At 72.9% G+C, this 45,825-nt stretch carries 41 protein-coding genes and 1 pseudogene (1 of these 42 running past the window's edge); 16 read left to right on the forward strand and 26 right to left on the reverse strand.

Annotated elements, in window-relative coordinates:
- Positions 1-334, reverse strand: the 5' end (the start) of a protein-coding gene (gene gatA, locus BJF80_RS00845; protein WP_075810850.1) for an Asp-tRNA(Asn)/Glu-tRNA(Gln) amidotransferase subunit GatA. 1,217 nt of this gene lie to the left of the window's left edge; the window shows 334 of its 1,551 coding nt (coding positions 1-334); it begins with the start codon at positions 332-334; the stop codon falls past the left edge of the window.
- Between the two features lies 1 nt (position 335).
- Positions 336-632: an Asp-tRNA(Asn)/Glu-tRNA(Gln) amidotransferase subunit GatC gene (gene gatC / locus BJF80_RS00850; RefSeq protein ID WP_075810851.1), complete on the reverse strand. Its 297-nt coding sequence runs from the start codon at positions 630-632 to the stop codon at positions 336-338.
- 311 nt (positions 633-943) lie between these two features.
- Between gatC and BJF80_RS00855 the strand changes: the two genes are divergently transcribed.
- Positions 944-1,753 (forward strand): hypothetical protein, encoded by an 810-nt coding sequence (locus BJF80_RS00855; RefSeq protein WP_075810852.1) that lies wholly within the window; start codon positions 944-946, stop codon positions 1,751-1,753.
- Here the strand turns inward: BJF80_RS00855 and BJF80_RS00860 are convergent.
- Positions 1,731-2,291 (reverse strand): NADPH-dependent FMN reductase, encoded by a 561-nt coding sequence (locus tag BJF80_RS00860; protein WP_237767364.1) that lies wholly within the window; start codon positions 2,289-2,291, stop codon positions 1,731-1,733. The two genes, BJF80_RS00855 and BJF80_RS00860, sit on opposite strands and share 23 nt — an antisense overlap.
- 323 nt (positions 2,292-2,614) lie before the next feature.
- Complete coding sequence (locus BJF80_RS21390) at positions 2,615-3,052, reverse strand: glutaredoxin domain-containing protein (RefSeq protein WP_075810853.1); 438 nt, start codon at positions 3,050-3,052, stop codon at positions 2,615-2,617.
- A gap of 80 nt (positions 3,053-3,132) precedes the next feature.
- Between BJF80_RS21390 and BJF80_RS00870 the strand changes: the two genes are divergently transcribed.
- From BJF80_RS00870 to BJF80_RS00890, 5 genes are all read left to right on the forward strand, one after another.
- Entirely contained in the window at positions 3,133-4,551 is a 1,419-nt protein-coding gene (locus BJF80_RS00870) for an MFS transporter (protein ID WP_237767365.1), read from the forward strand.
- Positions 4,552-4,678: 127 nt separating this feature from the next.
- Entirely contained in the window at positions 4,679-4,957 is a 279-nt protein-coding gene (locus tag BJF80_RS00875; RefSeq protein ID WP_075810855.1) for a hypothetical protein, read from the forward strand.
- Positions 4,954-6,306, forward strand: a complete 1,353-nt coding sequence (locus BJF80_RS00880; RefSeq protein ID WP_075810856.1) for a hypothetical protein — start codon at positions 4,954-4,956, stop codon at positions 6,304-6,306. Before BJF80_RS00875 ends, BJF80_RS00880 begins: the two co-directional genes overlap by 4 nt.
- Positions 6,296-7,126, forward strand: coding sequence for a hypothetical protein (locus BJF80_RS00885; RefSeq protein ID WP_075810857.1), 831 nt, complete (start codon positions 6,296-6,298; stop codon positions 7,124-7,126). The genes BJF80_RS00880 and BJF80_RS00885 overlap by 11 nt, the downstream gene beginning before the upstream one ends.
- Positions 7,123-7,905, forward strand: a complete 783-nt coding sequence (locus BJF80_RS00890; RefSeq protein ID WP_075810858.1) for a hypothetical protein — start codon at positions 7,123-7,125, stop codon at positions 7,903-7,905. Before BJF80_RS00885 ends, BJF80_RS00890 begins: the two co-directional genes overlap by 4 nt.
- Positions 7,906-7,917: 12 nt before the next feature.
- Here the strand turns inward: BJF80_RS00890 and ligA are convergent, their stop codons facing one another.
- The 14 genes and pseudogenes from ligA to BJF80_RS00955 all read right to left on the reverse strand — a co-directional run bounded on the left by ligA (position 7,918) and on the right by BJF80_RS00955 (position 21,191).
- The gene (gene ligA / locus BJF80_RS00895) at positions 7,918-10,125 is read right to left on the reverse strand and encodes an NAD-dependent DNA ligase LigA (protein WP_237767366.1); all 2,208 of its coding nucleotides are present in this window, start codon (positions 10,123-10,125) and stop codon (positions 7,918-7,920) included.
- A gap of 60 nt (positions 10,126-10,185) precedes the next feature.
- Complete coding sequence (locus BJF80_RS00900; RefSeq protein ID WP_022924355.1) at positions 10,186-10,779, reverse strand: hypothetical protein; 594 nt, start codon at positions 10,777-10,779, stop codon at positions 10,186-10,188.
- A gap of 68 nt (positions 10,780-10,847) precedes the next feature.
- On the reverse strand, positions 10,848-11,681 hold the full coding sequence (locus tag BJF80_RS00905) for a uroporphyrinogen decarboxylase/cobalamine-independent methonine synthase family protein (protein ID WP_237767367.1): 834 nt from the start codon (positions 11,679-11,681) through the stop codon (positions 10,848-10,850).
- Complete coding sequence (locus BJF80_RS19510) at positions 11,678-11,833, reverse strand: hypothetical protein (RefSeq protein ID WP_237767368.1); 156 nt, start codon at positions 11,831-11,833, stop codon at positions 11,678-11,680. Before BJF80_RS19510 ends, BJF80_RS00905 begins: the two co-directional genes overlap by 4 nt.
- An 18-nt stretch (positions 11,834-11,851) precedes the next feature.
- Complete coding sequence (locus BJF80_RS00910; RefSeq protein ID WP_075810887.1) at positions 11,852-12,544, reverse strand: DUF1345 domain-containing protein; 693 nt, start codon at positions 12,542-12,544, stop codon at positions 11,852-11,854.
- A 5-nt stretch (positions 12,545-12,549) separates the two neighbouring features.
- Positions 12,550-13,679 (reverse strand): annotated as a pseudogene (mnmA, locus tag BJF80_RS00915) (tRNA 2-thiouridine(34) synthase MnmA).
- Entirely contained in the window at positions 13,679-14,926 is a 1,248-nt protein-coding gene (locus BJF80_RS00920) for a cysteine desulfurase family protein (RefSeq protein WP_075810888.1), read from the reverse strand. The pseudogene mnmA and the gene BJF80_RS00920 overlap by 1 nt, the downstream one beginning before the upstream one ends.
- Before the next feature lie 212 nt (positions 14,927-15,138).
- Positions 15,139-16,095, reverse strand: a complete 957-nt coding sequence (locus tag BJF80_RS00925; RefSeq protein WP_075810860.1) for an electron transfer flavoprotein subunit alpha/FixB family protein — start codon at positions 16,093-16,095, stop codon at positions 15,139-15,141.
- A 31-nt stretch (positions 16,096-16,126) separates the two neighbouring features.
- Complete coding sequence (locus BJF80_RS00930; RefSeq protein WP_075810861.1) at positions 16,127-16,906, reverse strand: electron transfer flavoprotein subunit beta/FixA family protein; 780 nt, start codon at positions 16,904-16,906, stop codon at positions 16,127-16,129.
- A gap of 96 nt (positions 16,907-17,002) precedes the next feature.
- Positions 17,003-17,737, reverse strand: coding sequence for a hypothetical protein (locus BJF80_RS00935; RefSeq protein WP_075810862.1), 735 nt, complete (start codon positions 17,735-17,737; stop codon positions 17,003-17,005).
- A complete protein-coding gene (locus BJF80_RS00940) occupies positions 17,734-18,099 on the reverse strand; it encodes a PadR family transcriptional regulator (protein ID WP_075810863.1) in 366 nt (121 codons plus the stop codon). The genes BJF80_RS00935 and BJF80_RS00940 overlap by 4 nt, the downstream gene beginning before the upstream one ends.
- Before the next feature lie 215 nt (positions 18,100-18,314).
- Positions 18,315-19,115 (reverse strand): enoyl-CoA hydratase/isomerase family protein, encoded by an 801-nt coding sequence (locus BJF80_RS00945; RefSeq protein ID WP_075810864.1) that lies wholly within the window; start codon positions 19,113-19,115, stop codon positions 18,315-18,317.
- Positions 19,112-19,735 (reverse strand): hypothetical protein, encoded by a 624-nt coding sequence (locus BJF80_RS19515; protein WP_075810865.1) that lies wholly within the window; start codon positions 19,733-19,735, stop codon positions 19,112-19,114. The genes BJF80_RS00945 and BJF80_RS19515 overlap by 4 nt, the downstream gene beginning before the upstream one ends.
- Before the next feature lie 46 nt (positions 19,736-19,781).
- Entirely contained in the window at positions 19,782-21,191 is a 1,410-nt protein-coding gene (locus BJF80_RS00955; RefSeq protein WP_075810866.1) for a glycosyltransferase family 2 protein, read from the reverse strand.
- 266 nt (positions 21,192-21,457) lie between these two features.
- Between BJF80_RS00955 and BJF80_RS00960 the strand changes: the two genes are divergently transcribed.
- The 8 genes from BJF80_RS00960 (at position 21,458) to pgm (ending at position 36,522) form a co-directional block, all read left to right on the forward strand.
- Positions 21,458-23,062, forward strand: a complete 1,605-nt coding sequence (locus tag BJF80_RS00960; RefSeq protein WP_075810867.1) for a polysaccharide pyruvyl transferase family protein — start codon at positions 21,458-21,460, stop codon at positions 23,060-23,062.
- A gap of 3 nt (positions 23,063-23,065) precedes the next feature.
- Positions 23,066-25,255: a glycogen debranching protein GlgX gene (glgX, locus tag BJF80_RS00965; protein WP_075810868.1), complete on the forward strand. Its 2,190-nt coding sequence runs from the start codon at positions 23,066-23,068 to the stop codon at positions 25,253-25,255.
- Positions 25,248-26,231, forward strand: coding sequence for an FAD-dependent monooxygenase (locus BJF80_RS00970; protein ID WP_075810869.1), 984 nt, complete (start codon positions 25,248-25,250; stop codon positions 26,229-26,231). The genes glgX and BJF80_RS00970 overlap by 8 nt, the downstream gene beginning before the upstream one ends.
- A 43-nt stretch (positions 26,232-26,274) precedes the next feature.
- Entirely contained in the window at positions 26,275-28,365 is a 2,091-nt protein-coding gene (locus BJF80_RS00975) for a maltotransferase domain-containing protein (RefSeq protein WP_083673373.1), read from the forward strand.
- Positions 28,366-28,375: 10 nt separating this feature from the next.
- Positions 28,376-30,148, forward strand: coding sequence for a maltose alpha-D-glucosyltransferase (gene treS, locus BJF80_RS00980; RefSeq protein ID WP_075810870.1), 1,773 nt, complete (start codon positions 28,376-28,378; stop codon positions 30,146-30,148).
- Complete coding sequence (locus tag BJF80_RS17420; RefSeq protein WP_083673374.1) at positions 30,148-31,662, forward strand: maltokinase N-terminal cap-like domain-containing protein; 1,515 nt, start codon at positions 30,148-30,150, stop codon at positions 31,660-31,662. The genes treS and BJF80_RS17420 overlap by 1 nt, the downstream gene beginning before the upstream one ends.
- A 293-nt stretch (positions 31,663-31,955) precedes the next feature.
- Positions 31,956-34,823 carry a 1,4-alpha-glucan branching protein GlgB gene (gene glgB, locus BJF80_RS00985; protein WP_143553924.1) on the forward strand — a complete coding sequence of 956 codons (2,868 nt, stop codon included), beginning with the start codon at positions 31,956-31,958 and terminating at the stop codon, positions 34,821-34,823.
- A 13-nt stretch (positions 34,824-34,836) separates the two neighbouring features.
- The gene (gene pgm / locus BJF80_RS00990; protein WP_075810872.1) at positions 34,837-36,522 is read left to right on the forward strand and encodes a phosphoglucomutase (alpha-D-glucose-1,6-bisphosphate-dependent); all 1,686 of its coding nucleotides are present in this window, start codon (positions 34,837-34,839) and stop codon (positions 36,520-36,522) included.
- Here the strand turns inward: pgm and BJF80_RS19520 are convergent.
- The 6 genes from BJF80_RS19520 to BJF80_RS21395 all read right to left on the reverse strand — a co-directional run bounded on the left by BJF80_RS19520 (position 36,516) and on the right by BJF80_RS21395 (position 40,967).
- On the reverse strand, positions 36,516-37,064 hold the full coding sequence (locus BJF80_RS19520; RefSeq protein WP_237767369.1) for a co-chaperone YbbN: 549 nt from the start codon (positions 37,062-37,064) through the stop codon (positions 36,516-36,518). The genes pgm and BJF80_RS19520 overlap by 7 nt on opposite strands.
- Positions 37,016-37,519: a thioredoxin domain-containing protein gene (locus BJF80_RS19525; protein ID WP_237767370.1), complete on the reverse strand. Its 504-nt coding sequence runs from the start codon at positions 37,517-37,519 to the stop codon at positions 37,016-37,018. The genes BJF80_RS19520 and BJF80_RS19525 overlap by 49 nt, the downstream gene beginning before the upstream one ends.
- A gap of 52 nt (positions 37,520-37,571) precedes the next feature.
- The gene (locus BJF80_RS01000) at positions 37,572-38,660 is read right to left on the reverse strand and encodes a hypothetical protein (RefSeq protein WP_075810873.1); all 1,089 of its coding nucleotides are present in this window, start codon (positions 38,658-38,660) and stop codon (positions 37,572-37,574) included.
- 37 nt (positions 38,661-38,697) lie between these two features.
- Positions 38,698-39,468, reverse strand: coding sequence for a DUF1353 domain-containing protein (locus tag BJF80_RS19150; RefSeq protein WP_075810874.1), 771 nt, complete (start codon positions 39,466-39,468; stop codon positions 38,698-38,700).
- Between the two features lie 14 nt (positions 39,469-39,482).
- A complete protein-coding gene (pip, locus tag BJF80_RS01010) occupies positions 39,483-40,457 on the reverse strand; it encodes a prolyl aminopeptidase (protein ID WP_075810875.1) in 975 nt (324 codons plus the stop codon).
- A gap of 147 nt (positions 40,458-40,604) precedes the next feature.
- Positions 40,605-40,967, reverse strand: a complete 363-nt coding sequence (locus BJF80_RS21395) for a GNAT family N-acetyltransferase (RefSeq protein ID WP_414899266.1) — start codon at positions 40,965-40,967, stop codon at positions 40,605-40,607.
- On the opposite strand from BJF80_RS21395, the gene BJF80_RS01015 reads away from it, so the two are divergent.
- Entirely contained in the window at positions 40,862-41,140 is a 279-nt protein-coding gene (locus BJF80_RS01015) for a hypothetical protein (RefSeq protein WP_075810876.1), read from the forward strand. The two genes, BJF80_RS21395 and BJF80_RS01015, sit on opposite strands and share 106 nt — an antisense overlap.
- Positions 41,141-41,192: 52 nt before the next feature.
- Here BJF80_RS01015 and BJF80_RS01020 read toward each other — a convergent pair whose 3' ends face one another.
- The gene (locus BJF80_RS01020; protein WP_414899267.1) at positions 41,193-42,425 is read right to left on the reverse strand and encodes an acetyl-CoA C-acetyltransferase; all 1,233 of its coding nucleotides are present in this window, start codon (positions 42,423-42,425) and stop codon (positions 41,193-41,195) included.
- 77 nt (positions 42,426-42,502) lie between these two features.
- Positions 42,503-44,020 carry an amidohydrolase gene (locus BJF80_RS01025; protein WP_075810877.1) on the reverse strand — a complete coding sequence of 506 codons (1,518 nt, stop codon included), beginning with the start codon at positions 44,018-44,020 and terminating at the stop codon, positions 42,503-42,505.
- A 265-nt stretch (positions 44,021-44,285) separates the two neighbouring features.
- On the opposite strand from BJF80_RS01025, the gene BJF80_RS01030 reads away from it, so the two are divergent.
- Positions 44,286-45,668, forward strand: coding sequence for an AI-2E family transporter (locus tag BJF80_RS01030; protein WP_237767371.1), 1,383 nt, complete (start codon positions 44,286-44,288; stop codon positions 45,666-45,668).
- The last annotated feature ends 157 nt before the right edge of the window (positions 45,669-45,825 follow it).

The raw sequence follows: 45,825 nt of genomic DNA on the forward strand, positions 1-45,825 counted from the left end.
GCATGCGGCTGCCCGCGGTGGTGGCCAGGCCCTGGGTGCAGGCGATGTCCTTGACCGCAACCGGGACGCCGGCGAGGCGGGGCAGCTCCTCCCCCGCGGCGCGGGCCGCGTCGACCTCGGCTGCCGTGGCGAGCGCGCCCTCGGCGTCGACGAGCAGGAAGGCGTGGAGCGTCGGGTCGAGCCGCGCGATGCGGTCGAGGTGGGCCTGGGTCAGCTCGACCGAGGTGATGGTCCCGGCGGCGAGCCGGTCGGTCATCTCGACCGCGGTGAGCCGGGTGAGGTCGGCCTCGGCCGACCCCCTGCCCGACGCGGCGTGGGTGGTGGTGTCGCTCATCTCACTCCTCGTCCAGGATGCGCGGCACCGCGAAGCGGTCGTCCTGCGCCTGCGGAGCGTTGGCCAGGGCCTGCTCGCGGGTCAGGCTCGGGCGCACCTCGTCCGGGCGGGTGACGTTGGTCAGCGGCATCGGGTGGGACATCGGGGGCACGTCGGCCGAGGCCACCTCGCCGACCTGACCCACCCAGTCGACGATCTGGTCGAGCTGGCCGGCGAAGCGGTCGAGCTCGGCGTCCTCGAGCTGGATCCGGGCCAGCATGGCGACGTGCGCGACGTCCTCGCGCGAGAGGTTGGACATGGCCGCCAGTCTAGGTCGCGCGCGTTGCGGCCCTGTTGCCCGGCACCGGGGTGGGCGACCGGGCATACCAGTGGGCCCGACCTGAGCAGAGTTGTGCACCGGGACGGGACCACGCCACGGTGACCGGCGACCCGACCTGGGCAAGGCTGTGCACCGGGATGGGGACCTGGGCAACGTTGTGCACCTCAGGCAGCGCTCTCGACGTGGTATGCGGTGCAGAGCCTTGCCCAGGTCCGTCCGGGGGCGAGGTGGGCGCTCCCTGGCTCGAGAAGCCCGTCGTCGACAGCACGGGAGACCGGTAGCGTCGCGGGGTGAGCACCGACCTGACCCGCACCCCGGACGCGGAGGACTTCCGTGCGCTGGCGCGCAGCGCGCCGTGGCTCTTCACGACGCTGCACTGGACCCACCGCGCCCAGGACGGTGGCACCGTGCCGCGGGACGAGCCGGCGCAGGCATGGCTGGACCGGGAGGAGCCGCGGCTCACGGTGCGGCACGGGCGGGAGGTCTTCACCGACACCGAGGTGCCCTACGGCACGGCTGTGAGCTTCGCCTGGGAGCCCGGGGAGCAACGCCCCTCTGGGCCCCCTCCGCCCTACGTCCCGCCCGGCCGGGACGAGGACGTGACCTTCCGCGAAGACGGCCTTGTCTCCGCGCGGCCGCAGGGATGGGCGTGGGACCACTCCGACCCCCTGTGGGGCGACTACCGCTGGACCGCCATGCTCGACCCGGCCGAGCTGGCCGACGGCATGTCCCCCGGCGAGGACGACGGCCCTGCCGTGCGGGTCGACGGAGTGGAGATCACCGATGTCGCCGAGGTCGAGCTGCGGGGGCGTGGCACCTGGCAGGCGGTGTGCCGCCCGCTCGTGGACGCCTACGACCCCCGCTGCGGCTGCTGCCCGCTGCTGGACAGCGTGGCCAGCCGGCTGCTGGAGTACGGCCCCGACGACCCCACCCTGGCGTCGTCGCGGGAGAGCCTGCCGACGGCATACCTCGTCAGCCTGGACGTGCGGACCGGGATCGTCGTGGACGTCTCACCGCGGGACGGTGACGGCGTGGGGAGCAGCTTCGGCAACGAGATCCACGCCGTGGACGAGCCGCTCAGGCCGCCAGCGGCTCGCTGACCAGGCGGCGCATCGTCGCCGCCACCGCCTCCGCGACCTCGCGGTCGGTGAGGTCCGCGCCGTCGAAGGCCGCGAGCGAGGAGCCCAACCCCACCGTCGTCTCCAGCGGCCGGGCCCCGGCGACGGTGAGCACGCGCACGGCGTCCTCGCGCGCCCACTGCGCCGCCCGCGGCGAGGCGGCCGCGCCCAGCACGGCCACCGGCATACCCGCGAGCGGCGCCGAGCCGCGGGGGCGGGAGGCCCAGTCGATGGCGTTCTTGAGCACGCCCGGCAGGCTGCCGTTGAACTCAGGGGTGACGACCAGCACCGCATCGGCGGCGGCCACCTCCGCGCGGAACGTCGTCACGGCCTCGGGCACGTCGTCGCCGTCGAGGTCCTGGTCGTAGTGCGGCAACAGCGCGGGCAGCACGCTGACGTGGGCCGCAATGCCTGCCGGGAGCTGGGCGATCGCCGCCTCGGCCAGCCGCCGGTTGGACGAGTCGGCGCGCAGGCTGCCGAGGAGGACGAGCAGGGTCGTGGGGGTGGTCTGGTCGCTCACCAGGGCGTCAACCACCACCCGGCACGGGACATTCCGGACGGGGCGTCGACCACCCGCCGGTCGTGCTCTATGCCGACGGTCGCCCGGTGGAGCGCGCGCTGCGGCGGCACCGTCTCATCGAGGCCGACCTGCACGAGGTCGCGCGCGCGGTGCCGGGCACGGGTCGCTCGAGCCGGTGCACACCATCCTGCTGCTCCGGGAGGGCAGCCTCGGCGTCATCACGCACGACAGCATCGGCGACGCCTCCAGCGTCCGGCCCGTTCACGGGGCAGGGGCGCGGCTGAGAGCTCCTCCCGCTCGTCGTGAGCGCCGGCGGTGGGGCGTCAGGCGGCCTGCAGCCGCTCCTTGACCAGTCGCGGGTCCGGGTTGGTGTGGGGTATGCCGTCGATCACCACGGTGGGCACCGTCTCGTTGCCGTCGTTGACGCTGCGGACGAAGGCGGCGGCGTCCTCGTCGTCCCAGATGTTGACCCAGGTGGCGCGCTCCCGCAGGCTCCCCAGCCGTGCCTTGAGCATGGCGCAGAAGCCGCATCCCGGACGCCAGTAGACGACCACGTCGCTGCGCGGCTCCTCCTCGGCCATCGCGGCCACCTCTTCCTGGGTCGTGCCCCCGCGGCCGCGCCAGGGCGAGGTCCACCAGGCGATCCCGAGAGCCAGGACACCGTAGCCCACCGCCGCCAGACGCGAGCCGTCGCGGTAGAGGTCCACCGCCACCAGGGCCAGCAGCACGACGAGAGCGATCCAGAGAGGTCGAGAGCGCATACCTCCATGATGGCTCCCCCGCCCTGGTGGCAGATCGCCCGCGGGACGGATCCCGTCACCGGGAGCCCTACGCTGAGCCGGTGACGGATCAGCCGCAGGGTGGATATCTGGACCGGCGCTCGCCGCGCGGCCGGGCGATGCTCGCCGCCGTGACCCTCGGGTCGGGGGTGGCGATCCTCGACGGGTCGATCGTCAACGTCGCGCTGCGCACCATCGGTGAGTCGCTGTCCGCCTCGCTGCCGCAGCTGCAGTGGGTGGTCGGCGGCTACCTGCTCTCGCTCGCCTCCCTCGTGCTCGTCGCCGGTGCGCTCGGTGATCGCATCGGCCGCCGCCGGGTCTACCTCATCGGCATGGCGTGGTTCATGGTCGCCTCCGCGCTGTGCGCGCTGGCGCAGGACCCCGGCCAGCTCATCGCCGCCCGGCTCGTGCAGGGCATCGGGGCGGCGCTGCTCACGCCGGGCGCGCTGGCGCTGATCCAGGCCAGCTATGCCCCCGGCGACAGGGCGCCCGCCATCGGCACCTGGGCCGGCGTCTCCGGGATCGCCGCCGCGATCGGGCCGCTGCTGGGCGGCGCGATCGTCGACACGACGAGCTGGCGCTGGATCTTCGCGATCAACGTGCCGCTGTGCCTGGCCGTCATGGCGCTGGCGTGGTGGTCGGCACCGGAGAGCCGCGACGAGGAGTCGAGCGGCCGCTTCGACCTCGTCGGGTCGGCGCTGGTGGTCGTGACCCTCGGCGCCTCGACGTGGGCGCTCACCACCGCCGCAGAGTCCCCCACGTGGGCGCTCGTGCTGGCCTGGGTGGTGACGGCTGTCGCAGCGATGGCCTTCCTGCTGTGGAGCCGGCGGGCGTCACACCCGCTGGTGCCGCTGCACCTCTTCGGCTCCCGGGTCTTCTCCGCGGCGAACGCGATGACGCTGCTGGTCTACGGCGCGCTCGGGGCGGTCATGCTCTTCGTCGTCATCCAGCTCCAGGTCACCTCCGGGTGGTCGGCCACCGCGTCCGGGCTGGCCGGGCTGCCGGTGACGGTGGCGCTGCTGCTGTTCTCGACGCGGGCGGCGGCGCTGGCCGACCGGATCGGGCCGCGGATCCCGATGACCGTCGGCCCGATCGTCTGCGGTGTGGGGACGGTGCTCATGGTCGGCATCGGGCGCGGCACCGGATGGGTCGGGGTGGTCCCCGGCATGGTCGTCTTCGCGCTCGGGCTCGCGCTGCTCGTCTCGCCCCTCACGGCGGCGGTGCTGGCCGCGGTCGCGGACCGGTATGCCGGGCTCGCCAGCGGCATCAACAACGCCGTCGCCCGCACCGGCTCGCTGCTGTCGGTGGCGGCCCTGCCGGCGCTCGTCGGGCTCTCGGGCGACGACTACGCCGATCCCGTCGCCTTCACCGAGGGCTACCGGTGGGCGATGCTGGCCTGCACGGCGCTGCTCGTGGGTGGCGGGGTCATCAGCTGGTTCGGGCTACGCACCGCCGAGCAGACGGAGCAGCAACCGGTCTGAGCCGTGCCACCGACCGGAGAATGCCTGCCCCGGCGAGACTTCCACGGTCATCTCCGATCGGGGCGCCAGCGTCGCAGCAGCCCACCGTTACGATCGGGAGGCAACTGAGGAACGGGGAGGAGTCACCATGACCTTTGCCGGAGGGGACCCGGACGCGCTGACCAGTGAAGCTCGCATGCTCACACATGTAGGCGATGACATCCGCACCGACGCCTTGCGCCTCGTTGGACTGGGCAAGGAGGCCGGCGGTCTGGCTGGCGACGGCGGCATCGGCGACGCCATCATCCGCGCGACGTCGGCTATCGGCGGGGTGCTCAACGGGTCGGCGATCCTCGTGGACGGGCTCGCAGGAGGAGCCGTCACACAGGCCGATCAATTGCGGCGTGCGACAGGATCGGGACGATGACACTCAAGGTCCCTGACGGCAACCCTGCGTCGCTCGCGGCCCGTGCCGCCACTCTCGTCAACCTCGCGGACAACGTCTCCAACCGGATGCAGACCCTGGCCACTCGGCGCGACGCCACCTTGACAGCACTTCCCACCCGTCGCGTGCCCGACTTCCGGGCTGCCTCGATGGACGCCGCCACAGCACTCGAGGGAGGAGGGCTCGGCATCACGGCGGTGGCGCGGCAGGTTCGAACCTACGCGGAGTCCCTCGACGGCACACAAACGGTGGTACGAGAGGTCAATCGACGGGTTGGCTCTCTGGAAGACCAGGTCTCGGCCGCTCGCGCGGTCGAGGACTGGGATGAGGTCGACCGCCTCCGGGGGGAGACCCGACGAGAGCGGGGCATCGGCGAAGACGCACTCGATGACTTCGAACGTGCTCGGCGCCAGGCCATCAACGACCTCCTCGCCGAGGCGGACCTATGGGCTCCAGGCTCATCCTCGATGGTGCCAGTGGAAGCGTGGGTGCTGGCCAGTGCCGCGATCGTCCCCGCAGACGTCGGAATCGATCGACGTGACCTCCGTAAGGTGTGGCGAGCCGTGGACGGCGACAACAGTCGGATGATCACGCAGCAGGCCACTAAGGCGAAAGCCGCCGGCACCCGCGGGTGGCAGCTCTACCAGCTCGGGAGTTACGGGAGAGTTGCTCGACTGAATCGAAACGTCGAGGCGCAGTACGCCGCAGCTCGCAGCGTCTACACCGTGGCCCAGGGCAGTCCAGGCGATCTCCGCGGCATGGTGCGGGCGGAAAAGGGACTCGTCCGTGCACTCAACCGCCTCGTGGCCCAACCGGCCACCCGGACCTCCCAAGCCCAGAGGCTCTACGGCCTCTACGAAAGCCTGGTCGGCAAGGACAAGGCGTGGGACCTGGTCCACACCAGATACCCCGACGTCCCTGGAGACTCCATACGTCCGCTTCGCAGTCCCGTGATGACCCGGATCAATCGGATCACGCGAGCGGTCGGACCGGTCGCTTCACGGGTCATGGGCCCTGTCTCAGCACTCATGGGCGGTTACGACGTGATCACCGGGGTGACGGACGACAGTCTGCCTGCCGATGTCCGCACCTCACGAGTCATCGGTGGGGCGGGTTCATTGGCCGCCGGTGCCGCCACGACGGCAATCGCCTTCGGGCTGGTGGCCGCGACGCCTGTCGGCGTAGCGGTTATCGCCGTCGGAAGCGTCGCGGCGCTGGGCTCGTGGGCCTACGAGCCCAGCGAAGCCATCGCCGACACGGCTCGCAACGTCGGGGGCGCCGTGGTCGACGGCACCAAGAAGGTCTGGGGGTGGCTCTCAGGTGGGGATTGAGCGCCTCCTCGAGGCCTCGCGAAGCCTGACCACCGCTGGCGTTCGCCTCGAACTCTACGAAGCGGTCGAGCGGGCGCAGGAACCGTGGGAGTTTGGTTCCTTCACCGACGAGGAGATGCACGGCCTGGACGACCCCGTGGCGAAGAGTTCCGCGTACCCTAGCCCGTGGCTTTCCTCGCTTAACGAAGACGAGCGAGAGGCTGCCACGAGCGCCGCGCTCCGGTCTCTCAAGGCTCGGCAGTTGTTCGACGCCGACCTGGTCGAAGACGCCTACGAGACCTGGGTCGAACCACATCTCGCCGCGCTCCTCACGATGCGGCGCGGCGCCGAGGCGGTCGTCATCGCAGAGCGAACCGTTTCAGGAGGCACGGACTGGGTGGTCCTACACGCGCAGCCGCGTGGTTTGTGGCTTGAGGAGATCATCAGCCATCAGGGGATGCACGACTTCGCGCTGGTGCCGGCGGGACACGCGCTGACCGACCTCACGGTCCGCATCCGCTCCGGCCTCGAGGCGGTGACTGGAGCGATTGACCTGCACATCAGTCGCCGTGATCTGATCGAGCGAGCAGAGGAGGTCCTCGCCCCGCTCGCCGACGCCCTCGGGGTGACGAGCGTGACCCGCGTGGAGGTCGTCGGTGAGAGGACGACCAGCGGCCTGGGGGTCATCGTCTCCCCTGAGTTCACCGTCGTGTCGCAAGAGTTGGCGGAGGGCTCCACCATCCGCTACCGCAGCGTCGACGACGCCGAGCTGCGCTCGGCCCTGCACACTCTGCTGCGCCCGACGTCGGGATCCTCCCACGAGGGGGAAGAGGACGGGTGAGTCGCTTCGAGGAGTTCGACGACGTCGATCCTGACGCTCTGCTGCGGATCCGCGGACTTCTGGAGCTGACTCCGGCGGACATGGGTCCAGAGCTCGCGACCTTCCGGGCGACACCGGGCTGGAGGGGAACCACTCTGGTCCTCCTTGCACCGGCGGCGCTGCTGCTCCTGATGCCGCTCGCCCCCGACGCGATCGGCCGTTGGTTGGCGGTGCTCGCGGCTGGTGCGCTGTTGCTCGCCACCGGAGCCTTCTGGGTCCGAGGCTGGTCAGAGCAGCACCGGGTGTGCCGCCACGGGCTCGTGCTGGGGCGCCGTGGGGAGTATGCCGTGCCGTGGTCGACGCTCGACCCGGGGCGGGTGCGCCTCATTCGTCGAGCCAACTTCATCACCCGTTATGGCATCCGACCGGGTCCTCTGCTGCGCCCCGGCGAGACCCTCGGCCACGCCCTTCTGGTCAACGGTGTGGACGCCACCCCGGCTGGCCACGCGCGCCTGGTCATGAACGAGCGACTGCACCGAGAGAGCGGCGGAGCCGATGCGGACCTGACCTGCTTCGATCGGTGGTTCCTGGCGGGTCGGCACGCCCCGGACCTGCTCCGCGCCATGGAGGAGGCCATGGTCGCCGACGGCTACTCCGCCACCGGCCTGACCGAAGCGGTCCTGGCCCGTCCTCTCGTCCTGCGCTGGGCGCCCGAGGCGCACCCGAGCGGCATACCGGGCGAGGGGCTGAGCCCGCTGCGCCGCATCACCGACCCGGTCCTCGGTGTCGACGCGCTCTGACGGCCCCGTCGATCAGGGCTCGCCCGACGCCAGCAGCCGCGCGAAGCCCTCCTCGTCGAGCACCGGGACCCCCAGCTCCTCGGCCCTGGCGGCCTTGGACCCGGCGTTGGCGCCGACGACGACGTAGTCGGTCTTCTTGCTCACCGACCCGGCCGCCTTGCCGCCGCGGGCGATGATCGCCTCCTTGGACTCGTCCCGCGAGAAACCCTCGAGCGAGCCGGTCACGACCACCGTCTTCCCCTCCAGCGTGCGCTCGATCGAGGCGTCACGCTCGTCCGCCATGCGCACCCCGTCGGCGGCCCACTGCTCGACGACCTCCCGGTGCCAGTCGACGTCGAACCACGCGACCACCGACTCGGCGATGATCTGGCCCACCCCCTCGGTCGCGGCCAACTCCTCCACGGAGGCCGACCGGATGGCCTCCATCGACCCGAACTCGGTCGCCAGCGCCCGCGCCGCCGTCGGCCCGACATGCCGGATGGACAGCGCGACGAGCACCCGCCACAGCGGCTGGTCCTTCGCCCCGCGCAGGTGCGCCAGCAGCCGCTCGCCGTTGGCGGAGAGCACCCGGCCCTCGACCACGGTCTCCGGCGGGTCCGCCTTCTTGGCCGACCGGGTGAACAGCGGCACCGCCAGGAGGCGCTCGCGGTCCGCGCGCTCCTCCTCGGCGGTGGGCGGCTGCTCCGGGGTGCCGTGGGCCAGCCCGAACAGGCCCGCCTCGTTGCGGATGACCCCGGCGTCGAGCAGCGCGGTGACGCCCTCGTAGCCCAGCGCCTCGATGTCGAAGCCGCCCCGCCCGGCCAGGCTGAAGAGCCGCTCCCGCAGCTGTGCCGGGCATTCCTTGCTGTTGGGGCAGCGGATGTCCTTGTCCCCCTCCTTCTGCTCGGCCAGCTCGGTGCCGCAGGACGGGCAGTGCGTCGGCATGACGAACTCGGTCTCCTCCCCTGTGCGCAGGTCGGCGACCGGGCCGAGGATCTCGGGGATGACGTCGCCGGCCTTGCGCAGCACCACGGTGTCGCCGATGAGCACGCCCTTGCGCCGGACCTCGTGCTGGTTGTGCAGGGTGGCCCGCTCGACGGTCGACCCGGCGACGAGCACCGGCTCCATCAGCCCGTAGGGCGTGACCCGCCCCGTGCGGCCGACGTCGACCCTGATGTCGAGCAGCTTCGTCGTGACCTCCTCGGGCGGGTACTTGTAGGCGATGGCCCACCGCGGGGCCCGCGAGGTCGCCCCGAGCTGGCGCTGCACGGCCACCTCGTCGACCTTGACGACCACCCCGTCGAGCTCGTGCTCCACGTCGTGCCGGTGCTCGCCGTAGTAGCGGACGATGTCGTGCACCTCGGCCCGGGTGGAGACGACCCTCGCGCGGTCGCTGACCGGCATCCCCCAGGCGCCGAGCACGGCATACGCCTGCGACTGGCGGGTGATGTCGAAGCCGGTGCGCGCTCCGATCCCGTGCACGAGCATGCGCAGCGGGCGGCTGGCCGAGACGCGGGGGTCCTTCTGCCGCAGCGACCCGGCCGCCGAGTTGCGCGGGTTGGCGAAGGGCGCCTTGCCCGCCTCGACCAGGGAGGCGTTGAGCTCGGTGAAGCCCTCGAGCGGGAAGAAGACCTCGCCGCGGATCTCCACCAGGGCAGGGATCTCGCTGGGGACGTCCGGAGACGTCGCGGGCTGCTCGGTCGGCGGGGTCAGCCGGTGCGGCACCCCCTCAATGGTGCGGACGTTGAGGGTGACGTCCTCCCCGGTGCGGCCGTCGCCGCGGGTGAGGGCCTGCGTCAGGACGCCGTCCTGGTAGAGCAGGTTGACCGCCAGTCCGTCGATCTTGAGCTCGCAGAGGTAGTGCACCTCCGCACCGCCGGCCTCGCGCTCGACCCGCTCGAACCACTCGTCCAGCTCCTGCGGCGAGAAGGCGTTGTCGAGGCTGAGCATGCGCTCGCGGTGGTCGACCGCGGTGAACTCGGTGGAGAAGGTGCCGCCGACTTGCTGGGTCGGGCTCTCCGGGGTGCGCAGCGCCGGGTGCTCCTCCTCCAGCTCCTCCAGCTCACGCAGCAGCGCGTCGAACTCCCCGTCGCTCACCGTCGGCGCGTCGCGCACGTAGTAGGCGAACTGGTGGCCCCGGATCTGCTCGGCGAGCTCGGTCGCGCGGCGCCGCGCGTCCTCGGGCGGCGGGGCCTCGTCGGCGGCGGCGGGGGTATGCGTCGAGGGGCTGGCGTCGGTCACGTGCTCATTGTGCTGCACGCCACCGACACCAGCCCCTCGTGCTGGCCGTTCAGACCCGGCTCAGCTGGTGCTCTTGAAGTAGGCCGTCGACTCCTTCTTCCACAGCATGAAGACGATGACCGCCGCGAGGACAGCGCTGACCAGCGACAGGACGAGGTTGAGCGTGCCGCCCGCCGCGGAGCCCGGCATCATGCTCGTGCCGATGAGGCTGAGCAGGGTCGTCACCACGTTGATGACACCGAGGATGGTCGCGACGATGCGCGCCCAGCTCTTGCCCTTGCCGTTGAGGAAGCCCATGAGAAACCAGATGGCGGCGATGATGATCGCCGTCACGAGGCCGATGATGGGAGCGCTGGAGACCGAGGCGTCCACGATGGCCGGGTCGACCGCCTGACCGGAGGCCTCGAGCTGCTCCTCGACCTGCTGGCGCAGCTGGTCCTCCGGGGTGGTGAGCGCCAGGATGCCGCTGACGAGCGCCAGGGCACCACCGGCATACATGAGCTTCTCGGCCAGACCCACCGAGCCCGGCTTGGCGACCGGACCGCCGTGGCCGGCGCCGGCGTTGTCGTAGCTGGGCGCCGACTGGTAGCCGCCCTCGGGCTGCGGCGCGTTCGGGTCGTGCTGGTACGGGTCTTGGCCCGGGTTCTGCGTCATGATTCCCCTTCCGTGGAGCGTGCCGGTGCGCACGCGTGACGCCCGTAGCCTAGCGGGACGGGTGTGATTCAGGCGTCAGCACGCTCAGCGAGCCTGAGCGCACCCTGGACGAGCCCGCGCGTCGCGTCGAGCGCATCGTCCGGCGCGGCGGAGGCCAGTCCGCACGGCGGGGTCAGACCGACCTCGGCGAGAGCGGCCGGTGACAGCCCCACCTCCTGCCACCGACGTAGCAAGGGCTCGGCAGGATCCGGTGACCACGGGTCCACACCGGCCCACAGTCGCACGCCACCCTCCACCGCCGCGGCGACCTGCTCGAAGCGGCCACGCCCCACCTGCTCCAGGTTGAGCGCGACGAAGTCGGCGCCGCTCCCGGCCAGCACGTCGACCGGGGGGTCGCCGGCGCAGCAGTGCACCCCGGTCGTCCGCGCGCCGCGCTGGTCGAGGACCTGCCGCAGCGCCGGCACGACCTCGCCGCGCTCCGGCGTCCGGAGCACGCTGTAGCCCGACTCCGAGCGCACCCGGCCCCGGAGGACGGTCGGCAGCGAGGGCTCGTCGACCTGCAGCACCAGCTCGGCGCCGGGCACCAGGGCCTGCACCCGCCCCAGGTATGCCCCGATCCCCTCGGTCAGCGAGTCCACCACGTCCCGGGTCGCGCCGGCGTCGCCGAGCACGCGGTCGCCGAGCGGCCGCCACAGCGCCGCGGCAAGCGTCCAGGGGCCGGCGACCTGGACCTTGAGCGGACCGGCATACCCGTCGAAGGCCTCGGCGAGCTCGTCCAGGTCCTCGGCGAGCAGCGAGGCGGCGCGCTCGGCGTCGCGGCCCGGGCGGTCGACGAGCCGCCACCCCTGCGGCTGGAGGTCCACCGGCAGGTCGACGAGCAGGTGCGCGGCCCGGCCGATCATGTCGCGCCGGGGCCGCGAGCAGGCAGCTCGGGCAGGTACGGGATGGGTCGGACGCCGTCCGCGGCGCCCTGCGCGAGCTCACCCCGCACCACCGCGAGCGCCTCGCGCACCCGGGTGCCGGGCCAGGATCCGATGCCGGTGACGTCGACCACGGCGGACACTCTAGGTGCTCAGGCGAGCAGACTGACCACGACCGCGAGGACGACGGTGTTGAAGACGAAGGCGACGACGGTGTGCACCGTGGCGGTCCGGCGCACCTGACCCGTCCGCAGGTCGACGTCGGTGGTGCCGAAGGTCGTCGAGACGGCGACGGCGAGGTAGGCATAGTCGGCGAGCGGGCGGTAGTGCACCTCCTTGCCCGGGAAGCCCAGGGCCTTGCCCCCGCTCTGCACGTCCTCGACGAGGTAGGCGACGGTGAAGGATACGGCGACCGCGACCCACGACACCACGACGAGCGAGACCCCGAGCAGCACCCGCAGCCCGGCCGAGAAGGCCGAGTTCTCGATCACCTCCCCGGGCATCCAGACGATGGTGACCAGCAGCGCCGCCGCCCCGATGAAGAGTGACACCCCCGGCCCGGGCGCGGTGCCGTAGACGTAGCGCTGCGCCCAGGAGCCGCGGTCCTCGGCACGCGCCCACTCCTCCATCTCGGCCCGCGAGGAGCGGACGAGCACCACGAGCGTGAAGACCGTGTAGATGACGAGGTAGACGAGCAGGAAGATCACCGCACTGTCGCTGACGTGGGAGGGGATCTCCTCGAGGCTGCGCGGGCGTCCGCGCACGAGCAGGGCGACCGGCAGGGACAGGAGGATCACCGGCACGGTGCGCCGCGATTCCGGCAGCCACCAGGGCCAGCTGCGCATCCGGCTCAGCACGCGGCCCTCCCCGTGCTCGCGATGGTGGCCGACCCCACCACCCTCGTCCCGTCGTAGAGCACCACGGACTGTCCGGGCGCGACGCCCCGGATCCGCTCGGCGAGCCGCACCGTGACCCCCGCAGGTATGCCCTCATCCCCCTGCGTCCCCACGCTCACCCGGGCAGCGTACTCCTGGCCGTGGGCCCGGATCTGCGCCCCCAGGGCCAGCTCGGTGCCGACCGGCGGCGGTGCGCCGCACCAGCGCAGGTGGTCGCCCTCGACGAGGTCCACGCCGAGCAGCTCCTCCGGGCCGACGACGACGGTGTTGGTGCGGGTGTCGGTGGAAACGACATACCGCTTGCTGCCGTCGGCGGGCGGGACCTTGAGCCCCAGACCACGCCGCTGCCCGACGGTGTAGCCGTGCGCGCCCCCGTGCTCGCCCAGCACCTCCCCGTCGGCGTCGACGATCGGCCCCGGCTCGGCGCCGAGCCGCTTCGCCAGGTAGCCGCGGGTGTCGCCGTCGGCGATGAAGCAGATGTCGTGGCTGTCCGGCTTCTTCGCGACCGAGAACCCGCGCCGCCGCGCCTCGTCCCTGATCTGCGGCTTGGTGGTGTCGCCCAGCGGGAAGAAGCTGCGGGCCAGCTGGTCGGCGTCGAGCACACCGAGGACGTACGACTGGTCCTTCGCAAGGTCGACCGCGCGGTGCAGCTCGCGGCGCACCCCGCCCGGCGCGAGGCGTCCTCGTGCTCCTCGATCTGGGCGTAGTGCCCGGTGGCGACCGCGTCGAAGCCGAGCGCGAGCGCCTTATCCAGCAGCGCGGCGAACTTGATCTTCTCGTTGCAGCGCAGGCAGGGGTTCGGGGTGCGGCCGGCGGCATACTCCCGCTCGAAGTCCTCGACCACGTCCTCGCGGAAGCGCTGCGCCATGTCCCAGACGTAGAACGGGATGCCGAGCCGGTCGGCGACCCTGCGCGCGTCCCCGGCGTCCTCGATCGTGCAGCAGCCGCGCGCCGACTCGCGCAGGGTGGAGGCGGACTGGGCGAGCGCCAGGTGCACGCCGACGACCTCGTGACCGGCGTCGAGCATGCGCGCGGCGGCGACGGCGGAGTCGACCCCGCCGCTCATGGCGGCGACGACCCGCATCAGGCGCTCCTCGCCGGGGTGCTCGGGCGGCGGCTCGCGGCGTGCGCGCGCCGGGCGCGGTCGAGGGCGGGCTGCAGCGCGGCGAGGAAGGCGTCGACGTCGGCCTGGCTCGACCCGTGCCCGAGGGTGAGCCGCAGCGCACCTCGCGCCTGCTCCTCCGGTATGCCCATCGCCAGCAGCACGTGGCTCGGTCGCGGCACCCCGGCCTGGCAGGCGGAGCCGGTCGAGCAGGCGATGCCGGCCGCGTCGAGCAGGTAGAGCAGCGAGTCGCCCTCGCAGTCGGCGACCTGGAGATGGGCGTTGCCGGCGAGGCGTGCCGTGGTGTCGCCACGGGTCCAGGGGCCGGAGACGCTGATGCCGGGGTCGAGGGCGAGCGCGCCCTCGACGAGGGCGTCGCGGAGCCGGGCGAGGTGGCGGGCGTGGCTGGCCTGGTGCTCCGCGGCGTGCGTGACGGCGAGCGCGAGACCGGCGATGGCCGGGGTGTCGAGCGTGCCCGAGCGCAGTCCGCGCTCCTGGCCACCGCCGTGGGTCAGCGGCACCGGGGCCTGGTCGCGGCCGGCGGTCAGCACGCCGACCCCGAGCGGCCCGCCGATCTTGTGGCCGGTGACTACTCCCAGGTCCACCTGGCTCAGGTCGAGCGGGGCCTGCCCCAGCACCTGCACGGCGTCGGAGTGCACCGGTATGCCGTGCTCGTGGGCGATGGTCGCGAGCTCGGACACCGGTTGGATCGTGCCGACCTCGTTGTTGGCCCACATGACGCTCGCGAGGGCGACGGTCTCGGGCCCACCGTCGGCGTCGAGCGCCTGCCGGAGCGCTTCGACGGTGATCCTGCCCTGGGCGTCCGGCTCGACCCAGGTGACCCGGGCACCCTCGTGGGTGACCAGGTGCTCGACCGGGTCGAGGACGGCGTGGTGCTCGATGCCGCTGACGACGAGCCGGTCCCGCCGCGGGTCGGCGGCCCGTCGCGCGGCATACGTGCCCTTGACCGCGAGGTTGTCGGCCTCGGTGCCGCCGGAGGTGAAGATCACCTCGGACGGCCGGACGCCCAGGGCCTCCGCGACCTGCTCGCGAGACTCCTCGACCACCCGCCGCGCCCGGCGGCCCGGGTCGTGCAGCGAGCTGGCGTTGCCGGTCTGCCGCATCTCCCGCGCGACCACCTCGACCACCTCGTCCAGCACCGGCGTCGTCGCGGCGTGGTCGAGGTAGGCGTGGGCGGCCTGGGGCTGCGGGCTGGGTGGGGTGCTCATGACGGTCAGCCAGTCTACGAGCGGCCGGTCGGGTCGGGCGCACCCGCGCGCGGGACGGGTCGCGCCCGCGTCAGGCTGGGGCATACCGCGACCCTGCGGCGACCTGGGCAAGGCTGTGCACCAGAAGCATCGCTCTCGACGCCGTCTGCGGTGCGCAACCTTGCCCAGGTCATCCCGAGGGGTCGCTTCCCCCGGTATGCCGGGTGCCCGACTCAGCCCTTGTGCTGCTGCACCTTCTCAGCCGCCTGCGGCAGGACGGTGAAGAGGTCGCCGACGACGCCGAAGTCCACGAGCTCGAAGATCGGGGCCTCCTCGTCCTTGTTGATGGCGACGATGGCCTTCGAGGTCTGCATGCCGGCGCGGTGCTGGATCGCGCCGGAGATGCCGGCCGCGACATACAGCTGCGGGCTGACCGAGACGCCGGTCTGGCCGACCTGGTGCGAGTGCGGGTACCACCCGGCATCGACGGCGGCGCGGGACGCCCCGACCGCGGCCCCGAGGGAGTCGGCGAAGGACTCGACCGGGCCGAAGTCGCCGCCGGTGCCGCGCCCGCCGGAGACGACGATCGAGGCCTCGGTCAGCGAGGGCCGGTCCGACTTCTCCTTCTCCGCCCGGGCGGTGACCCGGGCCGCCCTCGCCACCTCGGACACCTCGACCGAGACGGCCTCCTCAGCCGGGCTGGCGGGTGCCTCCTCGGCGCTGATGCTGTTGGGCTTGACGGTGACGACCGGGGTGCCGCGGGTGACGGTGGTGGTGACCGTGTAGTTGCCGGCGAAGACCGACTGGGTCGTGCCGACACCGCCGTCGACCGGCTGCACGTCGACCGCGTCGGTGACGATGCCGGACCCGGTCTTGATCGCGAGCCGCCCGGCGACCTCCTTGCCGTCGTTGGTCGAGGCGACCAGGACCGCGGCCGGCGAGACCCGGCCGACGAGGTCGGCCAGCAGCTCGGCGACGGGCGCGACGAGGTGGTCGGTGTAGACGGCGTCCTCGGCGAGGTAGACCTTGGCGGCGCCGTAGCGCGCGAGGTCCTCCTTCGCCGCGGCATAGCCCTGCCCGACGAAGACGGCCGACGGCTCACCCAGGCGACGGGCGGCGGTCAGCATCTCGGCGGTGGTCTTGCGGACGTCTCCGTCGACGTGGTCGACCAGGACGAGGACTTCACTCATGTCGATGGCTCCTTGGGATGTCGTGGTCGGGTCAGGCCAGCTTGCGGTCGGCGAGGAACTGGGCGAGCGCCTCGCCGCCCTGGCCCTCGTCGGTGACGACCTGACCGGCCTCGCGCGGCGCGCGCGCCTGGGTGTCGGTGACCATCGTCCAGGCGGCCCCGAGCCCGACCTGGGCGGCGTCGATGCCGAGGTCGTCCAGGCCCCAGGTCTCCACCGGCTTCTTCTTGGCCGCCATGATGCCCTTGAAGGAGGGATAGCGCGGCTCGTTGATCTGGTCGGTGACCGAGACGACGGCCGGCAGGCTGGCCTCGACGGTTTCGGAGACGGACTCGTTGTCGCGCCGGATCGTCACCGACCCGCCCTCGACGGTGAGCTCGGAGGCGAAGGTGACCTGCGGCATACCCAGGCGCTCGGCGAGCATCGCCGGCACGACGGACATCACGCCGTCGGTCGAGGCCAGGCCGGTGAGGACCAGGTCGACGTCGCCGATCTTCTGGATCGCCTCGGCCAGGATCAGCGACGTGGCGACCGAGTCCGAACCGGCGATGGCGTCGTCGAGGACGTGCACGCCCTTGTCGGCACCCATCTGCAGACTCTTCTTGACGGCGGTGGCGGCGTCGTCCGGGCCCATGGTGAGCACCGTCACCTCGCCCTCGCCCGCCTCGACGATCTTGAGAGCCTCCTCGACGGCATACTCGTCCAGCTCGGAGAGGATGCCGTCCACGCCCTCACGGTCGGTGGTGTGGTCCGCCTCGAAGGCGCGGTCGCCCTGAGCGTCGGGCACGTACTTCACACAGACGACGATGTTCACTGCTCACGTCCTCGTGGTTGTGGGTGGTCGTTGACGCCATGATGCCACTTGACGCGCGCGTCAACGACACCCGGGAGAGGTATGCCGGGAGCCGGGTCACGCGAAGAGCGTCGGCACCCAGGTGATCGCCATGACGGCCAGCGTGAGCAGCGGGTAGAGCAGGACGCCGACCCGGCGGGCCACGGCGCTGCGACGAGGCGCCTCGCCCGGGCCGGTGATCTCGTCCTCCTCCTCCGGGTTGAGCGCGGCCAGCGTGCTCGAGGCCGCGAGGGCCACCACCCCGAGGAGGGCGACCGGCAGCACGGGGAGCGTCGCGACCTCGGCGCGCAGCAGGAGCAGGCAGACCACGAAGACCGCGAACGGCGCGATCATGACGCCCCAGGCCAGCGCGGGCCGGTCCACGACCAGCCGCAGCAGCGCCGTCAGGCGGAGCAGGAGGGCGGCCGTGCAGAGCGCGGTGATCGCCAGGACGGCGAGGTAGCCGGTCGTGATCCGGACCGGGCCGTCGGCCAGCCAGGCCTGGAAGCCGTCCAGGACGAGCAGCATCCCCGCGAGGCCGAGGACCAGCTCGACAACGGAGCGCCGGCCCAGCCGCCACGGCTCCCCCTCCGGCAGCGCACGGGCATACGCGACGGGTTCGCCGAAGGCCTCGGCGGCGGGCTCGCCCGCCTCCCGGACGTGGCTCTCGACGGTGGCGAGCTGGTCGCCGATGACGCGTGGCGCGACACCGCGCAGGTTCTGCTCGGTGACGAAGGCGCGCACCCACCGGGGCTCTACGTTGGGGGCGAGCCGCTCGGGGTTGGCGGTGGGGCGCTTGGAGGTGGCGTTCATGGCGTGCTCGCTTCCGGCTCGGGGGTGCGGGCGGCCGCATCGGTCAGCCCCCGCGTGACAGTGGTGAAGTCGGCCCAGCGAGCGGCTTGCTCACCGGCGTGATGACGTCCCTGCTCGGTCAGGGCGTAGAACTTGCGGCCGGGTCCGCCCTCGCCGGGGCGCCACTCGACCGCCAGGTGCCCGGCGTCCTCGAGGCGGGCGAGCAGGGGATAGAGGGTGCCCCCCTTGACCGTGCCCAGCCCGGCCTCGCCGAGGCGTTGGGTGATGGCGTAGCCGTAGCTCGGCCCGTCGAGCAGGATGCGCAGCACGCACACCCCGAGCACGCCGCGGAGCCACTCGCCCGGCCACTGATCGCCTTCCATGACTAGATCATGTCTCTGACTAGTCAGCCATGTCAACTAGTCACGTTCTCCACTTGCCGATCGGGCGTCGCTGGTGGACACCCAGAGACCCACCGAGCGTCGCGTGTGGTGGGCAGCGAGGCCGTCGGCAACCACAGGCGACGCTCGGTCGGGGGTGAGACAACCACAGGCGAGGCTCGGTCGGGCGTGGGGCAACCACGAGCGACGCTCGGTGGTCAGCGGCCGGTGAAGCGCGCCTTGCCCGGTCCTTCCTCCACGAAGGAGGTCATGCCGATCTTGCGGTCCTCGGTGGCGAAGACGCCGGCGAACTGCATCGCCTCGATGGCGAGCCCGGTCTCGAGGTCACCGTCCAGGCCGCGGTCGATCGCCTCCTTGGCCGCGCGCAGCGCGAGGGCGGGGCCGCCGACGTAGCCCGAGACCATCTCCCGCGCCACCTGGTATGCCTGCCCCGGCTCCGCGAGCCGGTCTACCAGCCCCATGGCCAGCGATTCGTCGGCCTCGACCATGCGCCCGGTGAAGACCAGGTCCTTGGCCCTGGCCGGCCCGACGAGCCGCGCCAGCCGCTGGCTCCCCCCGGCCCCGGGGACGACCCCGAGCAGGATCTCCGGCTGGCCGAGCTTGGCGTCCGACGCGGCGACCCGGAAGTCGGCGCAGAGCGCGAGCTCGTTGCCGGCGCCGAGGGCATACCCCTCGATCGCGGCGACGACCGGCTTGGGGATGCGCGCGACGGCGGAGAAACACTCCTGGATGACCGGGGCGCGCCGGACCATGTCCGTGTAGGACATGTCCTGCATCTCCTTGATGTCCGCGCCCGCCGCGAACACCTTCTCGCCGCCGTAGAGCACGACCGCGGCAACCTCGTCGTCGTCCGCGACGATCCCGGCGGCCTCGCCGAGGGCGTCCTGCACCTCGATCGAGAGCGGGTTCATCTTCGGCCGGTCGACCCGTATGGTCCCGACCCCCTCCTCGACCTCGACCCGGACGAAGTCGCTGGCGGTGGGGACGGTCCTGCTCACGAGTCGTCCCGCGGGGAGCCCTCGCCGGGGGCGTCGGGTGTGTCCTCGCCGACGCCGCCACCGCCCGGCGCGCCCTGACCACCACCGGAACGTCCCTGCGGCCCGACCGACAGCCATGGCCCGACCTCGGTGCCCTCCGGGGCGCCCTCGGGCAGCTCGGGCTCCAGGCCCTGCTCGGCCTGGGACTTCGCGACGACGTTGCGGTGCCACAGCTGCAGCGCCTGCAGCAGCAGGCCCGTCGCGATCTGGATCTTGGGCTTGGGCTTCTCGGCGCGGGCGATGATCTGCTCGACCGCGAGCACCAGGTTGCCGGAGGCGATCCCGGCCTTGACCAGGTTGACGCCGAGCGTCACGTCGTTGCAGCCGTTGAGCCGGGTGAGCATCTCGTCGGGGACGCTGCTGGCGATCTGCCACTGGCCGAAGACGCGCATGATGTCGAACTGCTCGCCCTCGATGACCTTGACGAAGAGCTTCTGGTTCTGCACCTCGAAAGAGACGTCACCGGCCTTGTCGAGGTTGGGCGACATCTGCAGGTCCTGCAGCGCGTCGAGGACCCGGCCGGTCAGCGGGTGCTCCTGCGGCGGGGGCGGGAAGTTGGGCAGCGAGGTCGGATCACTCATGGATCCAACGTAACGGCTCGGCCGCGGCCCAGCGCCCCGACCCGGGTCAGCCGGCGCCGCACTCGATGCTGAGGTTGTTCTGCACGGTGCTGTAGACCCGGTTCCCGGAGCGGGCCGGCGGGAGCACCGACACCAACGGTGCCGCCAGGCGCGTCCGGTCCTTCTCCCCCTCGACCTGGATGTAGAGGTCCAGCGTGGTCCCGGCCCCGGCGGAGAGCGCGGCCGTCGGGACGCTCACGTCGAAGACGGAGACGCACGGCCGCCCCTCGGGCTGCTCGACACGGCCTGGCGAACCGAGGTCGAGGGTCTCCACGACGTCCCCCCCTCGTCGACGCAGGACCAGGTGGAGCGGCCGGTGCTCCTCCCCGGCCCGTGCACCGTGGACCTCCACGGACAGGCGCAGACCTCCGAGTCGCCGCCACGTCGCCGAGGCCACGAGCGCCGCCACGAGGGCACGGTCCCGGCTCTCCCGGGCCTCGAGGTCCAGGCCGGCGGCGTCGCCTGCGCGCACCAGTCGCGAGCGGGCGCGGAAGGGCTCGGCCAGCTGGTCCTCGAGGGCCGGCGGGATGTGGACGTCCATGAACCGGCGGTGCGCGGCCAGGAACTTCTCCCGGCGCGCCCTCGGCATCGTCGACCACCGCGCGGGCTGGTAGAACTTCAGGCACTTGCGCCGGTACAGGTCGAGCACCACCCGGTCGGCCCGCGCCGTGTCGGGATCGTTCTCCCGGATCAGCCGGGCGACCTCACCGATCGACCAGGTGTAGCCGTCGGGGTCGAAGGCCTGGACGCTGATGTTCTGCCCGTCGTCGCGGGAGATCAGGTGGTAGGCGACGTCACCGCCCAGGAAGGAGACACGGTCGGCGAGCAGGTAGGCCCGAGCCAGCATCATCCCGTCCTCGAGCCGCACCTTCTCCTCCGGGAAGGAGAGCCCCTCCCGCTCCAGGAAGCTGCGGCGGAACAACTTCTGCGGCGTCAGGGTGCGGAAGACCTTCTCCAGGTCGGCGTCCACCTGGGTCTGCGCGAACAGGTCCGGGACGTAGCGCCCGACGCCGAGCGAGCGCGGGACCACGACGTCGCTGCCGTGCTCGTCCGCCAGGTCCGCCATCCGACGCAGGGCGTCGGGCGCCATCACGTCGTCGGCGTCGGCGTAGAACACGTATCGCCCCCGGGCGAGCGCGGTGCCCCGGTTGCGCGGGATCCCCGGCCACCCGCTGTTGTCCTGGTGGACGACGCGCAGCTGCCGGTGGGTCGCCGCGAGGTCGTCCAGGAGCTGGGGACCGTCGTCGCTCGAGCCGTCGTCGACAGCGACGACCTCGTAGGCTTCCGGCCCGAGGTCCTGAGCGAGCAGGGAGTCCATCAGCGTCTGCAGGTAGGGCATGGCGTTGTAGACCGGCACGACGACGGAGACCCGGACCGCCTCATCCTGCGGGGGTGCGGACGGTGCCTCGGTGCTCATGCTCGCCTCCTGACGGACGACAGGTTCCCCACGTGCCCGGCGCCGCGGGCGGTCCACGGCTCCACGAGTTGTAGCACAGCGGCCCGAGCCGTGTCCGGGGCTCGTCGGTAGGCGTTGGATAGAGTTTCCCTCCGTCCCGCCACCGGGCCGGACTCTTCGAAGGATGGGTGTTGGTCGACGTGTCAGGTGTCGGTGGACGACGGTTCCTCGGGCTGGCACGAGCAGTCCGTCGGCGTGCCGGGACGACGACCCCGTCCGCCCGCCTGGTGGAGCTGCGTCGTGGACCCCTGGACGACCTGACCCTGGAGATCGTGGTGCAGGCGGCGGGGACCGGCCACCGTGCGATCGCCGAGCTGCGGGCACGGGGCGGGCACGACCTCGTCCCCGTCGCGCTGGACGAGGTCAGCCGCACCGGCGCGACCGTCCACCTGCGCGGCGTCCTGTCCGCGGCCGATCTCGAGCGGCTGGCCACCGGCACCCACGACGTCTCCGTCCTGCTCCTCGCCGGGCTGCGCCGGACCCGGCACGACATCCGGGTGCAGGCCGACCGGTCAGCCGTCCGGGCCTCGCTGCCGCTCGTCGAGCCCTACGTCACCCAGCGGGGCAACCTGAGCCTGCGCCGACGCCCGGGCCGCCTCACGCATCCCCCCGTCACCGGCCCTGCGGCGGCGCAGGTCGACCCTCGCTCCGTCGATCCCTCGCTGGCCTCGCTCGCGCCGGCGCTGGCCGCGCAGCTCAGAGCCGCCCTCGGCGCCGCCGACGTCGGCTACCACCTCCCCACGCGGGACGCCGTCTGCTTCGATCACCTCGTCCCCGGGCTGGATGTCAGCCTGGAGGTCGCCCGGGCCGAGGCGGGCTGGGAGATCACCGCGCGGCCGCGCGGCCGGACCTCCGCCCGCTTCCTGCGCAACACGCTCGTGGGTGAGGCGCGGATGGTGCGACGCCACGGGGTCGAGCTGCACCACGTGGCACGCCTCCCCGAGGGGCCCTCGGACGAGGCCCGGGCCGCACAGGGGCTCACCGCGCTGATCGACCGCTTCCGGCTCTTCCTCGACGCCGGCCCCCGGCCCGAGGAGTCCGGTCTCGTCCCCACACAGTGGTGGGACGCCAAACCCAACTTCGGCGACGTCCTGGGACCCCTCATCGTCCAGAGCCTCACCGGGCGACCCGCGATCAACGTGCGCTCGTTCCCCTCCGAGGACCCGGGCCTGTTCACGGTCGGCTCCATCGCCGCGCACCTCGAGCGACCCGGGGCACGCATTTGGGGATCGGGTCTCATCGGGGGCCTGTCGCCCACCAAGGTCGCCCACCTCGCCGAGCGGGCGCCCCGGGAGGTCCACGCCGTGCGCGGCCGCCTCACCAGAGAGGCCCTGGGCCGGGACCTCGGCTGGAGCGTCCCGGAGGTCTACGGCGACCCGGCTCTCCTCCTCCCCCGGTGGTACACCCCCAGGCCGTCGTCGCACACCCGCGACCGGATTGCCCTGGTGCCGCACTACATGCACCTCGACCTGGTCCCGCCGCAACTGCCCGACGACGTGGTGGTCGTAGACGTGCGCCAGGGGCCGGAGGAGGTGGTGGACCAGATCGCGAGCGCGCGAGCCTGCATCTCGTCCTCGCTGCACGGGCTCGTCGTCGCCCAGGCCTACGAGGTGCCGTGGACCTGGCTGCGGATCGGGGAGAAGAAGCTGCACGGCGACACCTTCAAGTTCGAGGACTTCTTCACCACGCTGGACCGTGAGGCGGTCCAGCTGCTGGACCTCGAAGCCCCCGCGCTCCAGGACCAGCCCTGGGGCGCTCTCGCCGCCCACGCCCGGGTTCCCGCCCCCCGTTTCGACGCCGACCGGCTCGTCTCCGCCTTCCCCGCCTTCTGACGCATGGCCGCCCTGGTCCGCCCGCGCCGCAGCATCGAGCGCCCGCCCCCGCTCGGCCTGACCCGCACCGACGCCGGGCCCGAGGTCGCGGTGCTCGCCCGCCACGCGAGCGCGGTCGAGGTATGCCTGTCCACCCCCGAGGGCGAGCGCCGGATCCCGTTGCGCCGCAACGCCCACGGGATCTGGTGGGACGTCGTGCCCGAGCTGGTGGCGGGAGCCCGCTACGGCTTCCGCGTGCACGGCCCGTGGGCGCCGGACGAGGGCCACCGGCACAACCCCGCCAAGCTGCTGCTCGACCCCTACGCCCACGCCGTGGACGGCGAGGTCGCCTGGGCGCCCGAGGTCTACGGCCACGTCGTCGGCGGTGACGGCTGGACCGACCCGGAGACGCCCGACGACCGCGACTCCGCCGCCCACGTCCCGCGCTCCGTCGTGGTCGACCAGAACGTCTTCGACTGGGGCCAGGACACCCGCCCAGACGTGCCCTGGACCGAGATGGTGCTCTACGAGGCGCACGTGCGCGGGCTCACGATGCGGCACCCGGGCATACCGGAGAAGATCCGCGGCACCTATGCCGCGCTCGGCCACCCGGCGCTGGTCGAGCACCTCACGAGCCTCGGCGTGACCAGCCTGGAGCTCCTGCCGATCCAGGCCTTCACCTCGGAGCCCGCCCTGGTGCGCCGGGGCCTGGCCAACTACTGGGGCTACAACTCCCTCGGCTTCTTCGCGCCGCACGCGGGGTATGCCGCCGCCACCGATCCGCAGGGCGTCGTGGACGAGGTCAAGGGTGCAGTGCGGGCGCTGCACGCGGCCGGCATCGAGGTCATCCTGGACGTCGTCTACAACCACACCGCGGAGCAGTCGTCCTGGGACGGCCCCACGCTGTCCTTCCGTGGCCTGGACAACCGCACCTACTACCGCCTCGACGACCGCGGCCGGGACATCGACGTCACCGGCTGCGGCAACACGCTGGACCTGCGGGACCCGCAGGTCGCCCGCATGGTGCTGGACTCGCTGCGCCACTGGGTGGAGGACTTCCACGTCGACGGCTTCCGCTTCGACCTCGCCCCGGCGCTGGCCCGCGGGCGCGACGACGCCTACGACCGCGAGCACGCCTTCCACGTCGCGCTGGAGGCCGACCCGGTGCTGAGCCGGGTCAAGCTCATCGCCGAGCCCTGGGACGTGGGCGTCCACGGGTGGCGCACGGGGCAGTTCCCGGCCGTCTTCGCCGAGTGGAACGACCGCTTCCGCGACACGGCGCGCACCTTCTGGCTGGCGGACGTGGGACGGCGCCTGCACGGCCAGCCCGGGCACGGGGTCCGCGAGCTGGCCACCCGGATCGCCGGCTCGGCGGACCTCTTCGCCGGCGACGGCCGGGGCCCCATCGCCTCGGTCAACCTCGTCACGGCGCACGACGGCTACACCCTCGCCGACCTCACGGCCTACGAGCACAAGCACAACCACGCCAACGGCGAGGACAACCGGGACGGGCACGGCGACAACCGCTCCTGGAACCATGGCGTCGAGGGCCCCACGGACGACCCGGAGGTGCAGCGGCACCGGCGCCGCTCGATCCGCAACCTGCTGGGCACGTTGCTGCTCTCCCCCGGGGTCCCCATGCTCGTCGCAGGAGACGAGCTCGGCCGGACGCAGCAGGGCAACAACAACGCCTACTGCCAGGACAACGAGCTCACCTGGGTGGACTGGGACCTCGAGGAGTGGCAGACCGCGCTGCTCGCGGACACCACGGCGCTCCTGCGGCTGCGCCGTGAGCTGGCGCTGCTGCGGGGCCCGGAGTTCGCCCGCTACGACGCCGCGCCCGGCCGGACCCGGCTGCGCTGGTTCGACGAGCAGGGCGAGGTCATGGCCGAGGACCGGTGGAACGACCCGCACCGCTGCACCCTCACGGTCGTGCACGACACGCTGCACCACCACGAGCCCGTGGCGGTGGCGCTGCTGCTGCACGCCGGAACCGGACGCACCACGATCGCGCTGCCCGACCTCGGCGGCGTGACGTGGTGGGACGTGCGCTTCTCCAGCGAAGGTGCCGGACAGGGGGCGGGCCCGGTCCCGTCCGGGGGCGTCGTCGAGGTCGGCGCGACGAGCCTGACCGTCCTCACCGCATACGTCGCCACGGGCGGACCGGGCGACACGGGCGGACCGGGCGACCAGGGCGACCCCGGGTATGCCTAGGCCACGACGCGTCGCGATCGTCGGTGGCGGCATCGCCGGCCTGACCCTGGCCGCCGCCCTGCCCTCCTGCGTCGAGGTGACCCTGCACGAGGCGCAGCCGGAGCGAGCCACCGGCGCCGCCCTCGGGCTGTGGCCCGCCGCCGTGCGCGCCCTGGGCCGGGTGGGCGTGGACCTGCCTCCTCCTGCCCCGCCCGGCCGGGCCGGGTTGTTCGGTGTCGACGGTCGCCGCCGGCTGCACCTGGCGACGCCGGCGCTCACCCTGCTGGAACGGCCCGACCTGATGGCCGCGCTGGAGGCGGCCGTCCCCGCCCGCGTGACGCGGGTGCACCAGGAGGTGGAGGACCCGACTGCTCTGGACGCCGACCTGGTCGTCGGCGCCGACGGTGTGCGCAGCCAGGTCCGCGGGCTGGTGCAGCGGGCCGACCGGGTCGCGACCCCCTGGGTCGCGTTGCGCGGCCTGGCCGGGCCGGCCGACCCGGCGGAGGTCGGCGAGTACTGGGGACCGGACCGCCTCTTCGGGCTGGTGCCGCTCGACGCGCGTCGGTCCTACTGGTTCACCACCCACCGCAGCGACCTGGGGCCCGAGCCGCTCGAGGTGCCCGAGGTGCTGGCGCAGGCGAGGACCCGCTTCGGCGGCGACTGCGCGACGATCCGGCGCCACCTGGAGACCGCCGACGACCGGATCCTGGCGACCCGCATCTGGACCGTCCCCGCCCTGCGCCGGTATGCCCGGGAGCGCTACGTCGTGGTCGGTGACGCGGCGCACGCCAGCACACCCAACCTCGGCCGCGGCGCCACCGACGCCGTGCTCGACGCGACCAGCCTGGCGGCCACGCTGACCGGTCACGGGTCACTGCTGCGCTGGCAGGCCGCACGGCTCCCGGCCACCCGCGCGAGCGCGCTCGGGGCCGCCGCGCTGATGCGCCTGGCCACCCGCCCGCGGACCCGCCCACGACCCGCTCGGGAGGGTGGGTGACCGCGCGTGGTTTCCCGGACGGAAGCCGGGTAGGTTTGGCCAGGTGACCGAGCACTCGACCGCGACCGCCCAGTCCCGTCCCGACGCCCCGGCGTCCGCCTCCCCCGGCATCGACCGCTCCGCCCTGGCCAGGTTCGGCCAGGAGCCGCTGGGCCGGATCCCCGTCCTCGACGTCGAGCCCGTCGTCGACGGCGGCCGGCGCCCCACCAAGGCCGTCACCGGTGAGGTCTTCACCGTCACCGCGACCGTCTTCCGCGAGGGTCACGACGCGGTCAACGCCACCGTGGTGCTGGTCGACCCGGACGGCACTGAGCACCACGTGCCGATGACGTGCACCAACCCCGGCCTGTCGCACTGGCAGGCGCAGGTCCACGCCGACACCGAGGGCGTGTGGCAGTTCCGGGTCGAGGGATGGTCCGACCCCTACGCCACCTGGGAGCACGACGGCACGATCAAGGTCGAGGCGGGCGTGGACGTCGAGCTCATGCTCGAGGAGGGCGCGCGCGTCCTGGAGCGCTCGCTGGACGCCGACGAGCACACCGAGGTGGACCGCGAGGTGCTCGAGCACGCGGCCGACACCCTGCGCCGCGGCACGTTACCCGTGGCAGAGCGGCTGCACGCCGGCACCTCCCCCGAGGTCGAGGCCGTGCTCGCCCGCACGCCGCTGCGCGAGCTGGTCAGCCCCTCCCCGTCCTACACCCTCCTCGTGGAGCGTCCGCTCGCCCTGACCGGCGCGTGGTACGAGATCTTCCCCCGCTCCGAGGGCGCCACCCAGGACCCGGACACCGGGCTGTGGACCAGCGGCACCTTCGGGACCGCCCAGGAGCGGCTGCCGGCGATCGCCGACATGGGCTTCGACGTCGTCTACCTCACGCCGGTCCACCCGATCGGTTCGACGAACAAGAAGGGCAAGAACAACACCCTCGACGCCGACGAGCACGACCCCGGCTCGCCCTACGCCATCGGCGCCGCCGAGGGGGGCCACGACGCGCTGCACCCGGACCTGGGCGACTTCGACGACTTCGACGCCTTCGTCGCCCGTGCCGAGGAGCTCGGGCTCGAGGTCGCGATGGACATCGCGCTGCAGGCCTCCCCCGACCACCCGTGGGCCACCAGCCACCCGGAGTTCTTCCAGATCCGGGCGGACGGCTCGATCGCCTACGCGGAGAACCCGCCCAAGAAGTACCAGGACATCTACCCCGTCTTCTTCGACAACACCCCGGACGCGGTGTATGCCGAGATCCGGCGCGTCGTGCAGGTGTGGATCGACCACGGCGTGCGGATCTTCCGGGTCGACAACCCGCATACCAAGCCGGTCAACTTCTGGCAGTGGCTCATCGCCGATGTCGCCCAGGACCACCCGGAGGTCATCTGGTTGGCCGAGGCCTTCACCAAGCCGATGATGATGCGCACCCTGGCCAAGGCGGGTTTCCAGCAGTCCTACACCTACTACGCCTGGCGCAGCACCGCCGCCGAGCTGCGTGACTACGTGACCGAGCTGGCGACCGAGACCGCGCCCTACATGCGCCCCTCGTTCTGGCCGACGACGCACGACATCCTCACGCCCTACATGAGCAACGGCGGGGTGACCGCCCACCTCGTCCGCTCCGCGCTGGCCGCCACGCTGGTGCCGACCTACGGCATCTACGCCGGCTTCGAGCACGTCGAGGACGTCCCGCGCCCCGGCGCCGAGGAGCACGTCGACAACGAGAAGTACGAGTACAAGGACCGTCGCTGGGACGAGCCCGCCGACGGCCGCCCGGACCTGTCCGGCTGGCTGACGATGCTCAACCGGATCCGGCGCGAGCACCCGAGCCTGCACTGGCTGCGCAACGTCACCTTCCACCAGGCCGAGGACGAGAACCTGCTGGTCTTCTCCAAGCACGGCGGTGGTGCCGCGGACGGCTCGGCACAGGACACGGTCCTCGTCGTCGCCAACCTCGACCCCTACACCGTCCGCGGCTCCCGGCTGCACCTCGACCTGCCCGCGCTCGGGCTGAGCTGGGGCGACCACTTCCGCGCCCACGACCTGGTCACCGGCGCGACGTGGGAGTGGGACGACGCGCCCTACGTCGAGCTCGGCCCGGGCTACGGGCACGAGCCGGTGCACATCATCCACGTGACGACGGTCTGAGAGGAGCACGATGCGCGGGTTGAACCTGCACCAGCCGGGGCTGCGGAACGACCCGGACTGGTTCCGCAAGGCGGTCTTCTACGAGGTCCTCGTGCGGGCCTTCGACGACTCGACCGGCTCCGGCTCCGGCGACTTCAGCGGGCTGATGAACCGGCTGGACTACCTGCAGTGGCTGGGGGTCGACTGCCTGTGGATCCCGCCGTTCTACGCCTCGCCGCTGCGGGACGGCGGCTACGACGTGGCGGACTACACCGCGGTCCTGCCCGAGTTCGGCACCCTGCCCGACTTCCGCGAGCTCATCAGCCAGGCGCACGCCCGCGGCATCCGGATCATCACCGACCTGGTGATGAACCACACCTCTGACCAGCACCCCTGGTTCCAGGCCAGCCGGTCCGACCCCGAGGGACCCTACGGCGACTTCTACGTCTGGTCCGACACCGACGAGGCGTATGCCGACGCCCGGATCATCTTCGTCGACACCGAGACCTCCAACTGGACCTTCGACCCGGTGCGGCGCCAGTTCTTCTGGCACCGCTTCTTCTCCCACCAGCCCGACCTCAACTTCGAGAACGAGGCCGTGCGCGAGGCGATGTTCGACGTCGTGCGCTTCTGGATGGACCTGGGGATCGACGGCTTCCGGCTCGACGCCGTGCCCTACCTCTTCGAGGAGGAGGGCACCAACTGCGAGAACCTCCCCCGCACCCACGAGTTCCTCGCCGCGCTGCGGGCCATGGTGGACGAGGAGTACCCCGGCCGGGTGCTGCTCGCGGAGGCCAACCAGATGCCGGCCGAGGTCGTGGACTACTACGGCACGCCCGAGGCGCCGGAGTGCCACATGTGCTTCCACTTCCCGGTGATGCCGCGGCTCTACTACTCACTGCGCGAGGAGAAGGCCGAGCCCGTCATCCGGGTGATGGAGGAGACCCCCGCGATCCCCGCCGGCACCCAGTGGGGCACCTTCCTGCGCAACCACGACGAGCTGACCCTGGAGATGGTCTCCGGGGAGGAACGCTCGGCGATGTACGGCTGGTACGCCCCCGACCCGCGGATGCGCGCCAACGTCGGCATCCGGCGTCGGCTGGCGCCGCTGCTCGACAACTCCCGCGAGGAGATCGAGCTCATCAACGCGCTCCTGCTCTCGCTGCCCGGGTCGCCCTGCCTCTACTACGGCGACGAGATCGGCATGGGGGACAACATCTGGCTCGAGGACCGTGACGCGGTGCGCACGCCGATGCAGTGGACCCCGGACCGCAACGCCGGTTTCTCCACCGCCGACCCCGGCAAGCTCTACCTCCCGGTCATCAGCTCGCTCGTCTACCACCACAACGGGGTCAACGTCGAGGCCCAGATGGCCAGCGGCTCCTCGCTGCTGCACTGGACCCGGGGCATGCTTCAGGTCCGCGCCGCGCACGAGGTCTTCGGCACCGGCGACTACCTGCCCTGCGAGGCGGACAACGACGCCGTCCTCGCCTTCGCGCGGGCCCTGCCGGAGAGCGAGGACGCCGACGACGAGGAGCGCGAGGGCCACCCGGCGGTGCTCTGCGTCAACAACCTCTCCTCGCGGCCGCAGGCCACGACGATCACGCTGCCCGAGCGGCTCCGGGGCTCCGACGTCCGTGACCTCTTCGGGGGGCTGAACTTCCCCGACGTCGCCGCGGACGGCACGATCACCCTCACGCTGGGGTCGCGCGGCTTCTTCTGGCTGGGGCTGCGCCCGCCGGCACCCCCGGCACCGGCAGCCGCTGCTGCCACGCCCGAGACGTCTACCCCGGAGGGGACCTGATGGCCACGCTGACGCCGACGTTCGAGGACTTCCTGCCCGCCTGGGTGGCCCGGCAGCGGTGGTACCGCGGCAAGCGCGCCGGTGCTCCGGCGCTGCGGCGCGTGTCGAGCATCCGCTGGCAGGACCCGTTCGGCGAGGTGGGCATCGACGACCACCTCCTCGTCGACGAGTCCGGCCCCGAGCCCGTCGTCTACCAGGTGCCCCTCACCTACCGCGCCGAGGCGGTGCCCTTCCTCGAGCACGCGCTCGTCGCGACGGCCGAGCACAGCGAGCTCGGGACGCGCTACATCTACGACGCGACCCACGACCCGGTCTTCGCCGACGTGCTGCTGCGCGAGATGTATGCCGAGCACGAGGTCCCCGCCGCGCACGCGCGACGCCTCGCGCCGGAGGGTCCCGTCCCGGCGCTGGCGAGCTCCCGGGTGCTCACCGGCGAGCAGTCCAACACCTCGATCATCGTCGACATGCACGGCGAGGACCTGCCGGTCATCATCAAGCTGTTCCGGGTGCTCGCCGAGGGGGACAACCCGGACGTGTCCGTCCAGACCGCGGTGAGCCGTGGCGGGTCGCGACAGGTGCCCGACCCGGTCGGCTCGATCGAGGGTCGCTGGGTCGCTCCCGGCGGCGGCGAGGCGCACGGCCACCTCGCCTTCGCCCAGGAGTTCCTGCCCGGCACCGAGGACGCCTGGCGGCGCGCGCTCGTGGCCGCCGGGGCGGACCGGGACTTCACCGAGAGTGCCCGCTCGTTGGGCGCCGCCACGGCCGCCGTGCACGCGGTGCTGCGGGACGCCTTCGGCACCCGGCCCGCCGCGGACCGCCGCTCCACCCTGGTCGCGCAGATGCGGACCCGCGCCGAGCAGGCCTTCCGGGACGCGCCGGAGCTCTCGGCCTACCGCGAGCCGGTGCTCGGGGTGTATGCCGAGCTCGAGTCCTCCGACCTGCCGACCTGCAGCGGATCCACGGCGACTACCACCTCGGTCAGGTGCTCGACGCCCCCGACCGCGGCTGGGTGCTGCTGGACTTCGAGGGCGAGCCGCTGCGCCCGCTCGCCGAGCGCACCGAGCCCGACCTCGCGCTGCGCGACGTGGCGGGCATGCTGCGCTCCTTCGACTACGCCGCCGCCTCCGCCGCTGCCTCGGGGGCGGGGGACCGCGGCTCGTGGGCCACCGCCGCCCGCGAGTCCTTCCTCGACGGCTACGCCACCGGTTCCGGGGAGGACCGCCGCGAGGAGCTCGCTGCGCTGCTGGCCGCGCTGGAGCTCGACAAGGCGCTCTACGAGGTCAGCTACGAGGCGCAGAACCGGCCCGAGTGGGTCGCCATCCCGGTCGCTGCGGTGCGCCGGCTCCTCGGCGAGCCGGCCGCGGACGGGCGCCACCGCGGTGCCCCCACCGTGCCCGCCTCACCCGCGGCTGCGGCGGCCGCGGCGGCCCCCACCACCGACGCGACCGCCGGCGCAGCTGCAGCAGGCACCGCCACCGTCCCCGCCGACGGTGCGACGAAGGAGACCTCCGTGAGCACGAGCGACACACCCCCCGCCCCCACCTCGGGTGTCACCGACGAGGCCACGTCCGGGCCAGAAACCCCCTCTGCCCGACCCGAGTCGGACGCACAGGATGTCCGCTCCGAGCCGGACGGCACCGGCGACGACTACGGCGCCTCGCTCATCGAGGTCGAGCGGCACGACGGTCCGCTCTCCCACCCGCCGACCGGTGACCGGCGCGCGGCCAGCGGCTCCGCCCCGGTGTCGGCCTCCGGCCGGGGCGCGAGCGGCGGTTACCCGCACGCCCCGGTGCCGCCGCCCGAGGACATGCAGGTCGGCGCGCTGCCCCCCGGGCGACGCACCGGCGAGGAGGTCGAGCTCGCCCCGCGCCCCGGCCGCTCGGCCAGCGGCTGGTCCGGCGAGCCCCAGGGGGACCCGGAGGTGCTGCGTGCCGCGGCCTGGGACGAGGCGAGCGGGTCCGAGCGGGTCGTCACCTCCCGGCCGGGTGACCGCCGGCCGCTGGACGAGCCTGCCGGCCCGGCGGCGCCGCACACGCGTCCGCTGGACCTGGACGAGGCGGCCGACGTGGTGGACGGGCTGCACCGCACCCCGCAGGCGCTGCTGGGCGCGCACGCCTTCGAGGGGCACGTGACCGTCCGGACGCTCCAGCCGGAGGCCACCGGCGTCGAGGTGCTGCTCCCGGGCGGCGCGACGGTGCCCATGACCCACGAGACCGGGGGCATCTGGGTCGCTGTCCTGGACCGCGAGAGCGTCCCCGCCTACCGGCTCAAGGTGTCCACGGACACCGGCGCGCACGTCGTCGACGAGGCATACCGGCACGGGCCCAGCCTCGGGCAGACCGACCTGCACCTCATCGGCGAGGGTCGCCACGAGGAGCTGTGGCGGGCCCTGGGCTCGCACGTCATGACGGTGCGCGACGAGCTCGGCGAGGTCACCGGCACCCGCTTCGCCGTGTGGGCGCCGCACGCCGAGGCGGTGCACGTCGTCGGCGACTTCAACGGCTGGAACGGCGCCACCCACGCGCTGCGCGCGCACGACGACGTCGGCGTCTGGGAGCTCTTCGTGCCCGGGGTGCGCGAGGGTGCGCACTACAAGTACGACATCACCGGCCCGGACGGCGTGCGCCGCGCCAAGGCCGACCCGATGGCGCGGGCCAGCGAGGTCCCGCCCTTCACCAACTCGGTCGTCACGGTGAGCACCCACCGCTGGGGCGACGGCGAGTGGATGGCGGCCCGCGCCGCGGGTGACATCCACCACGGCCCGATGAGCGTCTACGAGGTGCACCTCGGCAGCTGGCGGCAGGGCCTGGGCTACACCGAGATCGCCGACCAGCTGGTGCCCTACGTCGCCGAGATGGGCTTCACCCACGTCGAGCTCATGCCCGTCATGCAGCACCCCTACGGCGGCTCGTGGGGCTACCACGTCACCGGCTACTACGCCGCGGACAGCCGGTTCGGCCACGAGGACGGGCTGCGCTACCTCGTCGACCGGCTGCACCAGGCCGGGGTCGGGGTCATCCTCGACTGGGTCCCGGGGCACTTCGCCACCGACCCGTGGGCGCTGGCGCGCTTCGACGGCACCCCGATCTACGAGCACCCGGACCCGCGCAAGGGCTGGCACCCGGAGTGGGGCTCCTACATCTTCGACTTCGGCCGGCCCGAGGTGCGCAACTTCCTCGTCGCCAACGCGACCTACTGGCTGGAGGAGTTCCACGCCGACGGCCTCCGGGTCGACGGCGTCGCCTCGATGCTCTACCTGGACTACTCCCGAGACGAGGGCCAGTGGCTCCCGAACCGGCACGGCGGCCGGGAGAACCTCGAGGCCGTGGCGCTGCTGCAGGAGGCCAACGCGACGGCATACCGGCGCTCCCCCGGGGTGGTGATGATCGCCGAGGAGAGCACCTCCTGGCCCGGCGTGACCGCCCCGACCGACGAGGGCGGGCTCGGCTTCGGCTTCAAGTGGAACATGGGCTGGATGCACGACACGCTCGGCTACCTCGGGGCCTCCCCCTTCACCCGGGCGCACCAGCACCACGCGCTGACCTTCTCGCTCGTCTACGCCTTCGGCGAGAAGTACATCCTGCCGATCAGCCACGACGAGGTCGTGCACGGCAAGGGGTCGCTGGTCCGCAAGATGTCCGGTGACGTGTGGCAGAAGTTCGCCACCACCCGGGCCTTCCTCGCCTACCAGTGGAGCCACCCGGGCAAGCAGCTGCTGTTCATGGGCTCGGAGTTCGCCCAGGCCCGGGAGTGGGCCGACGGTGGCTCGCTGAGCTGGGAGCTCACCGAGCAGCCCGAGCACGCGGGGGTCCAGGCGCTGGTCCGCGACCTCAACCGGCTGTATGCCGAGCTGCCGGCGCTGTGGCAGATCGACCACCACGAGCACGGCTTCAGCTGGCTGGACGCCAACGACGCCGGCCGCAACCAGTACTCCTACCTGCGCTGGGGCAACGAGGGCGAGGACGGGCTGCGGTCGGTCGTCGCGGTCGTCGTCAACTTCAGCGGGATCCCGCACCACCAGGTGCACGTCGGGCTGCCCTACGGCGGCCGGTGGCGCGAGGTCCTCAACACCGACGCCGAGGTCTACGGCGGCTCCGGCCAGGGCAACCTGGGCGCGGTCGAGGCGGTCGACCACGGCCACCAGGGCCAGCCCTTCTCCGCGCTGGTCACCGTGCCGCCGCTGGGCGCCGTCTGGCTGGTGCCCGACCCGCTGACCGAGGAGGAGCAAGCGGAGCGGGACGAGCAGCAGCGCGTGGCAGCAGGTGCGGGCGACGAGGCGGAGGCCTCGGACGAGGCCGAGGCGACCGGGAGCGACGGGCGACCGGCCACGGCGACCGACGCCGCGGACCCGGTCGACGAGAACGGTGTCGACACGGACGGACTCGACAACGGCTCGTCCCACGCGGACGGCGCGAGCCGGACCGACGACGACGCCGGCACCGGCGAGCTGGGTGACGGCTCGACCGAGGAGCTGGCGCACGACGAGCTGCCCGCGGACCACCCCTTCGTCACCGAGGGTGGCCAGCCGATCGACCACGAGGAGCGCACCACGGTCGCGACGCTGGACGACGGCGAGGGCGACACGGGGGCGGACCAGACCGACTTCTCACGCTTCGGCGTGCGGCGCCGGGAGGACGGCGCGCCTGCGCCAGGAGCAGACACCGGGAACGACTGAGAGGGAGAGCGCCATGGCACGACACGACCGCGCCGGCACCAGGGCGACCGCGCAGGACCTGATCGACGTGGCGGCCCTGCTGCGGGCATACACCGAGATCGTCCCCGACCCCGACGACATCGACCAGCAGGTCGCCTTCGGGACCTCGGGGCACCGGGGCAGCGCGCTGGACGGCACGTTCAACGAGCAGCACATCCTGGCGACCACCCAGGCGATCTGCGACTACCGCGCGGAGCAGGGCACCGAGGGCCCGCTCTTCCTCGGCAAGGACACCCACGCGCTGTCGGTCCCCGCCTGGCGCAGCGCGCTCGAGGTGCTCGTCGCGAACGGCGTGGACGTGTGGACCGAGGGCTCCGAGGACGAGTTCACCCCCACCCCGGCGGTCTCGCGGGCGATCATCGCGCACAACCTGGAGGCCGGGTCGGAGGGCGAGACGCCGCGACCCGAGGCCGACGGCATCGTCGTCACGCCCTCCCACAACCCGCCCCGGGACGGCGGCTTCAAGTACAACCCGCCGCACGGGGGGCCGGCCGACACCGACGCCACCGGCTGGATCGCCGACCGCGCCAACGACCTGCTCCGCGGCGGGCTGGCCGAGGTCCGGCGGGTTCCCGCCGAGGAGGCCCTGGCCGCGGTGCAGGTCTACGACTTCATGGGTGAGTACGTCCGCGCCCTGCCCCGGGTCGTCGACGTGGAGGCCATCCGGGAGGCGGGCGTGCGCATCGGCGCCGACCCGCTCGGCGGGGCGGCCGTGGCCTACTGGCAGGCGATCGCCGACGCGCACGGGCTCGACCTCACCGTGGTCAACCCGGACGTCGACCCCACCTGGTCGTTCATGACCCTGGACTGGGACGGCAGAATCCGGATGGACTGCTCCTCCCCCGACGCGATGGCCTCGCTCATCGACATCATGTCCGGCGAGGGCGGTGGCAGCTACGACGTCGCCACCGGCAACGACGCCGACGCCGACCGGCACGGGGTCGTCACCCCCGACGGCGGCCTGCTCAACCCCAACCACTACCTCGCGGTCGCCATCGACTACCTCTACGGCGGCGCCCGGCCGGACTGGCCGCAGGGCACCGCGATCGGCAAGACGCTGGTCAGCTCCTCGATGATCGACCGGGTCGCGCAGGCGCGGGGACGCGAGCTCACCGAGGTCCCGGTCGGGTTCAAGTGGTTCGTCCCCGGGCTCATGGACGGCTCCATCGCCTTCGGCGGCGAGGAGTCGGCCGGCGCCTCCTTCCTCTGCCGCGACGGCTCGGTGTGGTCCACCGACAAGGACGGCATCATCCTGGCGCTGCTCGCCTCGGAGATCATCGCCCGCACCGGCCGCTCCCCCTCGCAACGGTATGCCGAGCTCGTCACCGAGGTGGGCGGCGGGCAGACGCCGGCCTACGCGCGGATCGACGCCCCCGCGGGCCGGGAGCAGAAGGACCGGCTGAAGAAGCTCTCCGCCGACGACATCAGCGCCACCGAGCTGGCCGGCGAGCCGATCACCGCCGTGCTGACCGAGGCCCCCGGCAACGGGGCCGCGATCGGCGGGGTCAAGGTGACCACCGAGAACGCCTGGTTCGCGGCCCGCCCCTCAGGGACCGAGGACGTCTACAAGATCTACGCCGAGAGCTTCCGCGGGGCCGAGCACCTGGCGCAGGTGCAGGCGGAGGCGCAGCAGGTCGTGGACGCGGCGCTGGCTCAGTAGAGCGCGCTCATCAGCGCCCGGCGGGCCTTGCCGACCCGCTCGTCCTGGCTGCCGATGACGTCGAAGAGACCGAGCAGGTGGTTGCGGGCACGGTCGCGGTCCTCGCCGCTGCTGCGGCGCACTGCCTCGACGAGGCGGCCGAAGCCGTCCTCGACGTGCCCGCCGACGAGGTCCACGTCGGCGGCGTCGATCTGCGCCTGGACGTCGTCGGGTCGCTCCGCCGCGGCCTGCCGGACCGCGGTGAGGTCCATGGTGGAGGTGCGCTCGAGCAGGCGCACCTGCCCCAGCCCGAGACGGGCCAGCTCGTCGGCCGGGTCCTGCTCGAGAGCCTTCTCGTAGGCCGCGATCGCACCGGCCCAGTCGCCGCAGTCGATGGCGTCATAGGCCTCCTGGTGCAGCGGCGGCAGCTCGGGGGTCTGCTCGCCCTCGTCCGGCTGCTCCCCCGGCACACCCTCGTCGTCGCCGACCTCGACCCGGCCCGTCACGGCGTTGGTCACCGCGGCCTCGAGGAACTTCTCGAGGAGCTGGTCGACCTGCTCCATCGGCTGCACGCGAGGTAGAACGGCATCGGCTGGCCGCTGAGCAGGCCCATGACGACCGGCAGGGAGGAGACCTGCCCGAAGACCTGCTGCAGCACGGGGGTCAGCGCCTGCAGGATGCCGGGGCTCCCCGCGACGTCGACACCGGCGACCTGGAAGCGGCCCCCGGACGTGCGGGCGCGCTCGGCCAGCTCCCGCAGGTGCGTCAGCGACTCGGGCAGCTGCGGGCTCCACAGGACCAGCACCACGGGCGTCGTGAGGCTGGCGTTGACGACGGACTCGAAGGTCTCGTCGGTCACCTGGACCAGCGCGCCGCTGCGGCCCGGCACCCCGCCCCCGCTGCCGTCGGAGGCGGCCTGCGGGGCCGCGCCGCCCGAAGGTGCGCCCGGGCGCGGGGAGAGCTGGGACAGGTCGACGGCTCCGCGCAGGGCGGCGGTGGAGAAGGGCTGCTCGGTCATGCTCCCAGGGTATGCCGTGCGCGAGGCCCGACCCGACACGGCCGGGGGACGCTCACTCGCCGGAGGCGTCCACCAGCTGCTCGGTCGCGGCGATCATCTCGGGCTTGAACTCGACGTCCTCCGAGGGTGCGCGCATCGCGATGAAGACCGACGTGCGCAACGTGGCCTGCGAGGTCAGCACCTCGGTGTCCTGGAAGGCGCGGAAGGCGTCGGACGTGGTCAGCTCGGTGCCGGGGTTGACGACGAACTGGGTGTCGCGCAGCAGCGAACCCATGACGAAGCCGGTGCCGTCCTCGAAGAGCAGGGTGGTGACGTCGTCCGAGACGAGCCAGTTCTTCTCCCGCAGCTCCGCCTGGCCATCGAGCTCGGCGGCCTGGGTCTGCGCCGCGTCGCGGACGGCCGGGGCATACCCGTGGGTGCGGTAGTCGGGGGTCTCCTCCGGCTGCGGCCACTCGGTGTAGGCACCGACCGACTTGAGCAGGTCGCGCGGCGACATCGTCAGCTCGCCCTGGCCCTCGCGCAGCACCGGGCTGCCCGAGGCGCGACCGTCGAAGGTCGGGACCTGCGTGCCCGGGAGCATCGAGGCCTCCCAGGTGATCCGGAAGTCCTCGGTCTCGCCGCTGTCGCTGGTCATCAGGTGCAGGCGCGGCGCACCCTCCTCGGGCACGGTCTGCACGAGCAGGTAGGCGGGGGTCTCCTCGTCGTCCCGGCTGATGGCCAACACGTTGGGCTCGACCGGGTTCTCCTCGAGGTCGACCTCGGCGGGCTCGCCCTCGACGCCCTCCAGCCGGTCGGCGGCGCGGTGCGCCCGCAGCGCGGTGCCGGCCATCGAGGCCTCCTGGGCCTCCTCGACGTCCTCGCCGTCGCCCTGGTCGGCGCGGACCCGCTGGGTGAGCACCTCGGTGGCGGCCTCCTCGGCGTCCTCCAGCGAGACCGCGCCCGCCTGCGCCTCCGTGGTCATCTCGACGGTGGTGCTCTCGGCGGCGTCGTCGGTGGCGGTCGTGGCGTCGTCGGTGGGGGCGGCGGTCGCGCCCTGGTCGGCGGACTCGGTCGGCTCGCCGGCCGTGTCGTCGCCGGAGCACGCGGCAAGGACGAGGGCCGAGCTCAGCGTGGCGGCGGCGATGATCCTGGAGAACTTCATAACGATATGGTAAACATCGCGGTCACGCCGGGGGAAATCAGCGATCTCCCAGGGAGGTCTCCGCGTCGGCCTCCTGCCGGTCCCGCACGCGCACCCCGTCGCCGTCCGCGGGGCCGCTCACCAGCCGCTCCAGCACGAGGTAGAAACCGTAGATGCCGAGCAGCGCCGCGGTGACGTGCAGCAGCAGCGCGAGCGCGACGCCGACGATGACGCCGGCCAACCAGTAGCGCCCCCAGGACACGGCCAGCACGGTGGGGACGAGGACGGCGAAGAGCGCACCCATCGCCAGCTCCGCCGCCCAGGGACGCTGCCCCATCCAGGGCACCACCTCGACGACGTCGAGGAAGTCGAGCGTCGCCGCGGTGCCGAGCAGCGCCACGAGGCCGACCAGGCCGATCAGCTGGACCCGCTTGGCCAGGTCGCGGCTCGCCCACAGGGTGCCGATGGTCACCGCCGCCCACATCAGCCAGGCCCGCACCCGCCCGGTCCCCAGCGCGACCATCGCCGCGCGGAAGACCCGGTCCGCCTCGTGCCGCTCGACCTGCGGGCCCTGGTGGCTCCCGGGGCGTACGAGCGCGTCGTGCAGCACCGCCGCCGGCAGGAAGTCACCGCTCTTGGGCACCAACCAGGTGAACAGGTGCGGGACCGAGGCGAAGTCGGTGACGAAGCCGTCGGGGACGACGAAGGCGTCGGCATACTCCTGCGTGGTGTAGCCGATCGACCGCAGCAGGGTGAAGTCGCGCCCGTCCACGCTGCGCAGCTCGAGCCGGAGCGGGCCGCCGGTCGCCACGTCGAAGAACTCACCCATCGCCGCTGCCTCCTCTAGGTCGCGAACCTGTCCGTCGCGCGGATGAGCGCGTCGAGGTTGCCCGGCTCAGAGAAGGCGTGCCCCGCGTCAGATACCACCTCGAGCTCGGCGTCCGGGAGCCGGGCGGCGAGGTCGAAGGCGGTGCGGGCGGGCGTGCACATGTCGAGCCGGCCCTGGACGATGACCGTCGGGATGTGCCGCAGCGTGTGCGCCTGGTCCAGCAGCGCCCCCTCGCGCAGGAAGCCGCCGTGCACGAAGTAGTGGTTCTCGATCCGGGCGAAGGCCACCGCCTGCGCCGGCTCCGTCGCCTTGCGGTAGCCCTCCTCGTCCGGCAGGACCGAGATGACCCGGGACTCCCAGCCGCTCCACGCCTGACCCGCGGGGACGTGCACCGCGGGATCCGGGTCGAAGAGCAGCTCGTGGTAGGCCAGCTGCATCTCGTGCCGGCGCTCCGGGGCCACCGGGGCGACGAACTCGGCCCAGTGGTCGGGGTAGACGTGCTCGAGGTGGCCCCGCTCGTACATCCACGACAGCTCGGCCGGGCGCAGCGTGAAGATGCCCCGCAGCACCAGCTCGGTGACCCGGTCCGGGTGCGCCTGGGCATACGCCAGCGACAGGCACGAGCCCCAGGACCCGCCGAAGACCTGCCACCGGTCGACCCCCAGGTGCTCCCGGATGCGCTCCATGTCGGCGACGAGGTGGGCGGTGGTGTTGGTCGCCCACAGCGCCGGGTCGACCGTGGTCGAGGCGTGCGGCGTGGACCGGCCCGCCATCCGCTGGTCGAAGAGCACGATGCGGTAGCGCGCGGGGTCGAAGACCCGGCGCTGCTTCGGGCTGGTGCCGCTGCCGGGTCCGCCGTGGACGAAGATCACCGGCTTGCCCTGGGGGTTGCCGGACTCCTCGACGTAGACCTCGTGCCCGTCGCCGACGTCCAGCATCTCGGTCCGGTAGGGCTCGATCTCGGGGTAGAAGGTGCGTCGCTCGTTCACCCTCCGACCGTAGCGCTCGCGTCCGCCTGAGCAGAGAAGCAGGCCCGACGCAGGGGTTGCAGCGCCTGCCTCGGGCACCTTTCTCTGCTCAGGCCCCGGGGAGGGCAGGCTTCTCTGCTCAGGCCAGGGTGGGGTGCGCTTTTCTGCTCAGGAAGGGCGCACCATGCGCAGCTCGACGACGCCCTCGTGGCCGTCGAGGTTCTGCGCACCGTCGAGGGCGAAGCCCTGCTGCTCGTAGAAGCGGACGGCCCGGTGGTTGCCCTGCGCCACCCAGAGGTATGCCGCCTGCTCGCCGAGGGCGCGGCGGAGCAGCTCCTGCGCCAGGCCGGTGCCTGGTGCTCGGGGGCGACGTTGAGCGACCAGACCTGGTGCGGGACGGGCGGGTTGTCGTCCCGCGACGGCCCGTGCATGCAGAAGCCCGCCGGCTCGCCCCCGACGAGGGCCACGAGGAAGCCGCGCCCGTCGTCGGCGACCCGATCCTCTGCGTATGCCGTGGCGACCTGCTCCCACAGCGGCCGGAACTGCTCGGGGTCGAGGGCGTCGACCACCTCGTCGGACATGAGGCCGCGGTAGGTCTCCCGCCAGACCCGGGCGTGCAGCGCGCGAACGACTCCGGGTCACCCCGCCGCGGCTCGCGGATCTCCCAGGAGCCGGACCGCGCGTCGGCCCTCCTGGCCTCCTGATCGGCGCGGCCCTGCTCCTGCGGGACGCGCCCGTCGTCGTCGGCCGGGTCGCTCACCGCTGCGGCACGGTGACGATGAGCGCGTCACCCTGTCCGCCGCCGCCGCAGAGCGCCGCCGCACCGGTGCCGCCGCCGCGCCGCTGCAGCTCCAGCGCGAGGTGCAGCAGGATGCGGGCACCGGACATCCCGATCGGGTGGCCCAGCGCGATCGCCCCGCCGTTGACGTTGACCCGCTCCTCGTCGAGGCCGAGCTCGGCGGTCGAGGCCAGGCCGACCGCGGCGAAGGCCTCGTTGATCTCCACCAGGTCCAGATCGGCCGGCTCGATGCCCTGCTTGGCGCAGGCGGCGGCGATGGCGCGCGCCGGCTGGCTCTGCAGCGTCGAGTCCGGCCCGGCCACCATGCCGTGCGCCCCGATCTCGGCGATCCAGTCCAGACCGAGCTCGGTCGCCTTCGCCTTGCTCATCACCACGACCGCGCAGGCGCCGTCGGAGATCTGCGAGGCCGAGCCGGCGGTGATCGTGCCGTCCTGGGCGAAGGCCGGCCGAAGCCGACCCAGCGACTCGGTGGTGGTGTCCGCCCGGATGCCCTCGTCGGTGCTCACCGTGACCGGGTCACCCTTGCGCTGCGGGATCTCGACCGGCACCACCTCGTCGTCGAAGAGCCCCTTCTCCTGGGCCGCGGCCGCCCGCTGGTGGCTGCGCGCGGAGAAGGCGTCCTGCTCCTCGCGGGTGAAGCGGCCCTGCTCGTCGGCGCTGTTGGCGGCCTCAGTGAGCCCGCCCATCGCCTGGTCGGTGAAGGCGTCCCACAGGCCGTCGTGGGCCATGTGGTCGCGCATCGTCACGTCGCCGTACTTGAAGCCCGAGCGCGACTTCTCCAGCAGGTGGGGCGCCGCGCTCATCGACTCCTGCCCGCCGGCGACGACGACCTCGACCTCACCGGCCCGGACCAGCTGGTCGGCGAGCGCGATCGCGTCGATGCCGGACAGGCAGACCTTGTTGATCGTCAGGGCGGGGACGTCCATCGGGATGCCGCCCGCCACCGCCGCCTGACGGGCCGGGATCTGGCCCGCGCCGGCGGTCAGGACCTGGCCCATGATCACGTAGTCGACCTGGTCGCCGGCGATGCCGGCCCGCTGCAGCGCCCCGGCGATCGCGTGCCCGCCGAGCTCGGCACCGGACAGGCCGGAGAGCGACCCGAGCAGCCGCCCCATCGGGGTGCGCGCCCCGGCGACGAGGACGGTCGTGGTGTCGGGCGTGCTGGTCTCGGACATGGCGGTCTCGGACATGGGGGCGCCTCCTCCGGCGGTGCGTGACAGGTATGCCTGGCTCGCCACTGTAGCCGCGCTGCGCGGCTTACCCCGGGTCAGCCTCCGTGCACCAGCTGGCCGTCGAGCACGGTCGCGCTCACGAGGGTGTAGCGGAACCGCCGCGCGCGCTCGGCGCTGGTCCCGGAGGCCAGGAGCGGGTCCTGCTCCAGCAGCACCAGGTCGCCCCGGTCACCCACGCGGACGCGCTGTCCGTCGACGGAGGCCGCGAGCGCCTCCCGAGGCGTGATCTCCTGCTCGGGGTGCCAGCTCTCGCCGTCCTCCGGCCCGCGGTGCACCGCGGCCGCCATCGCCTGCCAGGGGTCGAGCGGTGACACCGGTGCGTCCGAGCCCAGCGTCAGCTCGATCCCGGCGTCGAGGAAGCTGCGCAGGGTGAAGGTGCGGTCGGTGCGGTCCGGCCAGCACTGCTCGGTGACCGAGCGGTCGTCGAGCAGGTGCGCCGGTTGCACGCTGGCCACGACCCGCTGCGGCAGGGCGGCCCACCGGCGCACGTCGGCCGGGTCCACGAGCTGGGCGTGCTCCACCGAGCCCACGGCGCCGCTGGCCGCGAAGGCGTCGAGCACAGCACCCACCGCGGCGTCCCCGATGGCGTGCAGCGCCGCCTCCAGACCGGCCCCCTTCGCGCGGTGCAGCAGCTCGGTGAGCTCCTCCACCGGGTAGTTCGCCGCCCCGGCGGGGTCGCGCAGGAGGTGGCCGTCGGCATACGGGTCGCAGCACCAGGCGGTGCGGGTGTTGAGCGAGCCGTCGGTGATGATCTTGAGCGGGCCCATGGTGACCAGGCCGTCGGTGGCCCGGATGGGGGCGCCGGTGCGCAGCCCGGCGGCGATGGCGTCCTCCAGGCCCTCGGGGTAGACCCCGGTGCGGGCGCGCAGGGGCGGCATGCCCTCGGCGGTGCGCTCGCGCCACTGCTCCCACGGGCGACCGAACTCCAGGTCGACGATCCCGACCACCCCGAGGGTGTGGGCGGCCTGGATCGCGCGGGTGACGGCATACTCCGACTCCTCGTGCGCCCCCTGCAGCCGCTGCAGCCGGTCGTAGAGCGGGAACCATTCGGACTCGGCGACGACCCCGTCCACCGGCGGGCCGCCGAGCAGCCGCAGCGCGGGGGTGTTGAGCCAGCCGTGGTGCCCGTCGCCGCTGATGAGCGCCACCGGGACCTCGCCGGTGACGGCGTCCAGCGCGGCGACCGTGGGCTGCTCCAGCCACCTGCCGGTCCGGTGACCCCAGCCGACGAGCACGCCGGTGGGGCTGTCGAAACCCCAGGTCAAGCGGTCCACGACGCGCGCCAGCACCTCTGACGGGCTCGCCGTGCCCGCGGTGTCGAGACGGGTCTGGCCCAGCGCCCACTGCACCATGTGCACGTGCGTGTCCCACAGCCCGGGCACGACGTGGCGACCCCCGCCGTCCAGGACCGGCACCTCCTGGGCTCTGGTGATGCCGGGACCCACCTCGGCGATCACGCCGTCGCGGACGAGGACGTCCACCGGCTCGGTCGGGGCCGCGGCGTCGTCGTCGATCGCGACCACCCGGACGTCGCGCAGCAGCAGATCGCTCATGGCGGGGATGCTAGTGCGACATACCGGGCCGGCTGCGGGAGGCTGGCGGACAGGCACCCTACGGTGGTCACATGAGCCCCGTTCGTCACGCCCGCAGGCCGGTCCACGCCTCGGCCGACGACTGGGCCCTCCCCCTGGTCGCTGCCCAGGTCCCCGCCCGCGCCCACGCCTCGTGACGACCCAGCACGCACCACGTCGCCCGCACCCGACGCGCGAGCGCAGGACGCGTCGGCGCGGGCAGGACGAGCCCATCCGCCCTCGCGGGGTGGGCACGGAGGCGCCTCCGGACGGGACGACCGAGTCCGACGAGACCACCCCCGAGGGACGGGCTGCCCGGTTGCGCCGGGCGGCCCGGGCGGTCAACCCGGCCGCGGCGCCCCGCGCCGGCGTCCGCGCCGTCCAGCGCTGGCAGGCCTTCCGGGTGCGCCAGCGCGAGCTGCTCGACGAGAGCAACCGGCTCCAGTCCGAGCTGTGGGCGCAGATCCATGCCGGTGCTCCTGCGGCCACGGCCCCCGACACGGCCCCGGCGAGCGGTCCGGCAGGGCGCGAGCCCTCCGTCGGGCCAGCGGGCCGGCGTGGCGAGGAGACCGCGGGGCGCTCGCGGCAGCCCATGCTCTGGGCCTCCCCCTTCTCCATCGGCTTCACCGGGGCGCTCGGGGTGCTGCTGGCCTGGCTGCTCGTGCAGAACCTCACCCGGCTCTCCTCGGTCCTCACCTACCTGCTCGTCGCGGTCTTTCTCACGCTGGCGCTGAACCCACTGGTCGAGGGGCTGACCCGGCGCGGCGTGAGCCGCCCGAGCAGCGTCTTCGTCGTCTTCATGGGTTTCGTCACCGTGGTCGCGGTGAGCGCGGTGACGCTGCTCCCCGGCGTGGTGGCCCAGGCCGTCACCCTGGTCGAACGCGCACCGCAGGTGGTCGAGGAGCTGGCCGGCTCACCCTGGCTGGTCGAGCTCGACGCGCGCTACGCGGTGAGCGAGCGCGCCACCACCGAGCTGGACCGGCTGCTCACCGAGCGCGGCACGTGGACCACGCTCTTCGGTGGCGTCCTCGGCGCCGCCGGCTGGGTCGCCGGCAGCCTGGTGGGTGTCCTCACCTCGGCGATCCTCACGCTCTACCTCCTGGCGACGCTGCCCGCGGTCAAGGACGGGGCATACCGCCTCGTGCCTGCCAGCCGCCGCCCCGGCGTCGTGCGGCTGGCGGAGGAGATCATGCGCCGCGTCGGGGGGTATGCCCTCGGCCAGGCCACCGTCGCGACCATCAACGCGGTCTGCTCGTGGCTGATGATGCAGGTTCTGGGCATCCCCTACGCCGCGATCCTGGCCGTCTCGGTCGGTCTGCTCGGCCTCATCCCGCTCATCGGCGCCACCCTCGGCGCGGTCATCGTGGCGCTCTCGGCGCTCACCGCGTCCCCGACGCTGGCGCTCGTCGTGCTCGTCTACTACGTCATCTACCAGCAGCTCGAGAACTACTGGATCGTCCCGCGCATCATGAAGCGCACGGTGTCGGTGCCCGGTGCGGTCACGGTCGTCGCGGTGCTCGCCGGCGGCACCCTGCTCGGGGTGCTCGGCGCGCTCATCGCCATCCCGGTCGCCGCCGGCCTGCTGCTCGTCTACGAAGAGGTCCTGATCCCGCGCCAGGAGCACCTCTGACCCATCGCCTCCAGCCCGACCGAGGGCAACCCTTCGCGGCGCTCGGTGAGGAGTTGGCCCTAGGAGGGCGCTGAACAATCCGCGCGTCGCCGGGGGTTGGCCGGGCGCTGGGTTGAGACTCTGGGTGTATGCAGGGTGAGGCTGATCGGCAGCGGGA

The organism is Serinicoccus sp. CUA-874 (assembly GCF_001942225.1).
Lineage (GTDB): Bacteria > Actinomycetota > Actinomycetes > Actinomycetales > Dermatophilaceae > Ornithinicoccus > Ornithinicoccus marinus.

Coding starts and splice junctions, on each gene's coding strand:
- gatC (WP_075810851.1), bottom strand. CDS start 632: ATGTCCAACCTCTCGCGCGAGGACGTCGCGCACGTCGCCATGCTGGCC.
- BJF80_RS21390 (WP_075810853.1), bottom strand. CDS start 3,052: ATGCGCTCTCGACCTCTCTGGATCGCTCTCGTCGTGCTGCTGGCCCTG.
- BJF80_RS00875 (WP_075810855.1), top strand. CDS start 4,679: ATGACCTTTGCCGGAGGGGACCCGGACGCGCTGACCAGTGAAGCTCGC.
- BJF80_RS00880 (WP_075810856.1), top strand. CDS start 4,954: ATGACACTCAAGGTCCCTGACGGCAACCCTGCGTCGCTCGCGGCCCGT.
- BJF80_RS00900 (WP_022924355.1), bottom strand. CDS start 10,779: ATGACGCAGAACCCGGGCCAAGACCCGTACCAGCACGACCCGAACGCG.
- BJF80_RS00905 (WP_237767367.1), bottom strand. CDS start 11,681: ATGATCGGCCGGGCCGCGCACCTGCTCGTCGACCTGCCGGTGGACCTC.
- BJF80_RS00910 (WP_075810887.1), bottom strand. CDS start 12,544: ATGCGCAGCTGGCCCTGGTGGCTGCCGGAATCGCGGCGCACCGTGCCG.
- BJF80_RS00920 (WP_075810888.1), bottom strand. CDS start 14,926: ATGAGCACCCCACCCAGCCCGCAGCCCCAGGCCGCCCACGCCTACCTC.
- BJF80_RS00925 (WP_075810860.1), bottom strand. CDS start 16,095: ATGAGTGAAGTCCTCGTCCTGGTCGACCACGTCGACGGAGACGTCCGC.
- BJF80_RS00935 (WP_075810862.1), bottom strand. CDS start 17,737: ATGAACGCCACCTCCAAGCGCCCCACCGCCAACCCCGAGCGGCTCGCC.
- BJF80_RS00940 (WP_075810863.1), bottom strand. CDS start 18,099: ATGGAAGGCGATCAGTGGCCGGGCGAGTGGCTCCGCGGCGTGCTCGGG.
- BJF80_RS19515 (WP_075810865.1), bottom strand. CDS start 19,735: ATGAGTGATCCGACCTCGCTGCCCAACTTCCCGCCCCCGCCGCAGGAG.
- BJF80_RS00955 (WP_075810866.1), bottom strand. CDS start 21,191: ATGAGCACCGAGGCACCGTCCGCACCCCCGCAGGATGAGGCGGTCCGG.
- glgX (WP_075810868.1), top strand. CDS start 23,066: ATGGCCGCCCTGGTCCGCCCGCGCCGCAGCATCGAGCGCCCGCCCCCG.
- BJF80_RS00970 (WP_075810869.1), top strand. CDS start 25,248: ATGCCTAGGCCACGACGCGTCGCGATCGTCGGTGGCGGCATCGCCGGC.
- treS (WP_075810870.1), top strand. CDS start 28,376: ATGCGCGGGTTGAACCTGCACCAGCCGGGGCTGCGGAACGACCCGGAC.
- BJF80_RS17420 (WP_083673374.1), top strand. CDS start 30,148: ATGGCCACGCTGACGCCGACGTTCGAGGACTTCCTGCCCGCCTGGGTG.
- glgB (WP_143553924.1), top strand. CDS start 31,956: ATGCAGGTCGGCGCGCTGCCCCCCGGGCGACGCACCGGCGAGGAGGTC.
- pgm (WP_075810872.1), top strand. CDS start 34,837: ATGGCACGACACGACCGCGCCGGCACCAGGGCGACCGCGCAGGACCTG.
- BJF80_RS19520 (WP_237767369.1), bottom strand. CDS start 37,064: ATGGAGCAGGTCGACCAGCTCCTCGAGAAGTTCCTCGAGGCCGCGGTG.
- BJF80_RS19525 (WP_237767370.1), bottom strand. CDS start 37,519: ATGACCGAGCAGCCCTTCTCCACCGCCGCCCTGCGCGGAGCCGTCGAC.
- BJF80_RS01000 (WP_075810873.1), bottom strand. CDS start 38,660: ATGAAGTTCTCCAGGATCATCGCCGCCGCCACGCTGAGCTCGGCCCTC.
- BJF80_RS19150 (WP_075810874.1), bottom strand. CDS start 39,468: ATGGGTGAGTTCTTCGACGTGGCGACCGGCGGCCCGCTCCGGCTCGAG.
- BJF80_RS01020 (WP_414899267.1), bottom strand. CDS start 42,425: ATGTCCGAGACCGCCATGTCCGAGACCAGCACGCCCGACACCACGACC.
- BJF80_RS01025 (WP_075810877.1), bottom strand. CDS start 44,020: ATGAGCGATCTGCTGCTGCGCGACGTCCGGGTGGTCGCGATCGACGAC.